General features: G+C 63.5%; 41 protein-coding genes (1 of these 41 running past the window's edge). 32 read left to right on the top strand and 9 right to left on the bottom strand.

Annotated features, from left to right (window positions below; genetic code table 11):
• The 16 genes from A3CW_RS48605 to A3CW_RS0134940 all read left to right on the top strand — a co-directional run.
• Positions 1-227 carry the final stretch of a DotU family type VI secretion system protein gene (locus A3CW_RS48605; protein WP_081771956.1) on the top strand. 1,129 nt of this gene lie to the left of the window's left edge, so 227 of the gene's 1,356 nt are visible here — the last part of the coding sequence; the start codon falls outside the window, past its left edge; it ends in the stop codon at positions 225-227.
• The gene (gene tssM, locus A3CW_RS0135010; RefSeq protein ID WP_035514886.1) at positions 224-3,895 is read left to right on the top strand and encodes a type VI secretion system membrane subunit TssM; all 3,672 of its coding nucleotides are present in this window, start codon (positions 224-226) and stop codon (positions 3,893-3,895) included. Before A3CW_RS48605 ends, tssM begins: the two co-directional genes overlap by 4 nt.
• Positions 3,892-4,569 carry a type VI secretion system-associated protein TagF gene (gene tagF / locus A3CW_RS0135005; RefSeq protein ID WP_035514884.1) on the top strand — a complete coding sequence of 226 codons (678 nt, stop codon included), beginning with the start codon at positions 3,892-3,894 and terminating at the stop codon, positions 4,567-4,569. Before tssM ends, tagF begins: the two co-directional genes overlap by 4 nt.
• Before the next feature lie 61 nt (positions 4,570-4,630).
• A complete protein-coding gene (locus tag A3CW_RS0135000) occupies positions 4,631-6,652 on the top strand; it encodes a serine/threonine protein kinase (RefSeq protein WP_051481927.1) in 2,022 nt (673 codons plus the stop codon).
• Positions 6,653-6,673: 21 nt separating this feature from the next.
• Positions 6,674-7,750: a type VI secretion system protein TssA gene (tssA, locus tag A3CW_RS0134995; protein WP_035514882.1), complete on the top strand. Its 1,077-nt coding sequence runs from the start codon at positions 6,674-6,676 to the stop codon at positions 7,748-7,750.
• Between the two features lie 121 nt (positions 7,751-7,871).
• Positions 7,872-8,435, top strand: a complete 564-nt coding sequence (gene tssB, locus A3CW_RS0134990; RefSeq protein WP_028207689.1) for a type VI secretion system contractile sheath small subunit — start codon at positions 7,872-7,874, stop codon at positions 8,433-8,435.
• A 16-nt stretch (positions 8,436-8,451) separates the two neighbouring features.
• Positions 8,452-9,972, top strand: a complete 1,521-nt coding sequence (gene tssC / locus A3CW_RS0134985; protein WP_035514880.1) for a type VI secretion system contractile sheath large subunit — start codon at positions 8,452-8,454, stop codon at positions 9,970-9,972.
• A gap of 85 nt (positions 9,973-10,057) precedes the next feature.
• The gene (locus A3CW_RS0134980) at positions 10,058-10,549 is read left to right on the top strand and encodes an Hcp family type VI secretion system effector (RefSeq protein ID WP_028207687.1); all 492 of its coding nucleotides are present in this window, start codon (positions 10,058-10,060) and stop codon (positions 10,547-10,549) included.
• An 85-nt stretch (positions 10,550-10,634) separates the two neighbouring features.
• Complete coding sequence (tssE, locus tag A3CW_RS48600) at positions 10,635-11,123, top strand: type VI secretion system baseplate subunit TssE (protein ID WP_051481926.1); 489 nt, start codon at positions 10,635-10,637, stop codon at positions 11,121-11,123.
• A 14-nt stretch (positions 11,124-11,137) separates the two neighbouring features.
• Positions 11,138-13,045 (top strand): type VI secretion system baseplate subunit TssF, encoded by a 1,908-nt coding sequence (gene tssF, locus A3CW_RS0134970; protein ID WP_028207686.1) that lies wholly within the window; start codon positions 11,138-11,140, stop codon positions 13,043-13,045.
• A 23-nt stretch (positions 13,046-13,068) separates the two neighbouring features.
• The gene (gene tssG / locus A3CW_RS0134965; protein WP_081771955.1) at positions 13,069-14,184 is read left to right on the top strand and encodes a type VI secretion system baseplate subunit TssG; all 1,116 of its coding nucleotides are present in this window, start codon (positions 13,069-13,071) and stop codon (positions 14,182-14,184) included.
• Between the two features lie 3 nt (positions 14,185-14,187).
• On the top strand, positions 14,188-16,431 hold the full coding sequence (locus A3CW_RS0134960; protein ID WP_028207684.1) for a type VI secretion system Vgr family protein: 2,244 nt from the start codon (positions 14,188-14,190) through the stop codon (positions 16,429-16,431).
• 26 nt (positions 16,432-16,457) lie between these two features.
• Positions 16,458-17,153 (top strand): hypothetical protein, encoded by a 696-nt coding sequence (locus A3CW_RS0134955; RefSeq protein ID WP_028207683.1) that lies wholly within the window; start codon positions 16,458-16,460, stop codon positions 17,151-17,153.
• A 19-nt stretch (positions 17,154-17,172) separates the two neighbouring features.
• A complete protein-coding gene (locus A3CW_RS0134950) occupies positions 17,173-18,423 on the top strand; it encodes a tetratricopeptide repeat protein (RefSeq protein WP_028207682.1) in 1,251 nt (416 codons plus the stop codon).
• A complete protein-coding gene (locus A3CW_RS0134945) occupies positions 18,424-22,890 on the top strand; it encodes an RHS repeat-associated core domain-containing protein (protein WP_081771954.1) in 4,467 nt (1,488 codons plus the stop codon). It abuts the gene before it with no gap.
• Positions 22,887-23,369 carry a hypothetical protein gene (locus tag A3CW_RS0134940; RefSeq protein WP_028207680.1) on the top strand — a complete coding sequence of 161 codons (483 nt, stop codon included), beginning with the start codon at positions 22,887-22,889 and terminating at the stop codon, positions 23,367-23,369. Before A3CW_RS0134945 ends, A3CW_RS0134940 begins: the two co-directional genes overlap by 4 nt.
• 135 nt (positions 23,370-23,504) lie before the next feature.
• Here the strand turns inward: A3CW_RS0134940 and A3CW_RS0134935 are convergent, their stop codons facing one another.
• Positions 23,505-25,037 carry a M48 family metallopeptidase gene (locus A3CW_RS0134935; RefSeq protein WP_028207679.1) on the bottom strand — a complete coding sequence of 511 codons (1,533 nt, stop codon included), beginning with the start codon at positions 25,035-25,037 and terminating at the stop codon, positions 23,505-23,507.
• Between the two features lie 493 nt (positions 25,038-25,530).
• Positions 25,531-25,986, bottom strand: coding sequence for a DUF2846 domain-containing protein (locus A3CW_RS0134930; RefSeq protein ID WP_028207678.1), 456 nt, complete (start codon positions 25,984-25,986; stop codon positions 25,531-25,533).
• A gap of 366 nt (positions 25,987-26,352) precedes the next feature.
• On the opposite strand from A3CW_RS0134930, the gene A3CW_RS0134925 reads away from it, so the two are divergent.
• The 5 genes from A3CW_RS0134925 to A3CW_RS0134905 all read left to right on the top strand — a co-directional run bounded on the left by A3CW_RS0134925 (position 26,353) and on the right by A3CW_RS0134905 (position 42,988).
• Positions 26,353-28,506 carry a two-partner secretion domain-containing protein gene (locus tag A3CW_RS0134925; RefSeq protein WP_028207677.1) on the top strand — a complete coding sequence of 718 codons (2,154 nt, stop codon included), beginning with the start codon at positions 26,353-26,355 and terminating at the stop codon, positions 28,504-28,506.
• On the top strand, positions 28,503-30,311 hold the full coding sequence (locus tag A3CW_RS0134920) for a ShlB/FhaC/HecB family hemolysin secretion/activation protein (protein ID WP_051481925.1): 1,809 nt from the start codon (positions 28,503-28,505) through the stop codon (positions 30,309-30,311). Before A3CW_RS0134925 ends, A3CW_RS0134920 begins: the two co-directional genes overlap by 4 nt.
• 10 nt (positions 30,312-30,321) lie before the next feature.
• A complete protein-coding gene (locus A3CW_RS0134915) occupies positions 30,322-31,272 on the top strand; it encodes a peptidylprolyl isomerase (protein ID WP_028207675.1) in 951 nt (316 codons plus the stop codon).
• A 143-nt stretch (positions 31,273-31,415) separates the two neighbouring features.
• A complete protein-coding gene (locus A3CW_RS48595) occupies positions 31,416-42,611 on the top strand; it encodes a two-partner secretion domain-containing protein (protein ID WP_081771952.1) in 11,196 nt (3,731 codons plus the stop codon).
• Entirely contained in the window at positions 42,608-42,988 is a 381-nt protein-coding gene (locus tag A3CW_RS0134905; protein WP_028207674.1) for a hypothetical protein, read from the top strand. Before A3CW_RS48595 ends, A3CW_RS0134905 begins: the two co-directional genes overlap by 4 nt.
• Positions 42,989-43,106: 118 nt before the next feature.
• Here A3CW_RS0134905 and A3CW_RS53480 read toward each other — a convergent pair whose 3' ends face one another.
• Positions 43,107-43,274: a hypothetical protein gene (locus tag A3CW_RS53480; protein WP_169739130.1), complete on the bottom strand. Its 168-nt coding sequence runs from the start codon at positions 43,272-43,274 to the stop codon at positions 43,107-43,109.
• Between the two features lie 108 nt (positions 43,275-43,382).
• Positions 43,383-43,661 carry an HVO_A0114 family putative DNA-binding protein gene (locus A3CW_RS54705; protein ID WP_051481923.1) on the bottom strand — a complete coding sequence of 93 codons (279 nt, stop codon included), beginning with the start codon at positions 43,659-43,661 and terminating at the stop codon, positions 43,383-43,385.
• Between the two features lie 1,052 nt (positions 43,662-44,713).
• On the opposite strand from A3CW_RS54705, the gene A3CW_RS0134890 reads away from it, so the two are divergent.
• The 4 genes from A3CW_RS0134890 (at position 44,714) to A3CW_RS51500 (ending at position 48,011) form a co-directional block, all read left to right on the top strand.
• On the top strand, positions 44,714-45,262 hold the full coding sequence (locus tag A3CW_RS0134890; RefSeq protein WP_154678128.1) for a hypothetical protein: 549 nt from the start codon (positions 44,714-44,716) through the stop codon (positions 45,260-45,262).
• Between the two features lie 74 nt (positions 45,263-45,336).
• A complete protein-coding gene (locus A3CW_RS50430) occupies positions 45,337-45,858 on the top strand; it encodes a DUF4410 domain-containing protein (RefSeq protein WP_161782967.1) in 522 nt (173 codons plus the stop codon).
• Positions 45,859-46,491: 633 nt separating this feature from the next.
• Positions 46,492-46,932: a hypothetical protein gene (locus A3CW_RS52715; protein WP_154678127.1), complete on the top strand. Its 441-nt coding sequence runs from the start codon at positions 46,492-46,494 to the stop codon at positions 46,930-46,932.
• A 794-nt stretch (positions 46,933-47,726) separates the two neighbouring features.
• Positions 47,727-48,011, top strand: a complete 285-nt coding sequence (locus tag A3CW_RS51500; protein ID WP_322787977.1) for a tyrosine-type recombinase/integrase — start codon at positions 47,727-47,729, stop codon at positions 48,009-48,011.
• A 281-nt stretch (positions 48,012-48,292) separates the two neighbouring features.
• Here A3CW_RS51500 and A3CW_RS51490 read toward each other — a convergent pair whose 3' ends face one another.
• Positions 48,293-48,478 carry a hypothetical protein gene (locus A3CW_RS51490; protein ID WP_081771950.1) on the bottom strand — a complete coding sequence of 62 codons (186 nt, stop codon included), beginning with the start codon at positions 48,476-48,478 and terminating at the stop codon, positions 48,293-48,295.
• Between the two features lie 335 nt (positions 48,479-48,813).
• Here A3CW_RS51490 and A3CW_RS52710 point away from each other — a divergent pair, with 335 nt between their 5' ends.
• The 4 genes from A3CW_RS52710 to A3CW_RS52700 all read left to right on the top strand — a co-directional run bounded on the left by A3CW_RS52710 (position 48,814) and on the right by A3CW_RS52700 (position 50,173).
• Entirely contained in the window at positions 48,814-48,984 is a 171-nt protein-coding gene (locus A3CW_RS52710) for a hypothetical protein (protein ID WP_154678126.1), read from the top strand.
• A 21-nt stretch (positions 48,985-49,005) separates the two neighbouring features.
• Complete coding sequence (locus A3CW_RS52705) at positions 49,006-49,230, top strand: hypothetical protein (RefSeq protein WP_154678125.1); 225 nt, start codon at positions 49,006-49,008, stop codon at positions 49,228-49,230.
• A 55-nt stretch (positions 49,231-49,285) separates the two neighbouring features.
• Entirely contained in the window at positions 49,286-49,786 is a 501-nt protein-coding gene (locus A3CW_RS0134870; RefSeq protein WP_028207672.1) for a hypothetical protein, read from the top strand.
• A 204-nt stretch (positions 49,787-49,990) separates the two neighbouring features.
• Complete coding sequence (locus A3CW_RS52700; protein ID WP_154671437.1) at positions 49,991-50,173, top strand: helix-turn-helix domain-containing protein; 183 nt, start codon at positions 49,991-49,993, stop codon at positions 50,171-50,173.
• Between the two features lie 494 nt (positions 50,174-50,667).
• Here A3CW_RS52700 and A3CW_RS0134855 read toward each other — a convergent pair whose 3' ends face one another.
• Both A3CW_RS0134855 and A3CW_RS0134850 read right to left on the bottom strand, forming a co-directional pair.
• Positions 50,668-52,296, bottom strand: a complete 1,629-nt coding sequence (locus tag A3CW_RS0134855; protein WP_028207671.1) for a UvrD-helicase domain-containing protein — start codon at positions 52,294-52,296, stop codon at positions 50,668-50,670.
• Positions 52,297-52,299: 3 nt separating this feature from the next.
• Positions 52,300-54,018: an ATP-dependent nuclease gene (locus tag A3CW_RS0134850; protein WP_028207670.1), complete on the bottom strand. Its 1,719-nt coding sequence runs from the start codon at positions 54,016-54,018 to the stop codon at positions 52,300-52,302.
• 261 nt (positions 54,019-54,279) lie between these two features.
• Here A3CW_RS0134850 and A3CW_RS0134845 point away from each other — a divergent pair, with 261 nt between their 5' ends.
• Complete coding sequence (locus A3CW_RS0134845; protein WP_028207669.1) at positions 54,280-54,483, top strand: hypothetical protein; 204 nt, start codon at positions 54,280-54,282, stop codon at positions 54,481-54,483.
• The gene (locus tag A3CW_RS53120; RefSeq protein ID WP_161782966.1) at positions 54,465-54,689 is read left to right on the top strand and encodes a hypothetical protein; all 225 of its coding nucleotides are present in this window, start codon (positions 54,465-54,467) and stop codon (positions 54,687-54,689) included. Before A3CW_RS0134845 ends, A3CW_RS53120 begins: the two co-directional genes overlap by 19 nt.
• Here the strand turns inward: A3CW_RS53120 and A3CW_RS0134840 are convergent.
• Both A3CW_RS0134840 and A3CW_RS0134835 read right to left on the bottom strand, forming a co-directional pair.
• Positions 54,686-54,946: a hypothetical protein gene (locus A3CW_RS0134840; RefSeq protein ID WP_028207668.1), complete on the bottom strand. Its 261-nt coding sequence runs from the start codon at positions 54,944-54,946 to the stop codon at positions 54,686-54,688. The two genes, A3CW_RS53120 and A3CW_RS0134840, sit on opposite strands and share 4 nt — an antisense overlap.
• A 495-nt stretch (positions 54,947-55,441) precedes the next feature.
• Complete coding sequence (locus A3CW_RS0134835; RefSeq protein ID WP_154678124.1) at positions 55,442-56,575, bottom strand: hypothetical protein; 1,134 nt, start codon at positions 56,573-56,575, stop codon at positions 55,442-55,444.
• Between the two features lie 915 nt (positions 56,576-57,490).
• On the opposite strand from A3CW_RS0134835, the gene A3CW_RS51485 reads away from it, so the two are divergent.
• Positions 57,491-57,671, top strand: a 181-nt coding sequence (locus tag A3CW_RS51485) for a transposase (RefSeq protein WP_154678123.1), incomplete at its 3' end; no start/stop codon positions are given.

The following is a 57,671-nucleotide window of genomic DNA, read 5'->3' as shown; positions in this document are numbered from 1 at the left end:
TTCCGTCGAACTGGGATCTCTCGGTCGAGCGCGCGCAGGCCGTCGCGAGCATCCTTGCCGCGCGTCTTGGCGACAGCACCCGCGTGCGCGCCGAAGGACGCGGCGCCACCGATCCCGTCGCGCCAAACGACAACGGGGCGAACCGGGCACGCAACCGGCGCGTCGAAATCACCTTGCGCGCCGCGCCGCTGAAGCTCGCGACGCCGGGCTCGGGAGACGCTCCGTGAGCCGCGTCGCGAGTTCAACGTGGCGCGGGGTGCGCGCGCTGCTGGGCGCGCGCGTCTGGGCCGTGATCGGACTTGTCGCGCTCGCGGCGCTCATCTGGCTCGTCGGGCCATTGATCGCGGTGGGTGCGTACCGGCCGCTCGACAGCGCTGTGGCGCGCGTGCTCGTCATCGTCCTGCTGCTTGCAGTGTGGGCCAGCCGCGCGGGGTATCGGCACTGGCGTGCCGCGCAGCTCAACGCGCAGTTGCTGAGCCAGTTGCGCGAGCCCGTGGAAGCGCGCGCCGCTCATGCGGAGGAAGCGCCGCACACCCAGGAGCTGCGCGGCCGCTTCGACGAGGCCGCGCGCCTGTTGCGCAACGCGCGGCTTGGCGCTGCGCAGGGCGGTCAGGGCTTGCGGGGACGCACCGGGCGCTGGTTCGAAGGGTTCACGCGACAGTATCTTTATCAACTGCCGTGGTACGTCTTCATCGGCGCGCCCGGCTCGGGCAAAACCACGGCGCTCGTGAATTCGGGGTTGACGTTTCCGCTCGCCGAGCAGTTCGGCAAGGCCGCGATCCGCGGCGTGGGCGGCACGCGTCATTGCGACTGGTGGTTCACCAACGAAGCCGTTCTGATCGACACATCCGGCCGCTATGCGACGCACGAAAGCAATCGGGCGCTCGATCAGGACGAATGGTCGGGCTTCCTCTCGCTGCTCAAGAAGTATCGTGTGCGCCAGCCGCTGAACGGGGCGCTGCTCACGATCAGCGTCTCGGATCTGCTGGGCGCGACGGAGGTCGAGCGCACCGCGCACGCCATGGCGCTGCGCAAGCGCTTGCAGGAGTTGCGCACGGAGCTCGGTATCCAGTTGCCGGTCTATGTGCTCGTGACGAAGGCGGACCTGCTCTGCGGCTTCAACGAGTACTTTGCGCGCTTCAATCGCACCGAACGCGCGCAGGTGTGGGGCTTCACGATCGCGCTCGCCGAGACCGAGGCGCGCGACTTCAGCCTGCGTACCGTGTTCGATCGCGAATACCGGCTGCTGCACCGGCGTCTGAACGACGCGCTGCCGGAGCTCTTCACCGCCGAGCCCGACGCGCGCAGGCGCGAACTCATCTACTCGTTGCCGCAGCAGTTCGGCGGCTTGCACGAGTTGCTCGGACAGTTCGTCGAGCAGGTGTTTTCGAGCTCGCACTTCGATTCGATGCCGCTCCTGCGCGGCGTATATTTCACGAGCGGCACGCAGGAAGGCACGGTTTTCGACCGCGTGATGGGCGGCATCAAACGCTTCCTGAAGATCGACGGCGTGCCGCCCGCGCCTCATGCGACGGCGAGCGGGCGCAGCTTCTTCCTCAAGGATCTGCTGCAGGAACTCATCTTCAAGGAGGCGCGGCTCGCCGGCACCGATCTGCGCTGGTACCAGCGCCAGCGCATGCTGGCGCTCGTGGGCTACGCGCTCCTCGCACTCCTGCTGGCGGGCGCGCTGACGGCGTGGGTGGGCAGTTACGCACGCAACCGCGCGTACCTCGCGGCGATCGAGGCGAACGTGCCGCAGATCGATCACGCGCTCCAGGGCGTGACCATCACCGACGCCGATAACATTGCGCGCGTGCTGCCGATGCTCGACGCGATTCGCAACATCGCGCACGTGGAAGGCGTCGATCCGGCCAACCCGTCGCTCGCGTACCGGTGGGGACTCTTCCAGGGCGACAAGGTGCAGTCCGCCGCTGAGAACGTCTATCACCGTGCGCTCGACGAACTGCTGCTGCCGCTCGCTGCCAGGCGCCTCGAAACGGCGGTGCGCGACGCGCCGCCCGACGACCCCGCCTATCTCTACGCGGCCCTCAAGGCGTATCTGATGCTCCACGACACCGCCCATTACGATCCGGATTTCGTGCAGGCGGTCCTGGATCTCGAGATCGCCTCGGCGCCGGGCGCGAATCTCACGCCCGCGCAGCGCAACGATCTGCGCGCGCACATGGCGGCGCTGTTCGCGGGCCGCGTGGTGGCTTCGCCATTTGCGCAGAACGAGCAGATGGTGGCCGGCGCGCGCGAGAAACTCACTCGCCTGACGTTCGCGCAGCGCCTCTATGCGCAGCTCGCGCGCACGCTGCGGCCTGCCGCGGCGGCCTGGGACATGAGCGCGGCGCAGATGGCGGGCCCCTCTGGCGCGCTGGTGTTCCGGCGCGCGAGCGGCGCGAGCCTGAGCGACGCCGTGCCGGGCCTGTTCACCTACGACGGCTACTGGAAGGTCTTCGACCGGCGGCTCGCCGCGGCGGTCGATGCGTTCGGCCGCGACGAAGTCTGGGTGCTCGGGCTGAGCGGGCCGGAAGTCGCGACGCCAGCGGAGGTGAGCGCGCGGGCGAAGGACGTGCGCTCGCTCTATTTCGACGACTACATCCGCCGCTGGGACGACTATCTCGGCGATCTGCGCTTGCAGAGCACATCGACGCTTGCGCAGACTACGCAGATCGCCCGCATTCTCTCGTCGCAGGACTCACCGCTCGCGCGACTCGCCGATGCCGCCGCGCGGCAAACGACGCTCTCGCAGAGCGCGAACACGGCGAGCGGCGCGAGCGGACTCGCCGCGAACGCACAGGACAAGGTGAACCAGGCGCGTGAATCGCTGGCGCAGATCCTGGGTCAACCGCAGGGCGGCGGCGATGCAGCGGGCGAGCCGAGCCGCCCCGAAGCGGTGGTCGACGCCCACTTCGCGGACCTGCGCGAGTTCAGCAGCCTGGAGGCGGGCGGCGCCGGCGGCGCGAATGGCGCAAGCGGCACCAGCGCGGCGCTGGCGGCCGTCCTCAAATCGATCGACGGACTCTATACGTGGCTCACCGCAGCCGACGCCGCACTGCGCGGCGGCGGGACCCCGCCGCAGTCGGACAGCGCCGACCAGATCCGCGCCCAGGCGGGCCGCATGCCCGCGCCGTTCCGGCAGATGCTGGGCGACCTCGCGAACGCCGCGCAGGGCAACGTGACGCGCAACGTCGACCAGAATCTCGCGCAAAACGCGTCGGTCAATATCGGCGACTTTTGCCGCCAGGCTATCGCGGGGCGCTATCCGTTCGCGCACGGTTCGACGCGCGACGTGGTGCCAGGCGACTTCGCGCGCGTGTTCGCGCCGGGCGGCCTGATGGACGAGTTCTTCCAGAAGAACCTGCAAAGCCGCGTGGACGCGAGCGTCCAGCCGTGGCGTTTCATCGGCGGATCCGGCGCGTCCGCTGACAGCGCGCTGCTCGCCTCGTTCGAGAAGGCCGCGGTGATACGCGACGCATTTTTTCCCGGCGGCGCGCGCGAGCCGACCATCAAGGTGGAGATCAAGCCGCTCGACATGGACCCGGAAATCTCCGAGTGGACGCTCGACGTGGACGGCCAGCAGGTGCGCTACGCGCATGGGCCGCAGGCCCCCGTCACGGTGCAGTGGCCGGGGCCGCGCGGCATGAACCAGGTGAGCCTGCAGATCACCGAGCAGTCGGGCGCGACCGACGGCTTCACGATCCAGGGGCCGTGGGCGTTGATGCGCCTGTTCGATCGCGGCGCAGCGGCGCGCGCTCAGGCATCCGAACAAATGGTGGTTGGCTTCAACGTGGATCATCACGCGCTCGCCATGCAGGTGACGGCGGACAGCGTGCGCAATCCCTTGCGTCTTACCCAACTGGAGTCGTTCTCGTGTCCGGGGAAATCATGAACGGTCCCTGCATCGGCGCTGAATTCGGGTTGCCGGCGTGGTATGGCAAGTTGCCGGGGGCGGGCGACTTCGTTGGCCGCCGCATGCCGGGCCGGCTTGCGCGCACCTGGGAGCGCTGGCTCGCGCAGGGCATGGCCTCCGCTCGCGCGGGCCTCGACGTGCGCGCGCCGGTCTGGCGCTTCGCGATTCCCGCCGGCAGCGGCGACGGCTGGGTGCAGCTCGGTTGCGTCGCGCCGAGCCACGATCGCGTCGGGCGGCGCTATCCGCTCGTCGTCGCGCAGGCCATTGCGCCGTCCGCCCACGCGGGCTACGGGAGACCCGGCGAGCCGGCGCTCGCTTGCGCCGACGCGCGCATCCAGGCGATGGACGCCATCGTTCAGGACGCGATCCGCCGCGCGCATGGACCAGAGGAGTTCGATCTCGCGCTGGCCGAGGGGCTGCGCGACGACGTGGCGCGCGCCCCGGGAGAAGGCGAGCGCAACGGCGCCCGCGAGGCCGCGGCCGCGGACGGGGGCTGGCCGAACCTGTGGGAATACTTCGACCCGAACGGCATGACGAGCTTCTGGTGGACCGATGCCGGAGACGGCGCGCCGCGCACCGACGTCCACACGGGCGGCCTCGACACCGCGCTGTTCCAGCGGCTCTTCGGCGAGCCGGGCAGAGGCGAGCGATGACACGCGCGGCCCCAAAGAACGTGCGGCGCGGCGGCGCGCGCGCCGCACACGGAGGAGGGACATGACCGAATCGCACTACGCCGAAGCGGCGGCGCACGCCGCGCCGCCTGGCGCCGATGGCGTGCGGCCGTTGCCGAACGGCCACCGCCTCGCCGGGTTCGAGCTCGACTCGGTGCTGGGCAAGGGGGGCTTCGGCATCGTCTACCGGGCGTTCGACCGCACGCTGCAGCGCGCGGTCGCGATCAAGGAATACATGCCCGCGATGCTTGCTTCGCGCGCCGGCGATTTCACGGTCGCGCTGCGCGCGCCGCGCTTTTCGCAGGCATTCGACGCGGGCCGCGCCGCGTTCCTGAACGAGGCGCGGCTGCTCGCGCAGTTCGACCATCCGGGGCTCGTGAAGGTGCTGCACTTCTGGGAGAGCCACGGCACCGCCTATATGGTGATGCCGTTCTACGAAGGCCAGACGCTCGCGCAACTCCAGAAGCGCGGCAAGCCGATGAGCGAAGCGGCGCTGCGGCGCATGCTCGCTTCGGTGCTGGGCGCGCTGGACGTGCTGCATCGCGCGCAGTGCTTTCACCGCGACATCTCGCTCGACAACATCCTCATGCTGCCCAACGGCAACCCGGTGCTGCTGGACTTTGGCGCGGCGCGCAAGCTGATCGGCGACATGGTCGATGAGACCGCCATGATGCTCAAGCCCGGTTACGCGCCGATCGAGCAATACACCGACGATCCCGCGTTCAGGCAAGGACCCTGGACCGACATCTATGCGCTGGGCGCGCTCGCTTATGCGCTGATGACCGGCGAATTGCCGCCGGCGGCGGTGGTGCGCAGCATTCAGGATCAGTACCGGCCGCTGGCGGGCCGTGAAGCCGCTGGGCATGATGGGGAGCATTACGGCGAGCGCCTGCGGGCCGCGATCGATCACGCGCTCGCACTGCGCATCGAGGACCGGCCCGAGTCGGTCGGTGCATTCGCCCAGGCGCTCGACTTGCACGAGGTCTCGCCAAGCGTGTTCGTGCCAGCGGGCTATGACGCGCCCGCCCGCGCGGCAGGCATTGCCGCTGACGTTGCAGCGGCGAGCGCGCAAGACGACGCAACGCCCGAAGCGCCCGCACCGCAGGGAGAAACACCCGTCGCAGAGGCGGCGCCTGAGCCTGCCGATGCCACTGCCACCGCCACTGCCACGAGCGAAGGCGATGGAGCCGAAACACCGGCATCCGTCGAGGCGCGGCCGCATGACGGCGCGGTGCCGCAAGAGCAAAACGAAGCACCGTATGAGGCTGTGCGCGCGCAAGCAAATGCACAACCGGCCGGAGAAGACGTCTCCACGGAGACTGTGGAACGCCGCGAAAGTACGGTCTCCGAAACTTCGCATCGGCATTTCAGTTGGCGCACGCTCCGCATCCCTGTGCTGGTCCTGCTGCTCATACTCGTAGTGGGTGTTCCCGTTCTACGATTCGCGATTCATGCGCCGCCCGTTCCCCGGCAGGTGGCCGCGAGCCGCAGTGCGCCGCCCGCGCCGCCTGCGCCGGCGAGCCATGCGCCCGCACTCGCGCAGGCGCTTCCCGGCGCCAACGCGCCGGGGCAGTCGTCCGCGCAGGCGCAGCAGCAGCCGGGCGCGTCGGGGTTGATGCCCGCTGCGCCTGCGCTGACCACCGACACGACGGTGGTGGAAGTGCAGGCGGGCAAGGACAAGCCCGTCAATGCGACCGATGCGACCACTGCCGCCGCCGCGGTGCAGCCAGCCCAAACGAACGCAGCGGCCCAGCCGCCCGCTGAAGCGCAAGCCTCGCCGCCGGATACCGGCGCATCCGAGCCGATTGTCGCGCAGGCCCCGCATTCTCCGGTGCGCACGCCCGCGTCGCTGCCGCCCGTGCGTGTGCACTTCCAGATCGTTCCGTGGGGCGAGGTCTATGTCGATGGCGTGCGGCGCGGTATCAGCCCACCGTTTCGCACGGCGAGTCTGGCGCCGGGTACCCATCGCATCGAGATCCGCAACGGCACGTTGAAGCCGTACGTGCGCATGGTGACGCTCGATGCGGGCAGCGCGCCGCTCGAAATCAGCCATACGTTCGAGTAATTCCAGCAAGGAGACCGCACGATGATCGACACCCTGCTCGCACCGATCAGCGCCGACGCGCCGTGCGGACCGGACCTCGAATACGACGCCGATTTTCTCGCGCTTCAGCGCAGCGCGGCCGGCAAGCCGGACGAACAGTACGGCGAGACCCGCATCGCGGCGCAGCCGCCCGCATGGCGCGACGTGGAACGCATCGCGCTCGCGCTGCTCGCGCGCACGAAGGATCTGCGCATCGTCGTGCCGCTCACGTATGCGTGGATCGACAACCGCGGTCTGGAAGGTTATGCGGACGGGCTGCGTCTCACGACGTCGCTGCTCCACACATACTGGGAGCCGCTGCATCCCATGCTCGCCGTGGACGGCACGCCCGATCCGCTGCCGCGCTTCAATGCTCTCGCCGAGCTTGCGGGTCCGCAGGGCTGCGCGCGCGCCGCGCGCGAGCAGCCGCTTCTCGGCGCGCTGAGCGTGAGCGCGGCGCTCAACGTGCTGCAGCAGGGCGAGGGTGCCGATGGGGGGCACGCGGACACCTACGCCGGCGGTCGCGAGCGGCTCGTGCGCGAGTGGCGCGACGCGCTCGAGTCGGCCAGCCCGGCTCTGCATGCGGGGCTCACGATTCGGGAACATCTCGCGCATTTGCGGCGCATCGTGAGCGAGCGTCTCGGCGACGCGTGGACGCTCGATGCGAGCGCGCTCGAGCGACAGCTCGCCACGCTTGCTGCGGCGCTGCCTTCCCGCCGGACAACGGAAGCGGCGCAGGAAGCCACGCCGGAAGCGGGCGGGCAAGAACCGCAACCCATGCCGCAGCAGCGGGGCGTTGCGCCGCCGGGCGCCGCAAGCACCGCCAATGGCGCCAATGGCGCAAACGGCGCCGCATGGCGCGACGCCGAGATATCGAGCCGGTCCGACATCGACGTCGGGCTCGAAAAGATGTGCCGCTACTTCGAGCTGCACGAGCCGAGCCATCCTGCGCCGATCTTTTTGCGCCGCGCGCAACGCCTGCTCTCGCTGAACTTCTACGAGATCTTCCGCGACATCGCACCGGAGAGCGTGCGCGAGCTCGACCATCTGAGTGGTCATCGCAACGAATCGCCGCAATGATGCGCGGCGATGCACGACGGCGCGCGGTCGTGGACGCACAAGGGCCGCGCAGGGATCAACGCAGGGATCGATACGGTAATCGACCCCGTGAAGCGCACGGGTTGCGCGGGAGCTGAATCACATGTCTCGACACAAGCCATCGGCAGGAGCCCAGAAGTTCATCGGACGCAATCGTGCGCCCCGCGTACAGATCGAATACGACGTCGAACTCTACGGCACCGAGCAGAAAGTGCAGTTGCCGTTCGTGATGGGCGTGTTGGCCGATCTCGCTGGCAATCGCAGCGACGCGCTGCCCGAGCTGGCCGAGCGCCGCTTCGTGGAGATCGACGTCGACAACTTCGACGACCGCATGAAGTCGATTGCGCCGACGCTCGCGTTCGAGGTGCCCAACACGCTCACGGGCGACGGCGTGCTCGGCGTGGAGATGGCGTTCAGCAGTATCGACGACTTCTCGCCCGCCGCGCTCGCCCGCAACGTCGAGCCCCTGCGGCGCCTGCTCGAAGCGCGTACCCAGCTCGCGAACCTGCTTTCGTACATGGACGGCAAGCGCGGCGCGGAGGCGTTGATCGCGCGAGCGCTCGGCGATCCGGCGCTGCTGGCCGAGCTTTCCGAGCCCAGGGCGCTTGCCGGGCCGAAGAATGCGGACGACCCGCCGCAAAGCGGCAATGATCCAAAACACGACTAAAAGCAGGAGGACGAACATGAGCCGGACCGAGCCGCAAAACGCGCTGCAAAGCCCAGTCTCCACCTTGCCCGCAACCACGCTCAGCGGCGACCAGTTCGCCGTGCTGCTGGAGCGCGAGATCAGCCCCAAGACCGAGCTTGCACGCGAGACGGTGCAGAGCGCGGTGCAGACGCTCGCGCGCGAGGCCCTCGAGCACAGCGGCAGCGCGACGCTGTCGTCGGACGCTTACGAAGGCGTGCGGCAAGTGATCGCCGCGATCGACCAGAAGCTCTCCGCGCAGATCAACGCCATGCTGCATCACCCCGAGTTCCAGCGTCTGGAGGCCTCGTGGCGCGGCCTGCACTATCTCGTGAACAACACGGAAAGCGACGAGATGCTCAAGATCCGCGTCATGCCCGCAAGCAAGAAGGAGTTGGCGCGCATGCTCAAGCGCCACAAGGGTATCGCATGGGACCAGAGCCCGCTCTTCAAGAAAATCTATGAAGAGGAGTACGGACAATTGGGCGGCGAGCCGTTCGGTTGCCTCGTGGGCGATTATTACTTCGATCACAGTCCGCCCGATGTCGAAATGCTGCAGTCCGTCTCGAAGATCGCGGCGGCGGCGCATGCGCCATTCATCGGCGGGGTATCGTCCGCGCTCATGCAGATGGACTCGTGGCAGGAACTCTCGAATCCGCGCGACCTCACGAAGATCTTCCAGAACACCGAGTACGCCGCCTGGCGCAGCCTGCGCGAATCGGAAGACTCGCGCTATGTCGGGCTCGCGATGCCGCGCTTCCTCGCGCGGCTGCCTTACGGCGCGCGCACCGACCCCGTCGACGAATTCGAGTTCGAGGAGGAGACCGACGGCGCGCGGCACGATCACTACACCTGGACCAATGCGGCCTATGCGATGGCGGCCAACATCAACCGCTCGTTCAAGCTCTACGGCTGGTGCTCGGCGATTCGTGGCGTGGAGTCGGGCGGCGCGGTCGAGAATCTGCCATGCCACACGTTCCCGACCGACGATGGCGGGGTCGACCTCAAGTGTCCCACCGAGATCGCGATCAGCGACCGGCGCGAAGCGGAGCTTGCGAAGAACGGGCTGATTCCGCTCATTCACCGCAAGAACTCCGACGTCGCGGCCTTCATCGGTGTGCAGTCGCTCTACCAGAGCGCGGAGTACCACGACCCCGACGCGACGGCCAACGCCCGGCTCTCCGGCCGGTTGCCGTACCTGTTCGCGTGCAGCCGCTTCGCGCATTACCTCAAGTGCATCGTGCGCGACAAGGTGGGCTCGTTTCGCGAGCGTCCGGACATGGAGCGCTGGCTCAACGACTGGATCATGAACTACGTGGATGGCGACCCCGCGAACTCGTCGCAGGAGACCAAAGCGCTCAAGCCGCTGGCCGACGCGAGGGTGGAAGTGGAGGCCGTGGAGGACAACCCCGGCTATTATTCGGCCCGCTTCTTCCTGCGGCCGCACTATCAGCTCGAAGGCCTCACGGTGTCGCTCAGGCTGGTGTCGCGGCTGCCGGCGGTGCCCGCTGGAAGTTAAACAGGATGACTGATCAAATGAACCCGGCGGCGCGATTCGCAGCCGGTCTGGACAGGCAAACAGGCAGGCAGACGGGAGAACCGCAATGGGCGTGGCGATGTTTATGAAGGTGGACGGCGCGACCGGCGAATCCGCCGACAAGCAGCACACCGGCTGGAGCGATATCCAGTCGTTTTCCTGGGGCGCGACCCAGCCGGCGGCGATGGCGACTGGCGGCGGCGGCAACGCGGGCAAGGCGAACTTCGACGACCTGGTCGTGAGGGCTTACATGGACAAGGCGACGCCGGCGATCATCAAGCATTGCGCGAGCGGCAAGCATCTCTCGAAGGTGGAGATATCGTCGTGCAAGACCGGGGGCGAGCAGATCGAGTTTTCGCGGGTCACGCTCGAAGAGGTGATCGTCACCGCGGCGCGCGTGGTGGGCGCCGATGCGAGCGACGCCACCGACCGTCTCCTGATGCAATACGGCTTCCAGGCCGCGCGCGTGAAGAAGCAGTACTGGGAGCAGAACGCGAACGGCGGCAAGGGGCCCGAGGTCACGATGGGCTGGGACATCAAGAAGAACAGCGAAATGTGAGGCCCGCATGCCGAGTGCCTCCTATCGTCTGGACCCTTCGCGAGCGCCAGCGGACAGCGCCGCACGCATACGCGCGGCGACGCCCATGTTGTTCGACCGTCTGAGGGAAGGCGCGCCGCCACGCGGCGCCGCTCACGCCGACGCGCTGCTCGACGCGGTGCTGCGCGATCTCTCGTGGCTGCTCAACACGGCCTGCGCGCTCGACGAGCGCACCGCGCGCCTCTATGCCGAAGCCGCCCGCTCGGTGCTCAACTTCGGCGTACCCGCCCTGGCGGGCACGCCGCTCTCCGGCATCGATACGCAATATCTGGAAAACGCGCTGCGAGAGGCGATCGTGTGCTTCGAACCGCGCCTGCAAGGCGGCAGTGTCGAGGTGCGCTGCGTGAGCGACGCGCCGCGCGCAAGGCGGCACAACGTGCTGACCTTCGAGATTTCTGGGCGCCTCGCCTGTTGCGATCCGCCGCTTGCCATGCTGGTGCACACGGAGCTGGACCTGGATTCCGGCGTCGCGCTGCTGCGGCCGCTGGGCGGTGCCGCGCAAGCCGCGACTGACGACGCCCGCCCGCGACGCTAAGGAAACGCTGCCCTATGGATGCACGCTTTCTCGACTACTACAACCGTGAACTTGCCTGGTTACGCGAATCCGGCGCGGAGTTCGCGCGCCAGTATCCGAAGGTTGCGGGCGGCCTCGGCATGCACGGCATCGACGTGGCGGACCCATTCGTCGAACGGCTGCTGGAGGGCTTCTGCTTTCTCACTGCGCGCGTGCAATTGAAAATGGACGCGGAATTTCCGCGCTTCTCCGAGCGGCTGCTCGACGTGGTGTACCCGGATCATCTCGCGCCCACGCCGGCGATGGCGATCGTCCAGTTCCAGGCCGATTCCGCACAAGGCTCGCTGAGCCAGGGCTTCACCGTGCCGGCAGGGACCAGTCTGATGGCGGCTGCGGCCGGCACTGCGACGGTCTGCGAATTCCGCACCGCGCAGCCAGTCACGCTGTGGCCGCTCTCGCTGCGCGAGGTCGAACTCGCGCCCGCACCCGCGGGCGTGCCGCCGCTTCCCGGCATGCCACGTGGAACGGGTAGCGGCGGGGGCGGCGGCGCGCGCCGGGGCGCCGGGCCGCTGCGGGCCTTGCGCATCGCGCTGAATGCGCGGGGCGGGGCGCGGCTGAGCCAGTTGCCGCTCGACCAGTTGACGTTCTTCCTCAGTGGGCCGGATCGTCAGGCGATGCGTTTGCTCGAACTCGTCTGCGCGCGCACGCTCGGTGTCGCGCTGCGCGAGGGCAACGAGGGCAAGTGGCTCGGCGCGCTGGGACCGCAATGCGTCGTGCACGAAGGATTCGATGCGGAGCAGGCGCTCTTTCCGCCCGGCGCGCGCAGCTTCGAAGGCTACCGGATCCTGCGCGAGCATTTCGCGTTCGCCGCGCGCAACCTCTTTTTCAGCGTGCACGGTCTGCGCAGCGCACTGGCCAACGCGAGCAGCGAGAGCGTCGACCTCTTCGTGCTGCTGGACGGCGAAGACGCCGATCTCGAACGCAGCATCGACGCGATGCACCTTGCGCTCGATTGCACACCCGCGATCAACCTGTTCCCGAAGCGCACGGAGCGCGTCCCGGTAACGCCAGGCGCGAGCGAGTACCGGCTGATGGTCGACCGCACGCGCGCGCTGGACTACGAGGTATTCGCCGTGAAGCGCGTGATCGGCCATCGCGCTGGCGCCGACGGCGACTGCGATTTCCTGCCGCTCTACACATCGCCCGCCGCCGACGACGCGCAGGAAACCGGCGCCTGGTTCAGCTCGCGGCGCGAGGCGCGGCTCGTCGGCACGCAAGCGCGGCGCAGCGGCACGCGCTCGAACCATGCGGGCTCCGATGTCTACGTTTCGCTCGTCGATCGTCGACGCGCACCGTTCGACGAGCGTATCGCGCTGCTATCGGCCGACACTCTTTGCACGAACCGCGACCTGCCGCTGCATCTTGCGACTGGCAGCGTCGGCGATCTCACGCTGAGGATCTCCGCGCCCGTGAGCCGCGTGCGCATCGTGCGGGGTCCTTCGCCACCGCGCCCGCCGCTTGCTCACGACGACGCGACGTGGCGGCTCATCGCGCATCTGGGGCTCAACTATCAGCCGCTCGCCGATATCGAGGACGAGGCCGGCGCGCAGCGGCTGCGCGAGCAACTGGAGATCTACGCCGATCCCGCGAATGCGCCGCTCGCGCAGCGCATTCGCGGCATTCGGGGCCTCGCGTGCAGGCCGGTGTTCAGACGACTGCCGGTGCCTGGGCCGCTCGTATATGGCCGTGGGGTGCGCGTGGAGATGACCGTCGACGACCATTCGTTCGCAGGCGACAGTCCCTACGCGCTCGGCGCGGCGCTCGAGCAGTTCTTCGCGCGGCATGCGTCGATCAATGCGTTCGTCGAATTCGCGCTGTACTCGGCGCAACGCGGCGAGATCGCCGAATGGCCCGCGCGGATCGGCCGCAGACCGGCGGTATGAATCGATAATAAGGATTACGGAACATGAGCCAACAAGCGCCGATTCCCGCCGGCCAGGACCGGTACCAGATGTTCTGGCGGCAGCTACGGGCCGCGCCGCACGAGCATGACCTGTTTCATCTGCTGCGCTGGATCGACGCGCTGGCAGGCGGCGAAGCGCCGCTCGGCGAGGCGCAGCATCCTGCGGGCGAGCCAGTGCGGCTCGGGCAGACGCCGTCGCTGTCGTTTGCGCCTTCGATGGTGGCCGCCGTCGATGGCGAAGAAAACGGACACGCGCCGGACGGACCGCCGCGCGTGCATATATACGGCTTCGGGCTGTTCGGGCCGAACGGTCCGCTGCCGCAGCACGTGACGGAGTATGCGTACGAGCGCGTCCACAGCTTCGGCGACCACTCGATGGCCGCGTTCGCCGACCTGTTCCACCATCGGCTGATCGTGCTGCTCTATCGCGCCTGGGCCGACGCGCAGCCGGTGGTCGGCCTCGACCGGCCCGGCGAGTCGCGTTTCGACCGCTATGTTGCGAGCCTCATCGGCCTCGCCGGCGCGCGCAACGCCGCGCCGCCGTTGCATGCTCGAGACGCGCCGGGGCGCCACGCGAAGTCCTTTCAGGCGGGTCACTGGGTGCGCCAGACGCGCAACCCCGAAGGGCTCGCGCAAATACTGCGCCACGACTTCGGCGTGCGGGTGCGCATCGTCGAACATGTCGTGCGCTGGATCGCGCTCGGCGAGCGTCAGCGCGGCGCGATCGGCGCGGTGCGAGGCCCACGGCGCGGTGGCGGACAAGTCGCGCGCCAGCGCGCAGCGGGCGCGGCGCTCGGCGAGGGCGCGCTGCTCGGGCGTGCGGTGCGCGACGCGCAGGGCAACTTTCGCATCGTGCTGGGGCCGCTGCCGCTCGCGCGCTACCAGGCTTTCCTGCCCGGTGGTGCAGACTCCGCCCGGCTCGTGCATTGGGTGCGCGAGTACATCGGCGCCGAGTTCGGCTGGGACCTGCAACTCGAACTGGCCGCGTCCGAGGTGCCGTGCGCAGCGCCCGGCGGTGCGGGCAGGCTCGGTTTGTCGACCTGGCTCGGGCGGCGCCTGAGCCGTGAACCCGCGCGCGACCTCGTGGTCGATCTGGTTGCGCGTGCACAAGGAGGCTGACGCGTGGCGCGCATCTTCACCCTCGAAAGTCCGTTAGGCGACGATCTCAAGTTCTACCGCCTGAACGGCGAAGAGGCGCTCGGGCGTCCGTTCGAGTGGCGCATCGAGGCGCTTGCCGCGAGTCACAACGTGTCGCTGCGCGAACTGCTCGGCAAGGCGGTGACCGTGCGCGTCGAACTGGCCGGGGGCGGGGAGCGCTACCTGAACGGGATCGTTTCGCGCGCCTCGTTGGTCGGGCGCCATGCCGAGCGTTACTACGCGTACGAACTGATCGTGCGACCGTGGCTCTGGCTCGCGAGCCGCAGCGCCGACTGCCGCATCTTCCAGGAAAAAAGCGTACCGCAAATCATGCAGCAGGTGCTCTCGCCCTATGGTTTCCCGATAGAGAGCCGGCTGACCGAAACCTATGCGCCGCGCGAGTACTGCGTGCAGTACAACGAGAGCGATCTCGACTTCGTCTCGCGGCTCATGGAGGCGGAGGGCATCTATTACTTTTTCCGCCATGAGGCCGGGACGCACACACTGGTGCTGTGTGACGCAATGGCTTCGCACCGCGATCTGCCCGGCTACGCGACGATTCCGTATATCGGCCGCGACCGCGCCGCGATTGCCGACGAGGAGCACATCGACAGCTGGCAGCCGGTACAGGAGGTGAGCGCGGGCCGGCGCGAGGCGAGCGACTACGACTATACGAAGCCGCACGCTGACCTGGGCGTGCAGCGCGCCGAGCCGCGCGGCCACGATCACGACGATTATTCGGTGTACGAATGGCCGGGTGGCTATCACGACGACGCGCACGGCGCCCAACGCAATCGCGTGCGCCTGGAAGAGCTGCAGGGTACCTACGACCGCGCACAGGCGCATACCGACGTACGCGCGTGCGCGCCGGGGTACCTTTTCGAGCTGGAACGCTGCCCGCGCGCCGACCAGAACCGCAAGTACCTGATCGTGCATTGCACGTACCGCTTCCAGGAGAATCCATACGCAAGCCACACCGGCAACGAGCCCGTGCTGCACGAGGCCGACCTGCTCGCCCAGCCCGACAATTTGCCGTACCGCACGCCGCGCACGACGCCGGTGCCGCACACCAACGGCCCGCAGACGGCGGTCGTGGTCGGACCGCCAGGTGAGGAGATCTGGACCGACCGCTATGGCCGCGTGAAGCTGCAGTTCCACTGGGACCGTTACGGCCGGCGCGACCAGGACTCATCGTGCTGGGTCCGCGTGTCGAGCCCCTGGGCGGGCGGCGGATTCGGCGGCGTGCAGATTCCGCGCATCGGCGACGAGGTGATCGTCGACTTCCTGAATGGCGACCCCGATTATCCGATCGTGACCGGACGCGTCTACAACGCCGCGAGCATGCCGCCCTGGAGTCTGCCCGTGAGCGCGACGCAAAGCGGGTTGCTCTCGCGTTCGACGCCGGGCGGTACGCCCGAGCATGCGAATGCGCTGCGCTTCGAAGACCGCAAGGGCTCGGAGCAATTGTGGATGCATGCGGAGCGCAATTTTGACGCTCAGACAGAACTCGACCATTCGCTTTCCGTGGGGCACGACCACATGCACACGGTCGGGAACGATGAAACGATGCAGGTGAGGAACAACCGGCAGAGGAGTGTCGGGCAGAACGAGACCGTCAACATCGGGCAGCATCGGGTCGCGCAGATCGGCGGCAACGAGACCACCAGCGTAGGCGGAAGCCATAGCGTCACGGTGAAGGGCGATAGCTCGCATACGGTCACCAATGGCAATCACAGCTTCACCGTGGCAAACGGGACGCATACCGTGCAAGTCGAACAGACCAGTACGCATGCGGTGGCCGCCGGGTCGCGAATCGTCGATGTGGCCGTGGGCGACTACAGCGTGACGGCGGCAACTGCGGTTCTCCTGTACGGCAAAAAGCAGGGTGTGGGCATCACCGGCGACGGCGGCGTCGGCATCACGGGCAGCAAGCTCGGCGTCGACGTGATCGGGAACGACGGGGGTGTCGGCATCACGGGTGATGGCAAGGGCCGGGGCGTGGCGGTCACCGGGACAGGCAAGGGCGTCGTCATCACCGGCACTCCTTTTACGGAAGTCTATGGCACGACCAACGTGGACATCTCGGCCCCCACAGTCAACGTAGGCGATCAGGACGTCAAGCAGGTCAACATCAACGCGAAGAAGATCGTCATCTCGACGGACGGCGCGAGCATCCAGCTCGACGCGTCAGGGATCACGATTCAGGGGACGATCGCCCATATCAACTAGTCGCATAGGGGAATGGAGAGGATTATATGGACGCTCACGCAGATCAGACCGATGAAGCGATGGCAATGCAAGCCACATACATCGATCCCGACACCATCGACGACGCCACACGCGCGAAGCTGTGCGCCCTTTTCGATGCGGGCACGGCGCCAGGTCCGGCAGCGCCCGCGCGAGCGCCCGCCATGGAGGGGCTGCTCGCAGCCGAGGTGACCGACACTCATCATCCGGACAGCCCCGGTCGGGTGCGGGTGCGCTGGCACTCTGCCCAGGGCGAGGCCGTGGAGTACTGGCTGCAATGCCTGCACGGGCATCGGCCGCGCAGGGGCGATCGCGTACTCGTCGAGCAGCCGGTGAACTGGCCAGAGCCGCTTGTCACGGGGATTCTGTCGGCAGGCGCCGCAGGGGCCGAAGCGGGCATCACCGAGGCGCCTGATATGCATGGCGCAACCGGGGCCGCCGACACGCACACGAGCCAGATCGTGAAGCTCGCGCCCGACGAATGCGTGCAGATCGACGATGCACACGGCAAACCGCTCGTGCAGATTCTCGCTTCGAGCGCGGGGCCGGTGGTGCGCCTGATGAGCCCGAACGTCAACCTGGAGGCCGCGGGCAAGCTCAGCCTGCGCGCACACACACTGGAGCTGGAGGCGGGCCGAGGCGGCGTCGATATCCGCACCGCGGCCGATACGGTGGTGCGCAGCCGCTGCATTCGGCTGAACTGACGCACGAGAGCACCGGGTGATGCAGCGCGAATTTGCCGCCAAGGATGCTGCGCTGGGCGCGTTCATCGAGCAGCCCGACTATCCGACACTCGTGCTCGGCGCAACCGATCTCGACGTCGTGCTCGCGTTCAGGATGCTGCAGGAACGCGATCGGCGCGACACGCGGCGCGTCTACCTGTTGTTCCCGTTCGAATGCGACGCGTCGGGCCGCTTTATGCAGCAGTGCATGGCATCGCTCGCCGCGCAGATCGCCGCCGAGAACCAGGTGCGCGCGCAAGAGGGCGTGACGCCATGGGCCGAGCTCCCGTTGCTTTGCACCGATCCGGGGCAGCCCCCCGCCCGGCGGCTAAGAGCGGCGATCGAGCATGTGCGCACGCTGGTTGCGGATGGCGTCGATATCGTCTGGGGGCTCATGCCATCGACGCTCGCGGACGCCGCCGGTTATCGCGAGACGGTGTTGCCGCTGCTTGCGCTCGATGGCTTCGAGGCGTGGATGGAGGGCCACCGCTTCTGCGTTCGCGACGATAGTTCTCGGCGCTTCCTGCTGCCGCAAGAGCAGCGCGCGAAAGCGCAACACGTGCTCCTGCTCGACCTCGACTTCTCGCCGGAAAAGAGCGCCGATGTCCTGGTGGGCGCAATGAACGACGCGGCCCGCCCGCCGGCTGAGCGGATGCAGGCGGCAATGCAACTGGCCGCGCTCGATCTCATGCACGGGCGGCTCGACCAGGCGCTGGAGAAATATCGCCTGCTGTATGGCTGGCATCGTGAGCAGCGCGACCCGCTCGGGCAGGCGCTGGCGCTGGGTGGAATCGGCGATGTCGCGACGCGCAGCGGCCAGCACGCCGATGCGAGCCGCTGGTATGCACATGCGCTCGATGCCGCGGCGGACAGCGGCAACCTGGGCGTGACGCTCAATATGCTCTTGGCGTCTGGGGAAGCTTGCCTGCGCCTGAAACAGCCCGCGCGCGCGGCCGAATATTTCGAGCTCGCGAGCCGCGGTGCGGACAAGCTGATGTTCCCGCACGCGAGCGTCGCCGCACTGGAGAAGCTCGGCGTGGCCCTGCTGGGTGCGCATAAGACGGCCGAGGCAGCACGCACGTGGACCGAGGCGAAAACGCTGTGCGAACGGTTCGGTTGCGAGCATCAGCGCCGCTCGCTGCTCGAACGGCTGGCCGCCCTGTATGCGCAGGCCGGCTTGAAGACCCAGGCTAAAGCCTACGAGATGGAGAAAGATCGGATTCCTTCATATCGTGAGGGAGCGCGTCGATAAATGAGCACCCCGTCCGGAAATCCGGCCAGCCCGGCTAACGAGCCGCCCCCGCCGCCTGCGCCGTTGATCTCGCCGACCGGCAACGCGTCGGTCGACGCGCTTGCCAGTGCGGTCAATGCCGGCGCGCAGCCGTTTCAGCAGCTCGGTAACCCGAAGGCCAACACGCTTGACCGCGTCACCAACGTCGTGAGCGGCGCGGTGGGCAGTCTCGGCGCGCTCGATCAGCTGCTCAATACGGGCATGGCGATGATTCCCGGCGCGAATCTCGTGCCCGGCATGCCGGCTGCGTTCATCGGCGTGCCGCATCTCGGGGTGCCACATGCGCACGCGCACCCGCCGAGCGATGGTGTGCCGATGCCAAGCTGCGGCATGACGATCGGAAGCGGCTGCCTGAGCGTTCTGTATGGGGGCATGCCCGCGGCCCGGGTGCTCGACATCGGCCTCGCGCCCACCTGTGGCGGCTTTGCGCCCATCTTCGAGATCTGTACCGGATCGAGCAATACCTTCATCGGTGGCGCGCGCGCGGCGCGCATGGCGCTGGACCTGACGCGTCACTGCAATCCGCTCGGCATGAGCGGCGCGGGGCACGCCGCGCAGGAGGCTGAGAAGGCGAGCGCACTCAAGCGTGCGATGCACATTGCCGGAATGGCGGCGCCGGTGGCCTCCGGCGGGCTGACGGCCACCGACCAGGCCGTGGATGGCGCTGGGGCGGCCGCCGTCGAGATGACGGCGGCGCAGACAGCGGCCGACGCGATCGCGATGGCGATGAGCAATCTGATGGGCAAGGATCCGGGCGTTGAGCCAGGAATGGGAACGCTGATCGAGGGCGACGCGAGCGTCCTGATCGGCGGCTTCCCGATGCCCGATGCGCTTGCCATGCTGATGTTGGGTTGGGGGCTGCGCAAGAAGGCAAAGGAGCCAGCTGAAGAGCCGAAGCGGACGAACGAGGGGCCGTGCAAGGACGGGCATCCGGTCGATGTGGTCATGGGCACGGCGGAAAACACATTTGTCGACTATGAAACCAGGGTTGCGCCCGCGTTCAAATGGGAACGCTATTACTGCAGCGGCTGGAGCGATCGTGACGGCGAGCTCGGTTTCGGCTTTCGTCATGTGTTGCAGCATGAGTTGCGACTGCTGCGCACGCGTGCGATCTATGTGGACGGTCAGAACCGGGAATACCCGATTCGGTGTAACCGGGCGGGGCGCTACGAGGGCGTGTTCGCTGGCTATGGACTCGAGCAGCGCAGTATCAATCGGTTCGTGCTGAGGCACGGCGCGCAAGGTGAACTCACATTCGAACGCACGAGCGAAGTGCAAGGTACGGCGCGGCTTGTGCGCCATCTGCGTGATGGCGTAGAAAGTGGCTTTCGCTACGCAAGTGACGGCACGCTACGGCACGTCGAACAGATGGCGTTGCGTGGCGGGCGCAGCCAGTTGATCGACTTCATTTATGACGCGCATGGCCATGTCATCGAGGTGCGTCTGACCGATGCGCAAGGCACGGTCTCACGCATCGCCCGGTACCGCTACGATGCCGCTGGATGTCTGGTGACGTCCACCAATGCGCTCGGCGCATCGATGACATACGGCTACGACAACCGGCGGCGCATGATTCGGGAGACGGATGCCAACGGTTATTCATTTTCCTACCGTTACGACAGCGATAGCCGTTGTGTCGAAAGCGTCGGACAGGATGGAATGTGGCGCGTCGTGCTCGACTATCAGCCGGGGCGAACGGTGGTCACGCGCGCCGATGGCGGCAAATGGACCTTTCTTTATAACAAATCGCGCACAGTGACACGTGTTGTCGATCCGTATGGCGGCGCGACGGATCGCTTGATCGGGCCGGACGGCCGCATCGTTCAAGAGATCGATTCGGGCGGACGCAAAGTGCGTTGGCTGTACGATGAACGCGGACGTAACACAGGACGCATGGACCGTTGGGGCAAACGCTGGCCACCGTGGGACGAGGTCGCTACGCTACCCAATGCTTTGGTGCATACAGTGCCTGATGCGCCGTTGGCGTTGCAATGGGGAGACGTCGAGCCTAGCGAACTGGCCGGGACGGTGCTGCTTTCGCCACAAGTCGAACAGCTTGTTAGCGCGTCGCGCCCGATGGCACCGACAACTTCCGCGCACGGCGACGCGGTGGTACATCAGCGGGCGCAAACCGACGAATCGGAGCGAGCCAGACATATTGACGTCGATTCGGTCGGCAACGTCTTGCGGCTACGCGATAGGGACGGCCGCGACTACCGCTACGCCATCGCCTCATTCAATCTGCGGCAGAGCGAGACCGATCCGCTGGGAAATACCGTCAGTTACCGATACACTGCGAAGGCACGGATTGCTGCGATCGTCGATGCGAACGGCAACGAAAGCCTCTATACGTACGACCTGAAAAATCGGATCAGTAGCGTCATGCGTCACGGAGTCGTGCGCGAAACCTATACGTACGACATCGGCGACAGGTTGATCGAAAAGAAAGACGCGACGGGAGAGGTGTTGTTGCGTTTCGAGGTCGGCTCGAACGGTTTGCATAGCAAGCGGATACTCGCAAGCGGCGCAACGCACAGCTACGAGTACGATGCACGCGGAAAATTCACGAAGGCGTCGACGGATCGATTCGATGTCACGCTCGCCTACGATACGCGCGGCCGCCGCATTGCGGATCTGCGCGATGGTCTGGGTGTCCAGCACGCGTATATCGACGGATCACTCTGCAGCACGACGTACTTTGAACGCTTTGTAGTACGTTACGAAGCGCATGGGAAAAGTGACGACGTGCACATTCAGGACCCCTGCGGCGGCGTGCATGGCTTTGCGCGTGCTGCTGACGGCCGCATATTGCTGCGCCTTGGCAATGGCAGGCACTGGCTGTACCAGTTCGACGCCGAAGGCCGATGCGTGGAGCGCCTCGGGTGGACCGAGGGTGCCGCATCGCCGGTGCATTGCGTGCACTACCAATACAGCCCGTTCGGCGAGCTTCGTGCGGCGACCGATAGCGCAAATGGCGCGACACGATATGAATACGACGCTGCACATCGGCTGACTGGCGAGTTTCGCAACGGATGGCCCGTGCGTCACTTCAAATACGACCGAGGCGGCAATCTGTTGTCCACGCCCACGCATCAGTGGCTATCCTGCGTAGAGGGCAACCGGCTAACTTCGACGGTCGGCGTGGCCTACCGCTACGATCATCGAAATCATCTTTCGGAGTCCTTGAGTAAACATTGCTGCACCGCTTATCGTTACGACAGCCTGGACATGCTGGTCGAAGTCACGAGCAGCGATTGGGACGGTGCCTGGCGCGCGGAGTATGACGGGCTGTGCCGGCGATGTGCGAAGACGCTGGGGCAGCGGCGCACCGAATACTATTGGGACGGCGACCGCCTGGCGGCGGAGAGGGGGCCAGACGGGCGGCTGAGAATCTACGTCTACGTTAATGAAACGGCCTTCTCGCCGTTCATGTTCATCGATTATGCGAGCCTGGACGCAGCGCCGGAATCTGGCGCGGCGTACTTCGTGCTGTGCAACCAGGTTGGGCTGCCCGAGCGCATCGAGGACAAGGCGTGGCGGGTTGTCTGGGAAGCGGCGGAGATCGATCCATATGGTGCGATCGAGGTCGCCGCCGGCAATACCGTCGACTATGCGCTGCGCTGGCCCGGGCATTACTTCGATTCCGAGACCGGACTTCACGACAATCGATTCCGGTCGTATAGCCCGCGCCTCGGGCGATATCTTCAATCCGATCCCGCCGGACAATCCGGAGGGGTCAACTTGTACGCCTATCCGGCTAATCCGCTGATATCCGTCGACGTTTTCGGGCTCACAGGAGGAGGGACGTGCGATGGCCAGGAGGCGTCCGATGAGAACGACAACCAGAAGAAGCCCGATCGGGAAAATCCGGATGCAGGCACGCACAGCGATGAGCCCGATCCGGCGCAAGTGACGATCAGTGGCGTATGCGATAACCCGCACGAAGAAGTGCAGGCGAGGCGCTTCGGGGAGATCCTGGGAGGCGGAGAATTCAAATTTCCAGAGCGCGATGCGAGCGGGGCGTACACCAAGGGACGGCAAGGTATCGAGGGGTATTTTGAAACGCCCGATGGCAAGAATATTCCCGTTTCATTGAAGGATCTCGACCAGCCGCCGAAGAATGTTTTCCGAACGATTCGAGAGAATGCCGGACAGATAAAGAAGGCCGCGCTGAAGCCGCCAACCGACCCGCACTATCTGCCACCGGGGACGCTTGGTCAAACGATCGTTCATGTTCAGGCGAGGAATCTCACGACACAGGAGATCACGGATTTCCTCGACAACAGCAAGCCGAACGTATTTCCGCAGGATCCATTCAAGGAGATAATCATCGATACAAACAACGGTGTCGTCCGGATTTTCGAGCAAGGAGGGGTGATGAAGCATGTGATCGATGATTCCATTCCGCCACTTGGGCCCAAGCCATGACGTGTCAGTTCGAGGTCGTACCGGCCGTCGCGCAACCGGTCAATGCCGGTACGTTAATCGAGCGGCTTGCGGGGAGCCATGAAGCCCATGGGCGATCCAGTATTGTCATTCGTGATTTCGTCGACAACCGGGAATTGGACTTGGGTGAGGTGCTCGAACCGGGGGAGGCCTACTACGTCGTTATTGGCGAGGTTCAGGCGGTGCTATGGGTGTGGAGGAACGACGGCGTGGACGACGAAGAAGATTTGCTCGCCGGGCTCAAGAATTACAACCATTCGATGGCCGTTGCCGATCTGGCGAACGCCTGGCGTCGCGCGGGATGGTCGATCGGACTGAACGTGTCGTATCCGCAGTCCGGAGCCCCGGCGTTCGTAGACCTCTGCAAAGCCCTGCTCGAACTGACGTCGGGGGCCTTGATCGTGTCCTCGTTGAGTCAGTTTCCGCTTGCGAGAGGGGTGTACGACGCGCGGGGGCTTTAGTTACCGTTTTGAAAATTCGATGCCAGGTTATCCTATGCTCGACGCAAAGGGCATAACCCGACCCATTGCGACGGCCGGCAGTCGCTCAAGTACGACCGCTATGTAGCCCACCTCGGCCATTGGAGTGCACGACAATTACATTTCGCCAACAGATTCCCCGGATCGTGCCTGATTCCTCGGAACGACTACCGCGCGAATGGCAACTAGCCATTGGGCTTCGAGCTTCGAAAGCTCCTGTTCGACCGCCTCGGGGTCCTGCAGCAGATGGATGGCCGATTCTTCGGGCACCCCCACCTCCTCGAGGGTGACCTCGTCGAGCGACGTACCCAGACCCTGCAGACGTTGCGAAAGCGGCGGATGAGTGTCGACGGGGTGCGCGACCGCTGTCTTGCCAAGCTCGTCGCGCGCGGCGTTCCAGTCCATCGCGCCGAGCGCGGTGCGGCAGCCGTACTGATAGGTCACCGACAAGTTCTCATACATGCGTCCCTCGGCCAGTTCATCGATATGCGCGCGCGTGAGCGCGCCCCATTGGCGCGCATGGGTCGCGATTTTCACCAGCGCACGCGCAAGTGACCGGGCGTCCGACGCCTCAGCGCCCGCCTGATCGGCGAGCATTTCGCGCTCTCGTCCGATGGAGCGCTCCGCGGACGCAAAGACATTCCAGCACGTGCCCAGCGTCACGATGGCCGGCAGACGTGCGAGATCCGAGGCATTGCCTCCGCGTGCCGACGCCATCGCAGACCACGCTAGGCCGAGTCGTGAGTAGGCGGGCGCAAAGCGTTTGCTGTAAATCACGTCGTCGCCACGGAAGTGTCCGAGTTCGTGGCCGATCACTGCCGCAAACTCCGGCTTGCTGAACAAGCGCATCGTGCAAAGCGAAATAAACAGCGTTTCGTTCGCGATCGTGCCGTGACGGCCAAACAACGCAACGGGCCCAGCGGTAACGAAGAAATTGGGCTCGAGCCCGGCGATGATATTGGCCGGTGATCGTGCGCCGAGCCGACGTGCGATGTCGTCGACGAATTGAAACAACCGAGGCTGAGACTCGCGATCGAGTTGCACGGCCTTGATAAGCATCGGTGTTTCCTTGAAGAACTGGAACGTCGAGCGCAGCAGCGTCCAGCACACGAGCAGCGCTGCAAATCCCACGGTGGCGAGCAGCACCGCGTGAACCTGATGAATCGTCATGGTCTCGATCGTGTAGACCGAAAAGACGAACAACACCGCTTGCCCGAACACCGAGACCGCGAGCAGGAACATCACGGCACGCACAACGAAGCCGAACATCCGGCTCAGCCGTGCGCGATTCGTGCCGGCGATCGCTCTGCCGCCGTAAATCACGAGCAAGATCAAACCACCGATGGCGGCGATCGCCCACGAAGCGTATTTGACGATCGCGACCTCGTCCGCCGGGGAACACATTTCCTTATAGCCTTCCGCGTTTCCCGCAGCGCGGATCTGTGCACAAACCGAGGCATAGCTCAGGTGCCGGGCTTGATAGTTTTCTTCGGTGACCAGACGCTGATTGAACACCACCGAATCGTGAAACTGGCCCTCGTACACCGAGGCCATGAAGTGCGCCGTCAGTACGCCGAATACGGGAATGAAGAACAGGCAGGCGAGCAACATGCACAGCGCCTTGGTGCGGGAAAGCGGCTTGTTGGCCATTTGCAGGTCTCTTTGAGCGTGATCGTACTTTTACGGCGACAGCGTCGCGAAGCGCGGAGCGGCTATTTCGACAAATGCCACATCTTCTTAAGGATTTTCTGAAAATGTTGTGGGCATACGTCGGCCGGGTCCGTTATCCAGGCGGATTACTGCCGGACGTCGGCGGGCATCGAACTACCGCTTCCGATCACAGATTGTGTCGGCGGAGATACGAATAGCGTAGGAGGACGCGTTCGCGTGAGCGCGCGACTCAAACGATCTACTACCTATTTCCGGCAGCAATGGCTTTCAACCAGTTGCTGTCTGGCGGTCGATATCGACCCGGGATCTCGCGCGACTCGCAGAAAATCACTTTTCCTTCTGAGCGGCTTTCCCGAGACGCAGCACGAAGTTGTCGGCGATCCGAGGCGCACTTTCGAATGGGCCGGAAAATCTCTATCCAGTGGGCAGCGCGCCACCCACCTTGCTATCCGGTCTGTTCAATTCAACGGCTCTATTTTGCGGCCGTGGTCGTCGCGCCGGTATATTTGAGCTGCTCGACCTCGTGAGGTGCGGTTTCCGGATCATCCAGCGTTGGCGTGATATGCCCAACCAGAATGCCCATGCTGATAGACGTACGCACGTATTTCGTATCACCCGCGCGCAAGGTGAACGATACCTCGTTCTTCGTCTCAGTCGTTGTCGACACCGTGTAATCGCCCGGGATCTCGTCCACGTAGAAGAAACCACCCGGTACGGAGCGCCCGACGACCTTGTCGTTAAGCTTGATTTCCGGCTGGATCATGGCTCCAGCGAAGCTGTCAGCGCGGAAGAAATAGATTCGGCCATAATCGGCCGCGAGCGTCGGTATCGAAGATGCGACGTCCTTGTATTGTGGTCCCGATGCACACCCTGCTGCGAGCAATGCTACGCCGACCGAGAGCGACAAAGTGCGGTAGAGGTTCTTCATTCAAGTGTCCCGATAAATCCCGAATTGGCTGAAAACAAGAATGCCTGGCTGGGTGGCGCATTTCGCCCAACATTGGCATTTTTGAATTACGGCACGAAATTCCAGTTCTTTACCGCCGCCTCAATACCGCTTGAAGTCGAACTCTAATGTTCGATCCAAAAAAACATTCAATTTGGTTTCAAATTCCAATCATTTATATTACTTAAATTCAGCAAGCATAAAATGATTGCGCCCCATTAAAGATTCGTCTGAAGGTTGCCGATAGCCTCGCATGAGCAGCCAAAAACGAACTTAAAACACGCGGTACACCGACCGCTCCGGGGTTCCCAGCGCATGCAATGCTCGCGCGTGCCGGGGAAGAAAACAATGCAAAGCCGATGGTATGTCCAGGCGCGCAGCGATGGCCTGCGCGCGTTATTCGTTCTCCTGACCAGCGCAGTCCTGGCGCCACCGTTCGCGCTCGCCGGCGTCATCGTGCCGGATGGCAGAACCGCGACGACGGTCACGACCACTGCGGGTGGTGCGCAAACCGTCAATATCGCGCCGGCTGTCGCGGGCGTTTCGCAGAACACCTATTCGACGTTCAACGTGGGCGCAGCGGGCGCGACGCTCAATAACGTCGGTATCAACGCGCGTACGATCGTCAATCAGGTGACGAGCACGAATCCGAGCCTGATCGAAGGCGCAATTACCGTCGCAGGTTCGCGCGCGAACGTCATTCTCGCCAACCCCAACGGCATCACGGTCAACGGCGGCTCGTTCATCAACGCCGGCCACGTGGCGCTCACGACCGGTCAGGTCAGTTTCAGCGATGTGCAAATCGCGCCGGGCGTGGTTCAGCGCAATGTCGTGCTCGGCACGACCGGCGGCACGATCGTGATTGGTCCGGGCGGCCTGTCGAGCGCGCTCGTGGATCTCGATCTCATCGCGAAGAATGTCCAGGTCAACGGGGCGTTGAATAACACGTTTTCCTCGGGAACGGCGCTCACACGCATTCTGGCGGGCACGAGTTCGGTCACGCTCAACACGGGTTTTTCCGCCTCGGATAACGCGAACGACTGGATGTCGATCACATCCAGTGCTGCCAATGCGCAGGCAAAAAGTTTTGCACTCGACATCACGGCAGCAGGCAGCATCGCGAGCGGGCGCATCGAACTGATCGTGACCGACCAGGGACCGGGCGTGCGCAGTGCGGGTCCGCTGAATGCGTCGCTCGGCAATTTCTCGCTGAGCTCGAACGGCGCGGTGCAGTTCTCCAACAGTTCGGTCAACGCGGCGACCGATGTGAGTTTCAGCGTCAAGGATGCGCTCGCATTCTCCGACACCCAGGTCAACGCCAACAACGGCGCCGCCGCACTCACCGCTACTGGCGCAATGACGCTCACGGGGAGCAGCGTCATCGCTAACGGCGCAGTCAATCTGGGCGCGAACGGTCTGACTTTCGAACTCGATAGTGCGCAGAAGGGTTCGACCGTCGCATCGGCGAGCGCGGGCGTCGTGCTTCAGAGCAGCGGCGATATCGTCAATGTCGGATCGCTCATCCAGGGGCAGCAGCAAACATCCGGAGACACTGCGTCGAAGGGTGCGGTGACGATCGCCGCCGCGGGCAACGTGCTCAACCAGTCGAATCCAGGGGGAGCCCTTGGCATTCTCTTCGGCGTGCAGGGCGATGTTTCGATCGTCGCAGGCGGCGATGTCGTCAATGAAAATGCGCGCGTGCTGTCGAACAACAATGTAAACATCACGGCAGGCGGCGACTTCAGCAATATCGCCGATCACACCACGGGCGTGGCAAACGGCGCGGCGGTCGGTTTCTCGCAGAGCAGCAGCGGTTTCCTCTTCTTCCGCCATCGCAACAGCGGCTTCAACGTCGATTACGGACAGCTCGCGGATGCCAACGAACTCGCCTACGTCACGGCCGATTCGGGCAACGTGACGATCAACGCAAACAATATCGCCAATACAGGCGGCTCGATCCTGTCGAATAACGGCGCAGTCTCGATGACCGCGCTTGGCACACTCGACACGCAGGCCGTTTTCACCGGCCAGGCGGCATACCGGCAATCCTGCTTCATTTTCTGCAAGTCGAGTGCGAGCAGTTCCGTGCAGGCATTTGGCGGCGTGATCGAGGCGGGCACGGATATCAGCCTCAAGGCGGGCACGCAGATCACCAACACGGGTGGCACCGTGCTCGCCGTGGGCAAGCTGTCGCTCGACGCGCCGCGCACGCTCGCGCAAGCCGTCCTGGGCTATAGCGCCATCAACGAGACGCACGACCTGAAGGCATGGTTCGGCAACGGCTGGGCGTCGATCTACGCAACGGATACCGGCGGCCTGTTTGAGGGCGGCTCTGGCGCTGTGGAACTTACCGGCGCGGGCGAAATTGACGGCGGCGCCTTCATCGCGCCCAACGGTGTGCATGCGGGTGGTGGGGTTGTCACGACGCGCCCGCGCTGGCAGCAGCCGGTGGGGATCGGTACGCATAACTCGATCGGGCTCGTGTCGTGGTTCGGTCTGTGAGCACGCCCTTCGTTCAGGCCAGTTTGCGCGCGGCCGTGCTGGCGGGGATACTGCTCGCGTCGAATGCGCGCGCACAGCTGGCGCCTCCGCTTCCTCCGCCTCAACTGCCTGCACTCCCGCAAGGTGCCCGCGCGGTGCAAGACCCGGCGCAGCGCCTGCTGCAGCAGCAGCGCGACCAGCAACGCAACGACGAACTCCAGCAGGCCCCCGCGCAGATCTCGGTGCCGGAGGGCGCGGTGCCGAACCTGCCTGCCGGCGCGGATGTGGAGTCATTGCCGGACGTCGCGCCGATGTTCCGCATCGACCACATCGAATTCACCGGTGACTCGCCGGTCTCGCGCAACGCGCTCGATGAAGTCGCGCAGCCATTCATTGGCAGGATGCTGGGCCGCAACCGTATCAACCTGTTGCTTCGCCGGCTGACTGAAGCCTTCATTGCGCACGGCTACATCACCACGCGCGCGTACCTCGGGCAGCAGAATCTCGCCTCGGGCACGCTGACGATCAACGTGGTGGCGGGGCGCATTGCGGCATTTACGCTCAATGGCCAGCCGCTGCGGCCGCGCAGCGCACAACCGGGACGTGTACCGCCCGTGGGCGGTGGCTTTCTCTCCGACGATGGTACGGCCTGGGCATTCGGCGCTTCACAGGGCGATGCGCTGCGCCTGCCCGACCTCGAGCAGGGCGTCGACCAGATTAACCGGCTGCGCCGCAATCAGGCGCAGATCCAGATCCTGCCCGGCGAGGCGCCGGGCGATTCGATTGTCGCCATCACGAATCACTACGGTGGCCCGTTCTATGTCGATGCTGGCCTCGACAATTACGGCAGTTCCAGCACGGGCACGCTGCGCTATCGCGCTTCACTCGAAGCAGACAACGCGATCGGTTTTCAGGAGTCCCTCGGGCTCAGTTATGTCGGCTCCGAAAACAGCAATGCGCTGGTGTTTTCCGCGGCGGTGCCGTTCGGCTACCAGACGCTTAGTTACACGACAGCGCTTTCGGAGTATCAGCAGGCCATTGGCGACACGGCGCTGCTCGACGGGCGCACGTTCAGCCAGACACTCGGCTGGAACGACGTGCTCACGCGCTCGGCGAGCGGCCGCATCAGTCTGGACGCGACGCTGACCAAGTTGCGCACCGAGCGCAGCGTCAACGGGATCGAACTCTCCCCGCAGGACCTCACGGTGGCGCGCATCGGTGTGAACGGACTGTACCGGTTCGCGGCGCATGGCGATCCGGCCGCGGCCACGTGGGATCTCGGCATTTCGCAGGGCCTGCCGTGGCTCTCCGCGAGCCACGACGGGCCTGATATCGACAGCAGCGACGCGCACAGCCAGTTCACCATGGGCGACGCCACACTCACGCTGCAGGCGACGGTGGGCCAGCTCGGTGCGCTCTCCTTCGCGTACCGGGGCAGGCTGCGCGCGCAGTACAGCGCGGTGGCGCTCTTCGGCAACGAGCAGATCTTTCTCGGCGGCATGGACTCGGTGCGCGGCTTCACGGAAGGCGGCATCGCCGGCGATAGCGGTTTTTACCTGCGCAATGAAACCGTCTGGCAGAACGCGCCAGCGTGCTTCGACACGCATCTCGAACCCTACGTATTTCTCGATGGCGGCAAGTCGCACCTGGTGGCTCAGGGCGGCTGGCCGACATTGATGGGCGCAGGCGTGGGTGTACGCGCCGCGCGCCGTTTCGGCACTCACACGATGACGGGCGAAGTGCTCGTGGGCCGGGCGCTGTTGCAGCCCGCTTCCATGGGCGAGAAGGCAACCGTCGTACTCGCAACGATCAACTGGTCGGAATAAAGGAGCAGACATGAGCAGGTCGATTTCAATGCAGGGCGCAGGACGGTTCGCGATACGCGTGGCGTTCGTGGCAGCAACCGCAGGCGCGGTGGGCTTGATTGGCGCAAACAACGCGTACGCGACGGTGCATACGAAGGCAAAGGCAACGGACTCGAGCGCGAAGGCGAAAGCCAATGCGGATGCAAACGCGAATGCGCAGGAGACTGGCCTGCCGCCGGGCGTGATCGCACGCGTGAACGGCGTGCCCATTCCACAGGACCGGCTCGATGCCGCGGTGAAGCTTTCGCATGCGCCGGACACCCCAGCGCTGCGTGCGACGCTCAAGAACCAGCTGATTGCGCGCGAACTGTTCCGCCAGGCGGCAGAAAAGGCGCACTACGAAAGCCGGCCTGCCGTGCAGGCGGAAATCGACCAGGTGAAAGCGACCGTGGTGACCCAGGCGTGGCTGCAGGATCAGCTCAAGCCCGTGCAGGTCAGCGACGCTGACTTGAAGGCGCAATACGACAAGGTCGTCGCAACCCTTGGCGACACCGAATACAAGCCGCGCGTGATTGCCACACGCGACGCCGACACCGCACAGAAGGTGCTCGACCAGCTCAAGAAGGGCGTGGATTTCGCGCAGCTCGCGCGACAGTTCAGCCAGGGGCCGAATGCGGCGCAGGGCGGTGAGATGGGCTGGATCTCGTTCAAGACGCCGATCGAGGCGGGCAAGACGCAGAACTGGCCGCAGCCGCTCGCCGAGGCGCTGGTGAAGTTGCCGCAGGGCGGCGTGACGAGTGCGCCGGTGCAGATCGACGGGACGTACTGGATCGTGCGCGCCGACGAAAAGCGCGCCACGCAGATTCCCACCTTCGACCAGTCGAAGGAAATGCTGCGCAGGCAACTGGAGCAGGCCGCACAGACGAAAGCAGCCGCCGAGCTCGTGCTGGGCCTGACGAAGCAGGCGCACATCGAGCAGTAACAGTGGAAGTAAGAGCAGAAGTAAAGCAGTAGCACGGGCTGCGCGGCGACGTTCATGCTGCCGCCCGGCCTCGAGACCGCCCGTCTGCCGAAGACGGACGGCTCACGATCGCAAAGCAGTCAACAAGAAAGATCGGAACGACCATGTACGCATCGCAACGGGGAACACTCAAGCGGCTCGCATCTGCACGGATGCAGCGCAATGCGCAGCGCGCGCGTCATGACGCGCTAGCGTGGCTCATCGTGCACGCGCCGCCACGCTTTCGCTTCTGGCAGCGCGCGGTAGCGCTCGTCGTAGCCGTTGTTTCGTTCCTCGGTCCGATCAGTTTTGCCTTCGAGCAGGGACGCGATGCGGCGGGCGTGCTCGGCGCTGGCAGTCATCGTCTCGACGACGAAGCGTGGCAGGTCATCAACGATCTCGCCGCACTGCGTGTGCGTTTTGCCATGCAGGCCGCAGAGGCGACGCCGATCGTCGATCCCACTGCGCCGATCACGTTCCAGCCAAAGATCACGCAATCCACGGGGGCAGGCGGCGGCGTGCCCGTGGTCAACATCACCGCGCCCAACGCGGCCGGCATCTCGCTGAACCAGTTCCAGACGTTCAACATCGATCCCGTTGGCCTGATTCTCAATAACAGCCTTGCGTCGGGTACGTCACTCACGGGAGGCGAAGTCGCCGCGAATCCGAACCTTAACGGCCGCACGGCGAGCGTCATCGTCAATCAGGTCACGTCCACGGGCTCGGCGTTCGCAAGTCTGCTCAACGGCCCGCTCGAAGTGTTCGGCGCGCCCGCAACCGTCATCATCGCGAATCCGAACGGCATCACCACGCGCGGTACGGGATTCACGAATACCGTCGGCGTCACGCTTTCTACCGGGACGCCACAATTCCTTTCGGGCATCGGCGGCTCGCAGGTCGGGTTCGATAGTGCCCAGGCCATCGGCTACAACGTGACCGGCGGCCATATCCAGATTGAAGGCAACCCGGGCGTCAACGGTCCGGGCGCGGGCATCGAAGGCACGGTCGGGACCATCGACCTCATCGGCGCGACGATCGGCGTGAATGCGCCGCTCTATGCCGGCACGCGTATCAATGCGATTGCTGGCGTTCAGAACGTCGCGCCAACAGCGGTCGATTCGACCGGCACGACCTGGTCTACCAGCGCAAACGGCGCGACGAACACCGCCGCCGCGATCAACGCCGCGAGTGGCGGGGCGAACGGCGGCCTCGCGATCGATGCAACGGCCTACGGCGCGATGACGGCGGGCCAGATCCAGATGATTGGCACTGCGGCGGGCATGGGTGTGCGCACCGATGCGCAGCTTGCCGCGAACACGGGCGACATCACGCTTTCCGCGAACGGGGACGTGTCGATGGCGGGTACGGCGGCGCAGCAGAAGGTGAGCGTGCAGTCGGGCGGGAGCGTGACGCTCGCAGGTTCGCATGTCGGGATCACGGGTTATTCGATTGCGGCGAACGGCGACGTGACGTCGAGCGGCACGATCCAGACCAATGGCGCCCTCACGGCGACGGCGGGCGGCAACCTCAACGTCGCGAACGCACAGGCCCAGGGTGACATCGCGCTGAACGCGGGCGCGAACGCGACGACGGGCGATATCCAGGCCGGCGGCAACCTTGCGGTGACGGCGCAGGGCCACGACGGCGCGGGCGACGTGACGCTCAGCGGCACGACGGTCGCGACCGGTGCGACAACGCTCAGTGCTGCACGCGACGTCACGATCAACGGCGCGACCAGCAGCGGGAGTCTGCAGGCGACGGCCCAGCGCAACGTGGGCGTCAATGCAGCCACGCAAACGTCCGGCGATCTCGCACTGAATGCGACTACCGGAAATCTCGTGACGACCGCCAGCGTCAACAGCAACGGCAGCCTTGCACTGTCTTCGGGCACAGGGACGACGATCGGTGCGCAGGCCACGGCGCTGGGTGCCGTTAGTCTCACGGCGGGCACTGGCGGCATTGCCGTCTCTGGGTCACTGGCGAGCGGCACGACGCTGAATGCGGCGACGTCAGGTGCGTTCAGCGTGCCGGGTTCCCTGCTCGTCGGCACGAACGCAAACGTGAGTGCGGGCAGCATGAGTCTGGACGGCGTGACGATCGTCCAGCAAAACGGTGCGTTCAACGCAGCGGCCGGTATCACGGGCGCGGGATCGGTCGCGTTCGGGCAGGGCGGCGCATTGACGGCAGGCGGGGACGTTACGCTCACGGGCAAGCTGCTCGCGAACGGACTCCAGGTGGGCGCCGGGGGCAATGTTGCGCTCAACGACGTGCAGGCGGGCGGCGCATTCGCGGTCACGGCTGCAACCGGCAGCGCGACTTTCAACGGCAATGCCGCCGCAGTTGGCGCGACGACCGTGCGGGCCGGCACGGACATCGACGTGAAAGGCACGCTCGCGGGCGGTTCGGGCGTAGCGCTCACCGCGCAGCACGACGTGAATGTCGCGGCGGCAGGCACGGTTCAGTCGGTGGGCGACCTCGCCATGAGCGCGGCGAACGATATAGCGGCCAGCGGCACGCTCAACAGCGGCGGCGCGCTCACTGCGCAGGCGGGGCAGGACGTCGCCATGACCGGCGCGACCAGTGCAACAGGCGACACTGTGCTTGCGGCAGGGCGTGATGTGACGCTCGGAGGCACCTTCGCGGGGCAGGGCGGTGCGACGATCACGGCCGGGCGGGATGCCGTGCTGGGCGGCAGCATCGGCATTTCGAAGGACGTATCCGTCAGCGCTGCAAATAACCTGACAACCACCGGTTCGCTGCAGGGCGATCACGTCACGCTCAATGCCGGCAATTCGGCCGCGCTTGCGGATATTCAGGCGAACTCGGCGCTCGCGATCATCGCGCAAGGCAATGCTGGCGGCGGCGACGTGCAGGTCAACGGTACCATCGCGTCGCTTGACAATGCGGCGGTGACGGCGGCGGCTTCGGTATCGGTGCCCGGCACGCTCGAAGCTTCGGGGACGCTCGGCGTGACCGCAGCCATAGACACACACGTGAGCGGCACCGTCCAGTCCAATGGCGACCTCACGCTCGCGAATACGGCAGGCTCGCTCCTGAGCACCGGCGTTATCCAGAGCGGTGCGAATCTCAGCGCGAATGCGGGCCAGTCGATCGAACTCGGCAGCGATCCTGGCACGAGCAGCACGGCGTCGCTTGGCGACATGACGCTCACGGCTGCCCAGAACGTGACAATGAACGGTTCGGTCGTCGCCCAGGGCAACGGCACGGTCACGGCTGGCAACGCGATTGGCGGCGCGGGCACGCTCGCGTTCGGGCTTGCGGCGAATCTCGCCTCGGGGGGCGACACGACGCTCACCGGCTCGCTGCGTGGCGCGACCGTGCAGACCACGGCAGGCGGTTCTGGCAGCTTCGCGAATGTTTCAGCGGGCTCGACCATCGCGCTGTCTGCGCAGCACGACGTCAACCTGGGCGGCACGCTCGCGGGCGGCGCAGGTGTTGCCCTGAACGCGGGCAACGACGTGAACGTGACCGGCACGCTGCAATCGGCGGTCGACACGACGCTCGCCGCGCAGACCGGCAGCGTGAACGTGAGCGGCGCGCTCAACAGCAGCGGCGCGCTCGGCATCACGGCGGGCACGGACGCGAACGTGAGCGGCTCAGCGACGGCTGCGCTCGACACGACGATACTGGCCGCGCGCGACGTTAACGTTGGCGGGTCGGTGAACGGGCAGGGCAATGGCAGCGTGAGCGCGGGGCGCGACATTGGCGGTGCGGGCACGCTCGCATTCGGCCAGAGTGCGATCCTGAGCGCCACGCGCAACATCGCGCAGGGCGGCCTCGTGCAGGGGCAGTCCGTCCAGGTGACCGCTGGCGCCGACGCGGCGCTGAACAACGTGGAGTCCGCCAGCACGCTGGCGCTGGGTGCTGGGGCGCTCGGCAGCGGCAACCTCACGGTGAACGGGGCAGCAGCGTCTGCTGGCGCGTTCAGCGCGACGGCGAACGGCGACGTAACGGTGGCGCAGGGCGGCAAGCTTGCTTCGGGCACGACGCTTGGCGTCACGGCGCTTGGCAGCATCGCGGTGGCTGGTGCGATCGAGGCCAACAGCGACGTCACGCTTAACGCGCAGAACGGCAGTCTCGCAGCCGCGGGCGGAATCAACAGCGGCGGCAATCTTGCCATCACCACGGGGCTCGATCTCTCGCTGGGCGCGAGCACAAGCGCCACCGGCGACGCGACGCTCAACGCGGGCCGCGACGCCGTGCTCAACGGCACGCTGGTTGCCAGCAACGGCACTGTCTCGGCGGGCCGTGATATCACCGGCGCCGGCACACAGGCGTTCACGAGCGCGGCGGTCCTCGGCGCGCAGGGCAACATTGCGCTGACCGGCACGCTGCAGGGTAACAGCGTGCAGGCGATAGGCGGCGATAACGCCGCGCTCAACAACGTCTCGTCGGCAACCACGCTCGCGCTCACGGCGAACGGCACCAGCGGCAACGCGACGACGGGAGATGCCGCGATCACCGGCACCGCGACTTCGCAAGGCGCGATCACGCTCACGGGCGCGCGCGACGTGCTGGTGAGCGGTTCGGCCGGCAGCGGCGCGACACTCACGCTCAATGCGCAGCGCAACGCGCAGGTTACGGGTGCGCTCGAATCGGTGGGCGACCTCGACGTCAGTGCGCAAACCGGCAGCGCGACGCTGGGCGGCACGGCGACCACCTCTGGCGCGTTCAGCGTGACGGCGGGTCTGGACGCGACACTCGGCGGCCAGAACGCGGCAGCGGGCAACGTGACGGTTCAGGCGGGGCGCGATGTTGCGCTGACAGGTACGGTGGCCGGGCAGATGGCGGGGACGTTCAACGCGGGACGTGACATGACCGGCGCCGGCTCGGCTGCGTTTGCCAATCCGGCAACGTTGACGGCGGGCAACAACCTTGCCTTGACCGGTTCGCTGCAGGGCGCCTCGATCAGTGCGGCGGGTGGCAACAACGCGGGCCTCGGCAGTGTTCAGGCCGTGAGCGGCAACCTCAGCGTGCTTGCCAATGGTAATGCGGGCGAGGGCGACGTGACATTTACGGGCCCGGTCACCGCGCTTGGCAATGTGACGTTGCAGGCGGCACGCGACGTCGGCATCGGCGGGGCGCTGAACGCGGGCGGTACGACGAACGCGAGTGCCGCGCGCAATATCAGCGCCGCCGACGTGAATTCGGCAGGCGACCTCACGCTCACCGCCACGAACGGCAGCGCGAGCGCCGGAAACGTGACGACCCAGGGCAACCTGAACGCGAGCGCCGGGCAGTCGCTCGCCTTCACCGGGCAGATGCAGGCCGGTGGCAACGCAGCGCTCACCTCGGGCGGCGACATGGCGCTGGCGGGCGGTATCGCCGCGCAGGGTACCGGCACGCTGCAGGCGGGCGGGACGATCGGTGGCGCGTCCGTGGCGTTTGGCCAGCAGGCCACGCTGAACGCTGGCAATAACATCGCCATCGGCGGCGCGGTGACGACGAACGGCGATCTTGCCGCGACGGCGGGCAACGGCGTCGCGATGGGGTCGGCTGCGGCGGGTGGCGCTGTCACCGTCAAGGCGAACGGAAATTCCGGGACGGGCGATATCGTCGTGACGAATGGCGTGACCTCCGGCACCGCAACGACGCTGACTGCGGCCCGTGACGTACAGACGGGCGGCGCGCTCTCGAGCGGTGCAACGCTTGCGGTGACTGCGGGACGCAATGCGAGCATCGGCGGCACGGTTGCGGCCAACAGCGACGTCGACCTCAACGCCACTTCCGGCAACCTGAGCGTGGCGGGCGCGATCACCACGGGCGGGCATCTGAACGCGAACGCGGGCGGCAATGCTGTGCTGCAGGCAGGTGCGCTCGTGAACGGCGACACGACCGTGACCGCAGGCAACGGCATGACGCTTGGTGGCACGTTCCTCGGCCTCGGTGCGGGGACATTTACGGCCGGCGGTGCAATTGGCGGCGGTGGCGCGCTCACGTTCGTCAATGACATTGGCGTGAGTGCGGGCGGAGCGGTCACGCTTGGCGCAGTGCAGACCGCGGGTGCCTTCACGGCGACCTCGGGCGGCGACATGTCGTTCGGCGCGGCGACGGCCGAAGGCAATGTAAGCGCCACTTCGCACAGCGGCAGCATCGCGTTTTCGGGCGCGGTGCAAGGCGGCGGGAACGTGAGCGTGCAGGCTGCGAACGGTGCGACGCTCGCGGGCGGCGTGTCGTCGATGGGCATCGTCAACGTCACGGGCACCCAGGGCAACGTGAGTGTGAACGGCGTGTCGTCGAACGGCGATACGATGCTCACGGCCGGGCAGACGCTGACGCTCTCGGGCACCAGCGTGGTCGCGGGCGGCTTGACCCTTACCGGCAGCAACGTCGCGATGAGCGGCTCGGCCAGCGTGACGAAGAACCTCGTCGCCACGGCGCAGGGTACGCTCGACGCGAGTCAGGCGTCGCTCGTGACCTCGCAGAACCTGCAACTCACCGGTGCTACGGTCGACATTGGCCAGGCCATTGTCGGCGGTGCCCTCAATGCGCAGGCGTCCAGCCAGTTGAACCTCACTGGCGGCGCGGTCGATGTGGTGGGCGGCGCGACGCTGGCCTCGCAGGGCGGCTTCTATAACGCGGGCAGCGTGCTGGCAGGCGGTGATCTGAACGTCTCGGGGCAGAACGTCGTCAACGCGGCGAACGCCTCGCTGGTTTCGGTGGGCACCACGACCGTGAATGCATCGAACTTCACGAACGCGGGCCTTGTGAACGGCACGAACACGGTCGTGAACGTGGGCGGCACGCTGAATAACAGCGGCGGGTCGCTGATGGGATTGAATGCGCTCACGATCAATACGGGGGCACTCAATAACCAGGGTGGGTTGATTTTCGCGGGCAACCCCACAGGCGGCACCACGGGCAATCTTTCCCTCACGATCAACGGCGGCGGTGCATCCCTCTATAACGCGAGTGGTCAGATTCTGGCGATCGACAACGCTGCGGTGAATGCGTCCAACGCCACCTTTGACAGTTCGAGCGCAGGAACGATCAGTGCCGGCAACACGCTCTCGATGACGTTCGACTCGGTGTCCAATGCACAAAGCTGGGACCTGAGCGCGGGCAGTGTCGCCATCAACGCGATCAATGGTTTTTCGAACGCGGGTGTGGTCAACTCCACCGGCACGCTCAACATCTCGACGGCTGGCACGATCGCCAACAGCGGGCAAATCATCAGCGCCGCAGACGTCGACCTCGAGGGCAATCTGTCGAATGCCCAGAATGCCGTTATTCGCGCGGGCAGCAATGCCAACCTGTCTGGTAGCGTGACCAACAGCGGCACGATCGAAGCGACCGGGAATATTTCGTTCACAGGAGGTGGCGACTACAACAACGCCGGCGGCACGACGCAGGCGGGTGGCACGATCAGCCTGAACACGGCGGGAACTGTGTACAACGTGGTCGGCACGATTGCTGCGGGCGGGGACCTCGATATCAACGCGGGCGCGGTGGTCAACAATGCGCAGGCCGGAGCGACCCAGACCACGACACAGGTGGCGAGCGCAGCGGCAGATCCGAACCTCATCGGCCAGATCGTCATCGGGACGACGACCATGGCTGAATGCGCGCCGGGTGGCAATCAGGGCAACTGCTTTCCTGCCTCCTGGAGCATGCCGGCGACGCTCTCGTCGATCGAGCCGGACGTGTCAGGCGGCGTCCTCTATGTGCAGGGCCAGAGCTACTGCGATGTGTCGGGGAACTGCTATCCCGTGGCGGTAGGCAGCACGCTCAAGGGGCAGGCGGGTGTTCAGACCATTGCCCTGCCGGGCATTGACCAGACGACCACGACGACCGGCGCGGCTATCCCGAGCATCATGATCGCTGGCGGCAGTATCAACATGACGGCCGGTTCACTATCGAACGTGGGCGGGAGTATTTCCGCTGGGCTCGACGTCAACCTGAACCTGCAGTCCCTGAACAATGCGGCGCTGCCGAATGTTCCGGCAACCGTTGTGAGTTCCGTCGACCAGGCGCAACTGAATGCGTTCATGGCGGCGCTGGACGCCCTGGGAGCGTCCGTCGCGATTGCCGGTACGGGCGGCGGCGCCAATAACTTTCCTGCCAGTACGATCGCGTTCAATTCCTCGGCGAGTTCCTCTCAAACCGATACCAGCGGCACAACCACATTTGGCCAGCAAGGCTCGATCATTGCCGGTCGGAACATGACGTTCTCGGGCGGCAATCTCGTCAATGGAGGCGTGCTCTACGCCGGCAACGATGTCGTGGTCGCCTCGGGTAGCCTGACCAACCAGGGGCAGCGTTTGACGAACCCGTCGACGCAGCCCGGCTGCGCCTCCGGTGTGAGCGGCTCGGAGTGCGACAACAACATGTCCGTGCGAGGCGACAATCCGAACTCGTCGACGTTCTCCTATTCGGAACAGGGCGCGACGATCTTTGCCGGTCACGACCTCGTGGTGGCAGCGGGCAGCATCAACAACACGGATGGCAGCCTGCTTGCGGGTCACGACATCGTGATCGGCGGTGTAGGTTCGACGGCCACGTCAACGACGCCGGCGCAGAGCCTGAACAACACATCGGGCAACATCGTCGCTGGGAACAACATCACGCTGAACGTTTCGGGCGCAATCACCAACACGTTGCCACCCCCCGTCCAGGTGCACGAGGACTATGGGTCGCAGGAGGCGTACGCAGGCTGCATGACCGCTGGCGGTTACAAGGAGAGCTACTGCGAAGCGTATGTCGACCAGCAGTCCGGAAGTTCGTCGGTCATCAGCGCGGGCAACAACCTGCAAATCAGTGCAGGCAGCCTCACGAATATCGGCAGCCTGATTTCGGCGGGCACTAGCGCGACCATCAACGTTGCTGGTCCCGTCGTCAACGAAGCGCAGACGCTCAATGCCTACTGGCACTCGGAATGGGTCCAGGAAACGGGTCTGTTCAGCAGTGACAAGCGCCATAACACCTGGGCGTGCGGCTCGGCTGCGGAATGCACGGCGCTTTACGGTAGCGCCTATACGAGCGTGGGTGGGGCGATCGATCCGCCTACGCCCGTAGGCAACATCGCCGCCACCATTCAGGCGCCCAATCTCACGATTTCGTCTGGCGGGCAGATCCAGAACGTGGGCAACGTGCTGGGCACCAGCGTGTCACTTACCGGGCAAAAGCTCATCAATGGCATTACGACCGCGAACACCTACACGCCGGTCGTGAATGCCCCGTCGCAGGTTATCTCGCTGACGCCGCAGGCACTGCCCGGGCTCAACATCTCGACGCCGCGTTCCGTGGGGACGCCGCTGCCGACCGCAGTGGCGGGTACCGCCTCGTACGTCGATGGGGTGCTCGGCTCGCAGACGTCGCTGCTTGGGCCGCAGCAGTTGATCAACGCGCTGCCGGCTTCGCTGCAGCCTTCATCGACGCTTTTCTATTACAACCCGCAGGAAGAAGACCTCGTGCTGCAGCAGGCCGCGCTGCAGCAGACCGGGCAGGCGAGCTTCGTGAGTGGGCTCACGTATGACAGTACGAACAACCTCTCGGTGACGGAGCAGGAAAAGGGGATCCTGTACCAGAATGCGCTCACCTACGCCGAGCAGAACAACGTGCAACTCGGCGCGGCGCTCACGCAAACGCAGGTCAACGCGCTGACGCAGCCGATGCTCTGGTACGTCGAGCAGACCGTGCCTGACCCGTCGTGCCAGGCGACGGGTTATGCGACTTGTCCGACCATCACGGCACTGATGCCGCAGGTCTATCTGCCGGAGAACTGGAACGCGCTTTCGGCGGGCGGCAACATCGAGGCGACCAAGAGCCTCACCCTCGACTTCGGCAGCGCTGCCACGGGCGGCAGTATCACCAATACGGGCAGCATCACTTCCGGCGGCACGCTAACAGTGAACACCGGCACGCTGACCAACCAGGCGAACCAGGTCAATGTCGGGCAGATCTGGAATTCAGTGAAGGGCGGCTACACCGACATGACGGGTACGGAGGTCCAGCCGGGCGGCTTTATGAGTGCCGCCGACATGAGCCTGAACGTGCAGACGCTGAGTCAGATCGGCGGAGTATTGCAGAAGCTCAATGCTGACGGCACGGTCAATCAGGCGGGAACGCAGCAGTTGATTGCGCAGCTGCAGCAGCAGCTCGGGGGCAACTTCACGCAGATGTCGCTGAGCGACAACCTGCATACGAGCTTCGTGTCATCGGGCGGGCTGGGGCTGGGGGCGTTTGACCAGGTCATTGAAATTGCTGCGGCCATTGCGCTTTCGTACGTGATGGGTCCGCTAGCCGGCGCGATGCTGTCAGCGGCGCTCGATGACGTTGTGAATTCAGGCACCATTAACCCAATGGATGTGGTGAAGGCCGGAGCTGTGGCCGCGCTCACCGAGGGGGTTGATGTGGGGCTGGGCGTGGGCGGCGACTTCGGGGGTATGGGCTCGAACCTGATCTCGCCCGACATCGTGCAGACGCTGGAGAACGCCGGGCAGGCACTGGTAAGCGTCGGCGAGCAGAGCGTCATCAGCGCCGGGATTTCGACGGCGATTGAAGGCGGCAGCTTTATGACGGCGTTGCGCTACGATGCGGTGGCCGATATCGCGGCGATTGGGGCGGGTGCAATCGGGTCGAATGCGCCTGCCGGTTCGTTCGAAAGCGTGGCGCTCCATGCGGCATTGGGTTGTGCGGCGAGTGCGGCGGAAGGCACGGGGTGTGCCGGAGGGGCGATTGGCGGGGCCACGAGTGCGCTGGTATCGCCTGCTGTGATCGATGGAATCGACCCGACCCACGCACAGCTTACGACCGGGCAGATTGCTGTGATCACGGGATTGGCAACGCTGGCCGGTGGAGGCCTGGCCGGGGCGTTGGGGCAAAATGCGATCGCGGGAGCGACGGCGGCGCAGAATGAGGCACTGAACAACTCGACGGGGCACGTGGGCGGCATTCCGGATGATCCGCTGAACCAGCCAATCACGGAAGGCAGTGGTGGGGGAGGCCCTGGCGCAGATATCGTTTCGGATGCTCCACCGGCTTATAGTGGAGCGGGCGCGAACAGTGGCAGCATAAGCGATATTTTGCTGCCGAACGGTGAGCCGGTCGGTTTTGTGAAGCCAGGTGCTGGCCAGAATATTCAGACGGTCACGTCGGCACAATTTGCCCAAATTGAATCGCAATTAATGCAAGGTGCCACGCCGGTGGCAACTCCTTCAGGCTACAATGGAACTTGGTACCAAATGCCGGACGGTTCTGTCTTTGGCATCAGAACAAGCCAGTCTAGTGGTACAACCATCGATGTAATTAAGAGCAATAATCCCAGCCTGCCATCTGGATTTAAGGTGCATCAGCAATGAAAATGGATGCCCGGCATAAGCTCTACGGTCATACGATCGCTGAGCACGTTCGAACGGTTCCCGATGAACTGTCAGTCGATGCGGTAGGGTTGTGGCAGATCGTCCCGGCGGGACGTGATGGGTTTGGATTAAGTGGTGGTGATCTCACAGAGTTTGTATACCGTTGCGTGCTTGCGTTATTGGAGCGCGGCGCGAAACCCGTTGTGGGGGGCGGCGGCACCAAGTACGACTGGATACTTCAATCGCAGTACGGCGACGCAAACGAAGAAGTTGCGAACTCGATAGTCGATGAGTGGCTTGCTAACGGCGCGGTCGACCCCGATCCTGGCGGTTTGTGGTTCGCATTGCCCTCACCATATGTCGGGCTGGAAAAATAGATGTTGCCGACCAATTTCGGTAGTTGCCCGGCCAGCGAACTATGAAACAGACCCGGCTTTGGCCGGGTTAGTCGTTTGTAGGCTGCGAAAGCCGATCCGCGTAGTGTTGGCCGAATTGCTAGGTAATCCCTTTCGCCACCTCGCGGCGCGGGTCCTCGTTGAGGTGCATTTGCCGGATTCCGTCGTTCGCGCGCCGCAGCCACGTGTCGGCAATGGCGTGATGTTCGTCGTATTGCCGGTCGGCCGGTGCGGGCGTCGAATTGCGCAATTTCAGGTGATGTTTCATTCTGAAAGTTCCCCTCGGATGGCTACAGACACTACGCACGCAACGAAACGCGTGTAGACCGGGGCTGCTAGCTTGCCGGCATTGGGTTTGACGCGTTACACGCGCCGTTCATGCGGCCGTGACCATGAAATCGAAGTGCACGGCGTCATACGGGAACTCGAGCGTGCCGTCGGCGTTGCTATCGAGCACGCCTGTGTCCAGTAACACGTGCACGTCATGCTGCACGGATGCGGCGTCAATGCCGGACCGTTCAGCGAGCGCCTGGACGGACAGTGGTCCTGCGCCGGTCATCGACCTGATGATGTGCCAGCGTCTGGGTGTGAGGACATGGAGCAGTAGCTCGAGTGAGTCAAACGAGAAATATGTGCCCTGCGGTTCGCCGTTCATCGCAGCGACAAAACGAGCGTTTAAGATGTCGCGGGTGCCACGCCCTAGAGTGACGCTTCATGATGTTGCTCCGATTCGGCATGGGCACGATTCAACCGCATTTAACCACTATCGATTGGGTTTCGCCAGATTCAAACGTGGCGGGAACTGGGTAAAAAGCGGAGGGTCGACAGGTCACGTGCGGTGCACGGGTGACAGAGATTGCCCGACTAGAAGCGCTACACGAGCTGACAAAATCGGTGCCGCCGCGCGAAAGAATTTCGCTTCCCGGGTGCCTCACTAAGGGCTGCAAAGAGGTGCTGCGTGTTCCTAGCGCATCCGAGAGCAACAGAGGCGTTTGATCACTCTGTGGACTGGCGGTATCGGTGCGGTGCTGGTACGGCCTTAGGCCGGCGAGAGTTTCACGGCCTCCTGCGATGAACCCGTCTCTTCGTCATGTAGGAGAACGGGCCATTTGAGCTGCGCGTAAAGCGCCGCGTAAGCGCTGACGGCGCGGCAGTGGCGTATTGCCGATAGCTTGCAGAGCAATATCACCGGCTTATACCGGGCGCAGGCATCGGCGTGGGCTACAGCATTTACTCTGGCTGCAGGACGTTGACAGCCCGGCTGATCGACATTGGGTACTCCCTTGAGCCAGTCCAGCTCCTACTGGAGCACGCGCGTACCGACCACATTTCACCATGTCTGGATGCTTCGCAGCGAACACCCCGGGATGCCGTCGCGGCAATCAATCTACGCGACTTAATGCATTTCACATATTTTTTGAGCGGGCACCCGGTTCGGACATACAGGTTTGGACAAATCTGCCGATAAAGAAGAGTTAGATGGAACCACCAAGAACTGATTCAGGCATATCCCCGCGACTCATCGCGCCTCTCGATCAAGAGCTAAGACTAAAGTGAGATGAGCGCGTTGAGCGCGTCACGGTGGCTAGCGATGCGGCCATCTGCGGTGCGACGTCCCAGGTCGATAAGGGTGGAGCCTTGGCTCAATATGGAGAAGAAGAACAAACGAGCTAGGCCGCTAAATCAAGTTTGGACGCAGTTAGTAGAATGAAAGAAGCAACACTGACAACGGGATTTTTAGAGATGTCAAAGTCAAGTCGTAACCTTTGGAGAACCAGCGCGCTCGTTCTTCTGTGTGGTATGGCGGCAAGCTGCGCGATCGATCCATCCCAAAAGATACCATCGGCGCAATCTTTTACACCGGAGATGGCTGGCGTCTTCGATGTGGCGCAGATGAGTGACAGTAGGGTCGGATTTTCTCGCCTGACCACCACGTTCAGTCCTGATGGAACATCCGGCACGCTAGCCTACGACTACTCGAACGGGACCCCTTCGATGCACGTCAGGCTCGACGGCTGCGTTTCATTCACGCGGCACATTCTACCTGGCGTCATGCACGATGACGCTGCCGTGGAGCAGGAGATTCACGAGGTACGTTGCCACTCGACGGGATCCATCTGGCGCTTTGCGGTCTTCCGCAAAGGAGAGCTCGGTTTCCCCATCTCAGCGTCCATGAAAGTCGCGACGGGATATGAGTTTTTGTTTACGGTTCCTTTTACGTCGACAGTCGAAGTACGCCCGCGCATGCAGCAATAGCGGAACGGAAAGCGCTTGCCGTTTGCTGGGCAGATGAGGTTCGTTGTTTTTTCATGAAAAAGAAGGATATCAAAATGAAGACCAAAACTTTTCATTCTGCGGCCCTGGCGGGCCTGTTACTCGCGCTGGCGGGGTGTGCGGCAACGAAACCGGACGTCGACGCTTCACATGTAAACGATGCGACGTTTACGATGACGTTGAAGCAAGGGGTGGCAGAACCGACGATCGATGCGAATGGGCAGGACGTGAGCGCTGCCGTGAAGGCAGGATTGATCGAGGCGTTCAACAAGCAAGCCTCGAAAGATGGAATTGCCGTCTCGACGACGGGCGTTCCGGTCAGGATCACGATTGAGGAATACAGCACGCGCTCGAACGTCGCGCGCTTCATGCTCGGAGTCCTGGCTGGCCGTGACCATATCAAGGCGCAGGTGAACGTCGCAGATGCGAGATACGAAGTCGAGGACTCCGCGCACTCAGCGGTGAACGGCATCGACGTGGTAGCGGAAGATGTGGGGATCGAAGCGGCCAATGGCGTTGCCGAGTTGGCCGGTATGCCGATCGCTAGTGAGCAGGGCGCCCCCCAGTCCCGGCAGTAATGCCTGCGATATTGCCGAGCATTCAGATCGCCTCATACGCGTGCAAACCCACGCATAGTCGGAAATGTCGGAGTGTAAGGGCTATTTGCGTGGCGGCGAGTGCGTCGCTCTCGCCGCCACGCCCTGAATAGCATGACCCGACGCACGCTTCGCTCGGCTAGGGCCATTTGGCTGAACTGGCCGTATTCGCAACGCTGCTCTGCGGTGGTCTGGCGGGATTGGCGGGTGCCGGACGACAACGCTGGAGCGACGGCGGCGGAACATGAAGTGTTGAACATCACCGACCGGCATGCAGCTGACGCACCGAAGAATGGGGGGACTCGTTACGGCGTTGGTCGGTATGCTGAACGACTCGCAGCAACAGGCCGGGTCGCTGGTGGACGCGCCGTCAAAAATCGTTACGGCGTACCCCAACAAAGCGTGCGACAAGAGATGGCCGCAGCAGGAAAGCGTAAAAAACCGCGAGCCCTTGGGCGATCTTTTTTTAACGGTCAAGATTCCGTTCAGGTTGTATGACGGGCGTGTGCCTGCTATTTCCCGGTCCGCAACAGTGAGACGAGCCGGACCACGTGGCGGGACAGCCCTCGATTTAAATTCACAAGCGTTCATTGGGATGTGTTGGAGAATCAAACAATGGCGAATTTGAAATCCTGGCTTTTCGCAACAGGTTTCTGTGCTGGCTGCACGGCCCTGTCTGCGTACTTCAATCTCGCGCATAGCAGTACGTCGACTGTGCCAACTCAGCTAAATTGGCTCATCGAGTTGCATATTGGAACTGCACTGCTGGGCGCGATGTTGTTCGCACTTTTCGTGGTGGGTACGCCCGCCGCACTGCGTGGGCCAGCGTCAGCGTCAAGTTACGGAGTTGGCATGGTTCCGCGCATTGGCGCAGTTCGTTACTTTATTCCTGGGAATGGCGCTTTTTTCTCGGCCACGCGAATCGTTCAGATATTGAGGGTCATTGTTTGCCTGATGATTCAGTTCATCTATGCCGAGCCGTTGGGAGGCGGAAACGATGCACAGGGAGGCTCGGGGCGCCCGGTCAAGTTGTTGAAGAGGCCGCTCACCGCCTGAGGTCGTGGGAGAGTCTGCTAAGGGGCTTGCGCGCAGTTTAGCGTGGCGCTGTCGTCCGACTTGATCAAGACGATTGACCCGTGCGAAGTACCACTCGACTCGGGGGCATCGGACTCGCGGGTCAGGAGGTAACGCATGGCGCAACGGCCGCGCAGAACGAGGCCTTGGAATATGGGGGAGCCGCCAATATACCGTCTGGACTTTCAGAAAATCGGCAAGCCTACTGACTGGGCGCATTGACTATAGCTGCCCTCCCTAAAGCACGCCCACGGCGGTTCGGTGCGAAGGCGAACCGGCCATATTGACCCATTGCGGGCCGTCAACTGTGTGCGACCTGTACGGCGATTTCTCTTGAGGTTTATTCAACATCTGCCCGCATACGCAGTCACGCGCTAGCGGGCCCGCGGACATGGACAGGCGGCGAACAAACCTCAAAGTGAGTGGTCCGACGCGATCACGGCACGAAGGTCCGTTTTGTGAGGGGAGCGGCCGCGTGAATGGCGGGCTAAGCCTTGAGGCGAACGGCAGAAGCGACGCTGCCCGACCCGATTGCCGCTTACACGGCTGGCGCTTTCATGACGTAACGGTATCACGCCCGGGGAGGCTGGACGCGGCGCCGTGCCAGCCTCCGGCTCCGCTGGAAAGTCCTCGATCACAATCGCGCGCCTTGCCATTGCCGATGGCAGTGCTGGCGGGTGGTTGCGCCGGCAATCGAAGGCCAGGCTGCCGTTGGATCGGAGTGAATACCGTGGCTTGATGCCCCGCACAAGGCTGATCCAGACACAGAAAGGAGCGTGAAGCGCAGAGTGAACTTCGGAGGCGAGGTAATTGAGTATCTCGCTGCTGACAGCTTGCAGAACTGCATCACGAGCCTGTATCGAGCAGCAGGTCTTGCTAGGGGATATTGCAGCCACAGCGACCGAAGAACGTTTGCTAGTCGCCTCGTAACGCAAGGGCATTCGCTCGAAACCGTGCAGATCCTCCTAGGCCATTTGCATCTCGATCACGTTGCTCGATACTTGGATGTATCGCAGCGAGAGCGACATGAAGCCGTCGCCGCGATCGACCTATCTTGTTGATGCGTCTTGAATACATTTTGACCAAGTTCGCCGTTTGGATCTACAGACTCGTGCGTAGATTGCCGATAAAGAAGGGTCTGGCAGGAGACGGCAACGGATTTCAGGGATTGGCCAGTGGTACTTCTTGTATCGACCAACCGCTGAAAACTGTCCGGTCAGGGAACTCCAACCGGAACCCGCCGGTCTTTTTGCGGCAGGACATGGCGGGCGGCCGTGGCCGGTGGATGTTACAGCCTACGCCAGGCGACGGAGCCTCGTGCCTCGGCGACGGCAGTGTCTAATCAATTGTCGTCGCTTCTGGACGGGAGATGTTGGTGAGGCTCGGGTTCTGCCGCGTCGGCGTCAGGCAGGTCGTCGGAGGCTGGATTTTGCAGGCCCGTCGGACCGGGCTGGCGAGTCGTGCCGGCGGTAGGGCGCGCGGCGTCGGGAGCGGTGACGGTCGGCCCGGCGAAGGGATGGGAGGTCATGATGGCTCCTGCGCTGATAAATGCAGCCCCATCATGATAGACCGCCTGACCGGTCTGGGCGAGACGCGCAGCCGCGCTGGGGGGAACTGGAGGTGAGCTGGCTGCGACTGGCTGGGTTCTGTACTCGTACTCATGCGCACCATGCGGCAAGCGTGGCGAAGAACGCCTCGACGACGACTCGCATGACGGCGAGGCGTCTATCTGTACGTCCTGGGGTGTGCCGGTGACGCTCGAATGGGACGGTGGCGTGACATTCGAGAGGCCGAAGACGATTGCTCATGACGGAATCGAGCGTGCGCGCCAGCGCAAGTAACAGGACACAAGGAAATAGCTCGATGGTCGACTTCATCCAAATCAGCCCCGATGTGCGGCTCGCGGCGGCCGTCCTGAGCCCTGAATGGGGTGCGCAGTATCAACCGATGAGGGCAGCGGTCCCGGTTGAGCGACGACAGCATGCGGAGCATCGCGCAGGCGAGCGCCGCAGTGAACAGATGGCACTGATCTAGGTAAAAAAACGGGAGCAACCTGTGGTCACCAAAGAGATGGTGGTTGATTTCCTACTGCATCAAGCAGCGTTGCCTCTCTCGCTATTAATGACGTGGTACAGCATCGCGACTTACCGGAAAGGCGCTACGCGAACAAAATCGGGCAGCATCATTACCCGCCACCGTGACCCGATCAGGTTTTGGACCGAAGTTGCAGGTGGAATCGCGATCGCGGTCGCGCTGCCATTACAGGCACAAGCTACCTGATTGGATAGGACAATTCGCTGCCGCGCGCGGCAATGGAAAACAAGAAAAGACAAGAATGAAAAAAATGACTCTGCTGCTCGCGCTCGCGGGTATCACGACCGGCACGATGGCAAGTGATCCAGTGATCGTCGAGAAATTCGATATTCAAATCTCGATTGAGTGCCGTGACGGGCGCGTCGCGGCGGTACATCCTTCAACCTTGTACGTTCCACTGGATGTCAAAGGGCGGGCATTTGATCGCCCCCCTTCACTAGTCGATCCGTTCTCCGCACAATGGATGATCCATAACACCTGTCAGTCGAATGGCATAGATGGTGTAAGTTTCGACGTCCGCGACGTGAGCGAACATGGATTTGTCGTCGCCGGTGAGAATATTTCCCCGCCTGACCACGGACCGGGCTTCGAGAGCAAATCTCAAGACGGAGAAGTGACAGTACCTTTGATCCCGCAAGATGGAGTTTTGCACGTTCGGGTGACGGCCGAAAGTAAGCAAACGGCACCCGATCTGGCTTCAGCCCTGACGCTGATCAATTCGGCAGTAAGCGGTTCGAACTGAGAACGGAAAACAGCGAAGAGATGGTGCTGGAAACCAGTCAGGAGGACAGTGGGCCACCAGCGGAAACTGCGTGCGCTTTGCCGGCCGGGTCAGCCGCCATGCCGCGCGCATCGCCGACAGCAGGCCGAGATTTGAGATTGCTGCCTTTCATGACAAAATGCGTCACTTAACCCCGGCAGCGTGGGACATTTTGTCCATCTCGCAATGAAACCCGCTGACCTTTCATACGCATTGGCGCGCCTCGGCTGGACACAGGTGACATTCGCCGAATATTCGGGCTACGACCGCCGGACCATCGGTCGATGGACCCGCGGTGAATCGGCAATCCCGCTGCTCGTTGAAAGACACCTCGATCTGCTGCTCGCCATTCGTGACCGCTTGCCCTGAAGATCCACGTTCAGTCAGGCGTACGGCATGGTGCGTTAAGCAGGGCTCTCCTCGCCATCTAAACTTCGGCGTCTTCGCACGCTGAGGCGACGCACATGCCGGCTTGACGGACTAGCGTGCCGCTAACCTGACTGTGACAGTCGATCTGTTATGTCAAGATTCGACAGGCGAACAAACTGAAGCACTAACGAAATCGAGCTACGGCGCGGCGAGCGGCGTTGCACGCTTGCTTCTCGTTCTACCGTTCGCCTCCTCCGGTGATGAGTCTACGGAAGCCAGATGGAGTCGACCTTCTGGGTGCGCTGTGTTCTCTCGTCAGCTGAAATCAAGAGGCTGTCGGCCTCGAGCGCAATCACCGATTTGGCAGCGGCAGATGGGGCGGAGGGAAGCAAGCGCGCCGCGCATATCAGCGCGGTCCGAGGCAAGATCGGAGTTGCGCTCACTCATCCCCACTAGTAGCGGTCAAGAATCAGGTCCCGCCATATTGAATGTCGCTACCACGTGATCAACTTGGGGCTTGTCCCGTGCCTGCCGAGAAACTGCGAGGGGGCGCCGCTTTTGACTTGGCCCTGCGAGTTTATACGCGACGTTGAGGTTAGCAATACGCAGACCTTTATCGCCCGAGTGACTCCCACATAGTGCAGATTCAGACATTGTTTCTCGTTCTCGAAAATGACTTGGCCAAATGTGCCCGGGGGATAGCAGCGTGTCGGGATGACATGGTCATAAAGATCGGCATGGAAGACGATATCGAACTCGAGTCCCTTGGCTTTGTGTAGCGTCATGATCTGGACGGCGTTGTGATCGGGGCTTTGGAATCGCCGAAGTGAGGCCGAATCCCCGCACAAGTGTTGTAGTTCTGTCGCACCGACGATGGATGGTGGCTGCCCCAACAACCGCGTTGCCGCGTCAATTATGGCTGTCGCGAGGTCACTATCCGGGCATGTCCGGCACCGCAAAAGCACATTTCGCAGCGTGCGCATCCCCGGTGGGCTCAAGCCGAGTCCCCCACGTCGCTCGAGTAGCGTCTGTGCGGTCAACTGCTTGTCAAAGCGAAGCTTCAGGATTTCCGAAAATAGATTCGCTTCGGCCGATGGCGTATTAGTAAAAGGGCCGTCCTCGAAGAGATAGTATGGAAGCCCGATATTTTCGGCGATCAATGTGGCTGAATGTTGATGTCGGCACAGAATCGCCACCCGTTCCGCAGCTGTGACGTGGAAATCGCTAATCAATCTTGGAATCGCCGTCCTTAGCCAATGGGCAACGGCGATCTGGTCGCCGGAGACCGTCTTCACGAACACGCGCATGTCGTTAGTCGGTGCCTGTGGATGATTCTGGTCGAGCAGGCGCAGTGCAAAGTCGCTGATCGACGGGTGGCTGCGGAAATTGGTGGTAATGGGAAAGGGGGTGAAGCCGCTGCCCGGTTTTGTCAGCGCCAGTAGGTACTGCGGGTCCTTGTGCGCAAAAGCAAAGATCGATTGATCGCCATCACCAACCGCAACGGCGGTCAAGCCTTGGACCTTGAGTGTCAGAAAGAGCTGGTGCTGGAAGTAACCACTGTCCTGATACTCGTCAACAAAGACGGCACGATAGCGTGCCTTCAGATATCGCTGACAGGCGGGAGATTCACCGATAATGTGACAGGCCAGCATACCCACTGTTTCCAGCGGGATGTGCCCTTGGGCAAGAGATGCTCGGAGGAAGGGCAAGAATTGGTCTGTATCGGAAAGGCCCGCATGTTGGATCTGCATTGCCGGCAGCAGTTGCGTCACTGCACTGGGGAGCTCGGCAAGCTTTGCAGTCCTCGTTTCAGCCGCCACGGGCATCAATTGTCGCGCGAACGGTCGGATGATTTCGCGCAGGCAGAACTCGTCGATTGTGCCGAAGAACGATTGTTTAACGTCGAAGGCCTGCGCTTTGCAGCGGTGCGCAAGCTCTTCACTCGCCTTGTTCGTATAGGAAATAGCAATGATGCCCTGAAATGAGCGTACACCGGAAAGGAGGCGGCGGATCTTCTGTGACAGGACACTGGTTTTCCCACTGCCCGGACGGGCGACAACCACCATGTCGTGCGAAAATTTTATCGCTTGATCCTGCTGTAGGGTAGGCGTGAAAGTTGACATGGTTTAGGCCATTGCGGCGGCGTTCATGCAATAGTAGAGCGGCTTCAACAGATTGCCAGCAAGTGGAGCGAGGAGCTTTGCCCCGCAATGCAAGACGAATTCCTGCATGCGCGTGGCCTTCTTCTCCTGCAGGTACTTGACGGAATCAGGCAAGGCGAAGCCGTTAAATCCCAACAGCAGCGAGGAGAGTTCCGCAGCAATGTCGTTCTCGAGATCGATCTGCGAGAGAAAGATGCCGTAGGGGGCGACGTTGTTACTCACTGATTGCCAGGTGCCATCCACAAGCGAGGTCTGCTGATTGTAAGGTGGATTTTGATGCGGCAGCGTGGGTCGGCCTGCCAGACTCAAAGCGCGGTTGATGCCAGCCAGTTGGCGCAGGACTACCGGTGAGGTGCGAGGACCTGTCAAGATATCGGAAATGTCATTGTCGGTGCGCATTGCCCATGGAATTTCCAATGCATCCAGCACACTCTTGTATACCGCGAATGAAACGCCATCGACCGACAGCAGGGAGACGTTGCGCTGATCCAGATCGAAGCCATGCGTTCGGGCTAGCGCGGAATAGAACAGCATTTCCGAAGGACCCTCGACTAACATGACTGCGGACGCGAAAAAGGCCTCCGCGGGCAGAATGCTCATGCGGTAGCCGAGTCCAGTCCATGCGCTCTCAATGCACGCGGCGCACCCTTGGCTTGCCGCACGTGACTGCCCTCCGTCGCGCAGCAGACGAACAATCGAATCGGGCCGATAGCTAGCAGCAATCTGTGGAGAATGCGATGTGACAATGGTTTGGCCGGGCAGTGCGCTGATGAGGTAGCTCGCGAGTTTGCGCTGTTGATGGGGATGCAAATGCGCTTCGGGCTCTTCGACGCAATAGATCACTGCCTCATTGTCCTGATCGTGCTCAAGCACGCTCTTGGCTTTCCACAAGGCTAGCAGGATCTGGTTGTTGCGACCGTCCCCACCCAGCATGACGGGCGAGCCGTTGCTACTCGCGCCCAACTCCAGTTGCTCGATGAACTGTTGGATATCAATTGCGCCAGTATCCAAAGAGACATCGTACCCGGCGTGGTGATGAGCAAGCGCCTTGAGCTCGCTATTTAGATCGTTCGTTGCCGCGGAGACATAGTGCAGGTTCTTCACTCCGGTGTTCACGGTCTCGAGCAACTGGCCAAGTGCTTCCATCGCCGTGGCGTCGGCGTCCGCTTCTTCAGAGGTGCGGGACTCCTGCGCGAGACGCAATAGATGTCGCTTCTCAGAGCGAATGTACCGTAACAGGTCTCGCTGCGAGTGGATATATTTCAGATGCAAATGCTTTAGATAGAAGCGACTTGAGATCTCTTCCAGTTGAGCTGGATCGTGGCCGGCATAGATGGCATACGTGAGGTCAGCGCGGCTTGCGCGGAATTCGAGAAAAAATTGACCAATAGCGCTGACGTGGCCCTTAAGCTGAGAGAGGACGGCGTCTTGGGTCACTTCAGAGAAAGCAAGTCGAACGCGGAAGGTGTCTGCCTGAAGGCCGTTCGGGAAACAATGGAAGTCGCGTGCAGAGGGTTCGATATCGGCATCCGACAGGCTCTTGTCGAGCAAGATGCGTAGTGCATGAATCATGTTGGTCTTGCCGACGTCATTGGCACCGATCACCAAGCTATTCTTGGCTAGGTTGATATGGGCGTTAGCAAAGTTCCGGTACTGATGCAGTTCGATGTAGTCGATCTTCATGGGCAGACGAAAGGTCTTAATATGCCCCCACAGGCCGGGCCGAAAGTGCAGGCCTCGGGCTTCTTTGGGCAAGGCGGTCAGGGGAGCCGGGACAAGAAACGATCGGGAATTCAATCACCGCGACCGGTGATTGTGACGTAATTACGGGTGATCGTCATTTCTATTATCGCCGAATTGAAGCGCCAGCACGCAGATGGCGAGTTGGACCAACCTGCAAGCCGGTATGTCAGATTCTGCCGTAACTTCTCAAGGGATTGAGCTTTGAACACGGACGCGGAAAACACGAAGGCAACATCGACCGAAATCACCGGCGGCGCGGTCTTTACCTACGAGGACACGGTGGTTGCGTACTACCTCGTCGCGCTGCTGCGCGGGAAGATCGCGCGGCGTTACACGAGGGGACTGTCAAGAGCGTGGTTGTCCAGCGGAACGGTCGTGATCGTCGGATGGACGATCTGGTTGTAGAGACCGAGCGCGAGGGCGCAATTGCCCATCTCGATTTGCAGATCAAGACAACCGTTGTAATCAGCAGCAGCAACGATGCTTTCAGGGATGTCATCGATCGGGCGCGACAGACGCGTGCGACGGCGGGTTCCAGATCGAACGCGATGTCTATGGATTTGCTACGGAAAGAATATCGATCACTGGCTTGCAATCGTTGGAGCGGCTAATTGAGTGGGCCAGGGCCAGCCCCAAGGCCTTCCATTTTACGAGGCGATTTTTGCCTGGCGGGACCGCTGCGATCCCGGAGCGAAGGATGCGCGCCGACCTGACGTCTTTGATCGGCGCAGAAGACGAAGAGGGGGAAAGGCGTTTCTATCGCCAGTTTGTCGGCGCGCGTTTTGATGGTCTGCGCGAAGGAGGCGCCCTGAGAACCGAGATCGTCAATCGACTGCAGGAACTTGTTGCTAGCGATGAGGATGGGCAACGCGAGCTTCTGATCGAACGGCTGTGTCGCATCGTGCGCGATGGTGCGGGCACCGCCCAGAAATGGACGCGTTCGTCATTGCTGGCACAGTTGCGTGGCGTAGTGCGACTTAAGGTGACGCCGACCTATCGAACAGACCTCGAACTGATTACGCAATTTGCATCCGATGGGATGGCTGACATCGTGGACGACATGGAGGGATTTCGGGTTGACCGATCGAGCGTTCAGGATGACGTTAGAAAAAAGTTGCAGGTGCACCGTGTAGTCAACATCAGCGGACTTCCAGGGTGCGGAAAATCGGTGATGCTGCGGCGTGTCGCGATGGCCGCGCGTGCGCGCGGCCCAATCCTTTTCCTAATCCGACCGTCTGACAGGGACGGGCTGAATGGAGTTTGCAACCACGCTTGGTCTCCGCCACCGCAAGATCGATTCAACGGGATCGCGGATCCACTATCACGCACGCAACGAGTCACACAGGCGTCGATCTCATTTCAATTAAGAGAAGTACTGATCGAATCTCCGCTCGCGGAACCGTTCAAGCACGACCTCGCAATCCTCTCCACACTCAAAGAGTTTCCAGGAGTCGCTCTTGAAGCAATCGTAGGGCGCCTGCTCGCGCGGTGTATCCCTCGGCTCGATCTCAGTTATGGACAATGCCCCCCCTTCGCGCGAGGGTAAGTAATGTTCGACAAACATGCGCCGCTCTGTCATGAGCATGCAATACGGTACCGCGCTCGCCCGAAGCAGCTTGACTTCGATGCACCGGTACTCTGAATAGTTCTTTAGCACGTTCAGCAGTTGATAGATCGCCTTGCGCGCTTCCTGCAGGCCGTGCACCGCCTCGCGCGCGGGGTTGCGCGTCCGAGGTGACTTAGAATCCCTTTCGATGCCTGTCTGGGATGGCTCAAGCACAGGGTCGAAAGGGTTGGCGAGCAGTATCCTGAGCGTGAACGCCGGCGGGTCCGTGTCCTTGAGGTTGTCCTTGATGTTATCCGTGGGCTTCTTGAGCTTGCGCTCGAGAGTGCGGTCGAGTTCATCGACGAGCCACCCCTTACCCTCGTCCTGCGCCCCCAGCATCTCCTTGTGCGTGCGCCCGACAATCCAGCAGTGCTGCTCGGCGCTTCGCACCGCCATGCAAACTTGGTGCTTGAATTCCTGATTCCGCGAGTACAGCCCCACGATACCCAGCACGTTCGATCGGGAGAGCAGCGAGAAACCCCCCATGGTTTCTTCATACTGGGTTTTCAGCGCGGCATCGCGGCTCGCCAGTTCCGCCTTCATGTCCGACACGGTATTTTCGACGACCTTCTTGGCGCTTTCGGTTATCTCGAGGAAGTCCGTGGTGGACCGGTGTACCACCGTCCAGAGTGCGTGCATGGGCTTGGTGACCATCGCGTCGTGATAGGTCGTGTCGAACAGGAACGCCACGAGCACCGCGAGCACGAGCGCGATACCCAGATCGTGCAGAAAGACGTCCTCGGCCTGCTCCGCGAGGACGGGTCCCCCACCATGGCGAAGTGCCGCGAAGGCTATCAGCAGGCCCAGACCTACGGCACCGGTGAGCAGGTGCCGAGTCCACGTGGGTTTTCGCGCCTGCTCGGCGCCCGTCTCCATCCCGGAAGTCGTCACGAAAGTCCTCGAGAAAAGTCCAGCGACAGGGCAAATGCTTTACCGATGCGCGGCGATGGGTGCGTAAAGCTGATCGATCGGCGTCGACTAGCACCCGTGCGGCCTGGTCAGTGGACTCAAGCCGAGAGAGAAAAGCGGCGGTAACGTGGACTCGCGCTTCCGCGCGGACCGCAAACAAATCTGGCCCGCACAAACACCGAAGACGTTAGAACATCCACAGATCGCCGTTCTACACCGAATCTACGTGGCGATATGTGCGCCAGCCCACCGATGCCTCGGCAGGACTACGCCCGTCGGGGGTAAGGACCTGACGCTCGCCGATCTCACAGGCCAAAGCATGAATGTGCTTGGCGCACATGCCGGGCTGTTTGGCACCGCGAATTACAGCATCCCGGTGCGATGGTTACGGGAGATCTATACGCATCCGGCTGGCGTGGACGGGATACTCTATGTGCCGAGGATGATGGCTCCCAGCCTGGCTGTCGTGTTGTTCGACTGGAGTGATTGCTGTCGCTCCCACCGTCACGGTTGCCCAGAGCCTTGCGCAGGCGCACTCGTCGTAGAGGTCATGTACGAGGTCATGGCCGCAGCACCATAATGTGCACTTGCCGCCAGGAATGCTCCGAGCCCTAGCCCGAGCAGGGCAGTGGCAGACGCGCCTAGCGCGGGGAGGGTTTCCGCTGTCACGGCGAGGACAACACCAGCAGAGATGACATCAAGGGCAAATTCATTTGCGGCGGTTAGAAAAGCGTTGTCGTTCGCCGACGATGGCGATTGCACTGCGCTTATAAAGGCCGTATTCACGTCGTATAGATTGTAGATAATTCCCAGGGTGCCCAGCAGATCTCCCCCGGAGTCAGAATGGATGTCGCCTCGTTAGAATCTGAAACTGTGGGGCGATAACGGAAAGATGAAGTGGCCAGATACGGACAAGCATTTAAAGACAAAGCTGTAGCGCGGTTGTTGCCGCCCGAGAGTGCCTCGGTGGAAGCGGTTGCCAACGAGCTGAGTATTTCGACGTCAACACTCGAACGCTGGCGCGCGGATGCGCTGTCCAGGCCCGCTCGCGAGCGGGCCTGGACAGCGACGGCCCGGT

Origin of the sequence: Paraburkholderia nodosa DSM 21604 (assembly GCF_000519185.1) — a bacterium.
In the GTDB taxonomy this organism is placed as follows: domain Bacteria; phylum Pseudomonadota; class Gammaproteobacteria; order Burkholderiales; family Burkholderiaceae; genus Paraburkholderia; species Paraburkholderia nodosa.
The sequence above is the reverse complement of the archived record's forward strand: the minus strand, read 5'-3'. Positions and strand labels throughout refer to the sequence as shown.

Coding starts and splice junctions, on each gene's coding strand:
- A3CW_RS0134905 (WP_028207674.1), top strand. CDS start 42,608: ATGAAAATGGATGCCCGGCATAAGCTCTACGGTCATACGATCGCTGAG.
- A3CW_RS52715 (WP_154678127.1), top strand. CDS start 46,492: ATGGCGAATTTGAAATCCTGGCTTTTCGCAACAGGTTTCTGTGCTGGC.
- tssF (WP_028207686.1), top strand. CDS start 11,138: ATGGATGCACGCTTTCTCGACTACTACAACCGTGAACTTGCCTGGTTA.
- tssC (WP_035514880.1), top strand. CDS start 8,452: ATGAGCCGGACCGAGCCGCAAAACGCGCTGCAAAGCCCAGTCTCCACC.
- A3CW_RS0134955 (WP_028207683.1), top strand. CDS start 16,458: ATGGACGCTCACGCAGATCAGACCGATGAAGCGATGGCAATGCAAGCC.
- A3CW_RS0135000 (WP_051481927.1), top strand. CDS start 4,631: ATGACCGAATCGCACTACGCCGAAGCGGCGGCGCACGCCGCGCCGCCT.
- A3CW_RS0134930 (WP_028207678.1), bottom strand. CDS start 25,986: ATGAAGAACCTCTACCGCACTTTGTCGCTCTCGGTCGGCGTAGCATTG.
- tssB (WP_028207689.1), top strand. CDS start 7,872: ATGTCTCGACACAAGCCATCGGCAGGAGCCCAGAAGTTCATCGGACGC.
- tagF (WP_035514884.1), top strand. CDS start 3,892: ATGAACGGTCCCTGCATCGGCGCTGAATTCGGGTTGCCGGCGTGGTAT.
- A3CW_RS0134940 (WP_028207680.1), top strand. CDS start 22,887: ATGACGTGTCAGTTCGAGGTCGTACCGGCCGTCGCGCAACCGGTCAAT.
- A3CW_RS53120 (WP_161782966.1), top strand. CDS start 54,465: ATGGACGATCTGGTTGTAGAGACCGAGCGCGAGGGCGCAATTGCCCAT.
- A3CW_RS0134870 (WP_028207672.1), top strand. CDS start 49,286: ATGAAAAAAATGACTCTGCTGCTCGCGCTCGCGGGTATCACGACCGGC.
- tssE (WP_051481926.1), top strand. CDS start 10,635: ATGTTGTTCGACCGTCTGAGGGAAGGCGCGCCGCCACGCGGCGCCGCT.
- tssA (WP_035514882.1), top strand. CDS start 6,674: ATGATCGACACCCTGCTCGCACCGATCAGCGCCGACGCGCCGTGCGGA.
- A3CW_RS0134935 (WP_028207679.1), bottom strand. CDS start 25,037: ATGGCCAACAAGCCGCTTTCCCGCACCAAGGCGCTGTGCATGTTGCTC.
- A3CW_RS0134950 (WP_028207682.1), top strand. CDS start 17,173: ATGCAGCGCGAATTTGCCGCCAAGGATGCTGCGCTGGGCGCGTTCATC.
- A3CW_RS0134890 (WP_154678128.1), top strand. CDS start 44,714: ATGAAAGAAGCAACACTGACAACGGGATTTTTAGAGATGTCAAAGTCA.
- A3CW_RS0134945 (WP_081771954.1), top strand. CDS start 18,424: ATGAGCACCCCGTCCGGAAATCCGGCCAGCCCGGCTAACGAGCCGCCC.
- A3CW_RS0134850 (WP_028207670.1), bottom strand. CDS start 54,018: ATGAAGATCGACTACATCGAACTGCATCAGTACCGGAACTTTGCTAAC.
- A3CW_RS54705 (WP_051481923.1), bottom strand. CDS start 43,661: ATGAACGGCGAACCGCAGGGCACATATTTCTCGTTTGACTCACTCGAG.
- A3CW_RS51490 (WP_081771950.1), bottom strand. CDS start 48,478: ATGACCTCCCATCCCTTCGCCGGGCCGACCGTCACCGCTCCCGACGCC.
- A3CW_RS48595 (WP_081771952.1), top strand. CDS start 31,416: ATGTACGCATCGCAACGGGGAACACTCAAGCGGCTCGCATCTGCACGG.
- A3CW_RS0134915 (WP_028207675.1), top strand. CDS start 30,322: ATGAGCAGGTCGATTTCAATGCAGGGCGCAGGACGGTTCGCGATACGC.
- A3CW_RS0134980 (WP_028207687.1), top strand. CDS start 10,058: ATGGGCGTGGCGATGTTTATGAAGGTGGACGGCGCGACCGGCGAATCC.
- A3CW_RS50430 (WP_161782967.1), top strand. CDS start 45,337: ATGAAGACCAAAACTTTTCATTCTGCGGCCCTGGCGGGCCTGTTACTC.
- A3CW_RS0134855 (WP_028207671.1), bottom strand. CDS start 52,296: ATGTCAACTTTCACGCCTACCCTACAGCAGGATCAAGCGATAAAATTT.
- A3CW_RS0134925 (WP_028207677.1), top strand. CDS start 26,353: ATGCAAAGCCGATGGTATGTCCAGGCGCGCAGCGATGGCCTGCGCGCG.
- A3CW_RS52700 (WP_154671437.1), top strand. CDS start 49,991: ATGAAACCCGCTGACCTTTCATACGCATTGGCGCGCCTCGGCTGGACA.
- A3CW_RS52710 (WP_154678126.1), top strand. CDS start 48,814: ATGGTCGACTTCATCCAAATCAGCCCCGATGTGCGGCTCGCGGCGGCC.
- tssG (WP_081771955.1), top strand. CDS start 13,069: ATGAGCCAACAAGCGCCGATTCCCGCCGGCCAGGACCGGTACCAGATG.
- A3CW_RS53480 (WP_169739130.1), bottom strand. CDS start 43,274: ATGAAACATCACCTGAAATTGCGCAATTCGACGCCCGCACCGGCCGAC.